Origin of the sequence: Gluconacetobacter sacchari (assembly GCF_014174255.1) — a bacterium.
GTDB classification, from domain to species: domain Bacteria; phylum Pseudomonadota; class Alphaproteobacteria; order Acetobacterales; family Acetobacteraceae; genus Gluconacetobacter; species Gluconacetobacter sacchari.
On record NZ_JABEQJ010000016.1, the window covers coordinates 57672 to 108349 of the forward strand.

Genomic DNA, 50678 nt, shown 5'->3' on the forward strand with positions numbered 1-50678 from the left:
GAAACCACGCTGAAGGATGCGATGCTGATCGACCCCGAGCCTCGGGGGGACGATCGTGGCTTCTTTGCCCGGATGATGTGCAGGGAGGCATTCGCCGCGCATGGGCTGATCGGCGATTTCGTGCAGCATAATATGTCTTTTTCACGCAACAGGGGGACCGTGCGCGGGCTGCATTTCCAGCGCGGCGCGCATGCCGAGGCCAAGCTGATGCGCTGCACGAGGGGGGAGATCGTCGATGTCATCGTGGATCTGCGCGGGACATCGCCGACCTATCTGAAGCATGAAGCCTTCCATCTGACCGCCGAAAATCGTCGGCTGCTCTATGTGCCGCCGGGATTTGCCCATGGTTTCCAGACGCTGACCGATGATGTCGAGGTCTTCTATCCCGTCAGCGCCGCCTATGCGCCCGGCATGGAGGGCGGCTTGCGCCACGATGATCCGCTGATCGGGATCGCATGGCCGCTGGAGGTCAGCGGTCTCTCGGCGAAGGATGCGTCGTGGCCGCTGCTGCGACGGGGGGCGCCCCCCATCTTCCCGGGGGGCGCGGCGGAGCGGGAGCGCGCCGCCACCGGGGCGGGCATCATCGGTGCCGCTCCGCCGTAAATGGAGACCCGGCCACCACCGGCAGTTCACATGAAATCGTCAGCCTCCAATCCACAGGAGATTTGTGATGAAGTCGGAAGAACAAATGCAGCCTGAAACCAGGCGTTTTCTTGTCCTAGGCCGTGTCGGCGACAATTCTCTGCATCGGAGCTGGATCGCGGATAGGACGGTCGCGCGGAACTGGGACCTGCAACTCAACGCGTATGCCAAGGATGTTTCACGCTGCCAGGATGGCGATCTGCCGCCGGTATTCGATTATGGCACCAAGTGGGACAGTATCGCGCGCCATTTCAGGGCCAATCCGGACCTGCTGGACCGGTACGAGTATGTCATGCTGCCCGACGACGACCTGCTGATGGCGGCGGGGGATATCAACCGGTTGTTCGACATCGCGGTGGAACACGACCTGACGATGGCGCAGCCGGCCATGACGATCGAAAGCTATCTGTCGCATGCGGTCGTCCTGCGCATGCCGGGCTTTCGCCTGCGGTATGCGACGTTTCTGGAATCCATGGCGTGCTGCATCAAATCGTCCTATCTGCGCACGCTTCTGCCGATGTTCGAACGGCATTTCACCGGCTGGGGCACGGACCTGATCTGGGCGATGCTGATGCGGGCGCCGGCCTATCGCGCCGCGATCGTGGATGCGGTGCCGATGACCCATACGCGGCCGCTCTATAGCGGCCCGATCTACGATACGTTCGCCGAGGGCAAGGTCGACCCGCACGAGGAGGTCCGCAGCCTGATGGCCTGTTTCGAGAACCATCCGCGCGGCATGCATGTCTATGGTGGCTATCTGAATGACGGCAGGCGGGTCGGCGCGTTCGAGGCGCGCATACGCAACGCGGTCGGACTGTTCAATATCGCGGGACGCTCGAAGCTGCCGTGGAACACTGCCCGCCTGGGGTGCGCGATGCTGCTGAGGGCGTTCACCAGGATGGGCTATCAGCCGGAACAGCTTCGTGCGGTCGCGGGTTCGGAAATGGCCGTGCTGGGGATCGGCGCGCCGCCGCGCCATCCGGGCCAGGACCGGAGGGCGGCGGGCGGCCCGGTTTCGCTTGCCGGCGTGGCCGAAAAGCATCTGACCGGTGGCATGAGCGCGTGAAGTCCAGGGCCCTGCCGGGAGTTGTTTCCCCGGCGGGGCCAGTCTTTCAGGGTGCTGCGGGCGCGAAATGCCGGATGTGCGCGGGCGAAAGTTCGCCGAGCGTATTCACGCCGAGCATCGCCATGTCGCGCGCGATTTCCGCCCGCACCAGGCGCAACGCGTGACGCACGCCGGACGTGCCCGCCGCGACCGACGCGTAAAGGAACGGCCGGCCGACGAAGACGAAATCCGCGCCAAGCGCCAGGGCCTTGAGCACGTCGGTGCCGCGCCGGACGCCGCCGTCGATCAGCACCGCCATCTGGCCTGCCTCGCGCCTGGCTTCCGGCAGCATGAGCAGGGGGGCGATGGCCGAATCGAGCTGGCGGCCGCCATGATTGGACAGCCACACGCCGTCGATCCCCGCCGCGCGGGCGAGCGCCACATCGGCGGGCGACAGGATGCCCTTGATGACGAGCCGGCCTTTCCAGTGATCGCGCATGAACGCGACATGCTCCCAGCAGAGGCCGTCGCGGGTACCGATATTGCGTTCGGCGGAGCGTGAGAGGATCGCCGGCCCGCGAAACGCGTCCATGTTCTCGAAATGCGGCATGCCGCGCGCCAGGGTACGGAGGAAGGTGCCGAGCGACCAGCGCGGGTGCAGCGCCCCGTCCCAGAACAGGCGCGGGGTCGGCCGCAGGGGCATGGAGAAGCCGCTGCGGGCATTGTTCTCGCGGTTGGCGGGAACCTGCACGTCGGCGGTGAGGACGATCGTTTCGAACCCCGCCGCGCCGACCCGGCGGAGCATCGCCGCGATGCGCGCGCGGTCGCCGGGCAGATAGGCCTGGAACCAGCGGGCCCCGCCCGTGGCTGCCATCGTTTCCAGCGGCGTCAGCGAGGTGGCGCTGGCGACCATCAGCGCGTCTTCCGCGGCGGCGGCGCGCGCCAGGACGATATCGCCCCGGAACGACGAGAGCGCGGACAAGCCCATGGGCGCGATGCCTACCGGCAGGCTGAAGGATGTTCGGAACAGGGACGCCGCCGTCGAGCGCGCGCGGGTATCGACGAGCACGCGCGGCAGAAGGGCGAGGGCGGCGTAGCTCTCGCGGTTGGCGCGCAGGGAACGGTTGGTTTCCGCCGCCCCCGAATAATAGCCGTAGATCTGTCGCGGCAGGCGGCGCCGCGCGACGGCCTCGAAATCGTCGAGGCACAGGAACCGTTCGAGGTGGCGAGGGGTGGCCAGGGCGGATGCCGGCTTTGCCGGAACGGGGGGAAAGGCGGTCATGGCACTCCTTGCGGCGGAGCCGGGCAGGGGAACCGCGCCGGACTGCGTGCGTCCCGGCAGTGTGAACGCCGGGCGGCCGGCAGGGTTCGGGCCGCGATGACCGGATGTCAGGACGGGCCGGGCATCATCCGGCGCGATCCGAGCCCAGGGGGGCCGCGCGCCGGAAACGGATCAGGCTGCGCGAGGGGCTGCCGTTTCCCCAGTTGGGCATCTCGCGCCAGGGGGTGACGACGGTGGCATGCGGGCCGTCCACGGTGACGGTCCGCCGCTGTTCCGTGCCGACCCATTCGGGCGCCCACGCCGTTTCGACGCGCGTGATCCATTGGTCCTGCTCGATCCTGTAGCGACCGATATAGGCGACCAGGGTCTTCATCAACTGCGCCCGGTCCCAGTCGGTCGTGGCGGGCTGGCGGTCGCTGCCCTCCAGATTGAAGGCGACCCATCCGTCCGGGGTGAAGATGACCCGTCCGCGCGGGCAATCGCCCATCGCTTCGATCATCTCGCCGGTCTGCTTGTCCTCGACCTGATAGGAAACGAGCTCCCACGTGCCGATCAATTTCTGTGCCAGATCGCCGGAATGCTCGTTTTTGAACTGCGTCATTTGTAGAGAGGCTCCTCTTGAAACAAAAATAAAATAAGAAAATCAGACTGTGCTTGGTTGGTATTTTTTGTTTTTCTTGTTTTACTGTTTTTGTGCATTTTTATCGGACAAGTGTTCATTTATATGAGGGGTATGTAGGGCATTTTGTCGTTTTTTTCTATTAAAAATGAAACAAAAGATTTATGCTGAATCGACAAAAATGGAACAGGCCAAAACATGATCTACGATGAGGTCGGCGATCTGAGGTTTTTCGTGATGCTGGCGGAGGCGCAGAGCCTGACCAAGGCGGCGCGCGGCATGGGGACCTCGCCGGCCGTGGTCTCGCGGCGCCTGGCCAGGCTGGAGGGCAGGCTGGGCAGTTGCCTGGTGAACCGGAGCACGCGGCGCTTCAAGCTGAGCGAGACGGGGCAGATCCTGTACGATCGCGCGCTGCGGATCGTGACCGACATCACCGACCTGGAAGCGGAGATCTCCTCGGCCGAGCGGATGCCGCAGGGCAGCCTGAACGTGGGCGCGCCGCTCGAACTGGGGCGCCGCCTGATCGCGCCGTTCGTCGAGGCGTTCAACCGGCGCTATCCCGAGCTGAAGATCGGGCTGGCGCTGGTCAGCGAGGGGCGGCATGAGTTCGGCGACTGCCTCGACCTGATCGTGCGGCTGGGCATGCCCGACACGCCGACCGCCATCGTGACGCATCTGGCCTCGACCATGCGCATTCTCTGCGCCTCGCCGGCCTATCTGGCGCGCAACCCGGCGCCGGAGACGCTCCAGGACCTTGCCGCCCATGATTGCCTGTGCCTGCGGCGGAGCAAATCCATGACCCTCGTCAATCGCTGGACGTTCGGCCAGGAGGAAGGCAGGGAGGCGATCACGGTGCAGCCCCGCCTGTCCTCGACGAGTTGCGAGGTCATTCATGACTGGGCGCTGTCGGGGCAGGGGGTCGCCTACAAGCTGATGTGCGATGTCCATGACGACCTGAAGTCGGGCAAGCTCGTCCATATCCTGCCCGGGCTTTCGGGGGAGGTTATCGATGTCTATGCCCTCCGGCCCCATCGCCAGGGCGCGCGTGCGAATGTGGATGTGTTTCTGCGCGAATTGCGCGCGTATCTGGGGCGCTGCGGCGGGTTTTCCTACCGGCCGGCACCGGGATAAAAAGCGGCATCGCCGTTGGGAGAGGGCGATGCCGCGTGAGGTTTCACGGCGCGAGGGTTGGGAAATCGACGGTTGGGAACCTGTCGGAACGCCGTGAGTTGTCTCTTGATAGTAAGAATGAATATCAATTGCAACATAAAAGAGGATATGGGGCCCGCGCGGGGACCGGACGGGCGCGCATGCCCGATATGATTGTTCCGTGACGGTGGAGGGGCGGGCTTGCCGATGCGGGCCCCGCTCCCCACATGGCCTGTCGAACGTCATGTTCATGGAGAAGACAATGTCGAGCAAGACCAAGGCTTTGACCGCAGGCGAGGCCCATGTTCACACCTATCTCGGGACACCGACCGACCTGAAGAAAGACGCGGTGGACGCCATTGCCGCGGGGCTGCGGGCGGTGCTGGCCGATGTCTTCGCGCTGTATATCAAGACCAAGAATTTCCATTGGCACATGAGCGGTCGCCATTTCCGCGATTTTCATCTGCTGCTGGACGAGCAGAGCGACCAGATCTTCGCCATGACCGATCCGCTGGCCGAGCGGGCGCGCAAGCTGGGAGGGACGACCCTGCATTCGATCGGCGAGATCGGCCGCCTGACCAAGGTGGCGGACAATGACGCGCTGTATGTGACGCCGGAAGACATGCTGGCCGAACTGCGCGAGGACAATCTGGCGCTGACCGGCCGCCTGCGCGCGGTGCATGCCATCTGTGACGATGGCGGCGACGTGGCGACCGCGAGCCTGCTGGAAAACTGGATCGACGAAACCGAGCGCCGGACGTGGTTCCTGTTCGAATCGACCCGGCCGGCTTTCGGCGGCAACGACTGACGGCGTCGGCCGCGTAGCTGGCCCTGCCCCGCGGCGCGGTGTCGTCGCGGGGCGGGGCTGTTTCCCCCCCTGCTGTCGCAGGTTCGCGACAGATGTTGCGCGGATCTGTCACGAGGGCGCGAGAGCGGGGCCGGGGCCCCTTCCGCGCCGTGTCGCGACATGGCGGTCTCGTGCCCGGAAGCCCGCGTTCCGCGGAGCTGAACGGGGGGAATGATCGCATGGCAATCGCAGGACAGGTCGCGCTGGTGACGGGGGCGGCCCAGGGGATCGGACGGGGGATCGCCCTGCGTCTGGCGCGGGATGGCGCGGATGTGGCGCTGGTCGACCTCCAGCCCGAGGCGCTGGCCTCGGTCGCGGCGGAGATCGCGGCGATCGGGCGCAGGGCCACGATTTTCGTCGCCGATGTCGGGGACCGCGAGCAGGTCAGGGCGGCGATCGACCACGCCGCGCGGGAACTGGGCGGTTTTGACATCCTGGTCAACAATGCGGGCATCGCGCAGGTCAAGGCGCTGGCGTCGGTGACGCCGGAGGATGTGGAGCGCATTTTCCGCATCAATGTCCATGGGGTGCTGTGGGGTATCCAGGCGGCGGCGGAACGCTTTATCGCGACGGGTCGGAAGGGCAAGATCGTCAATGCCTGCTCGATCGCGGGGCATGACGGGTTTGCCTTGCTGGGTGTCTATTCCGCGACGAAATTCGCCGTGCGCGCGCTGACCCAGGCGGCGGCGAAGGAATATGCCAGCAGGGGAATCACGGTAAACGCCTATTGCCCCGGGGTGGTGGGGACCAGCATGTGGGTCGAGATCGACCGGATGTTCTCCGAGATCACCGGAGCGGAGCGGGGCGCGACCTTCCGCAAATATGTCGATGGCATCGCCCTGGGCCGGGCGGAGACGCCAGAGGATGTCGCGGCGCTGGTGTCGTACCTGTCGGGACCCGATTCCGATTACATGACCGGCCAGTCGATCCTGATCGATGGCGGGATGGTCTGTCGCTGAGGCGCGGCCCGTCGGCCCGGCGTCGCAACGAAGGTCTGTCGCCGGCATCGCCGGTCGTGCTGGAATCCGGCATTGTCGGGCACGGCGCGGGTCGCCCCCGCGCCGTGGCATCCGGAATGTTGATTACGGGAACGAAATGCGTAATAGCACGCTGGACATGGGTGTGGTTGCGTGTCCTTCTTCGCTGTCCCGCCTGATGTGGCCATGGAGGGGCGGGTGATGCGGGCAGGTGGGCGATGCGGCCGGACAAGGCGCTTTTGCGACGGATTGGGGTAGGGTGCGCGCCGGTGTGAGTGGCCGTTCGAAAGAGGGCGACGACGCACGGAGAACGGATGGCCGATCGGCGGCGCGCCGGTTTTTCAGGCGGGCTTTGCCGTGCGCGGCCATCGTTCCCGCCCTGTTGCTGTCGGCCCTGACGCCGCTCGCCGCGCGGGCGAGCGGGTTGAATCTGCTGGTCTGGGAATGGGGGATCAGCCCTGACGTGGTTCGGGCATGGACCGCCATGACCGGTGTCGAAATCAACCAGATCGTCTTCGACAATGGGGACCGGCGGGACCTGCTGATTGCGAACGTCAACGCGCCGATCGACCTGGCCGTGGTCGACAGTGCCCATGTCCAGCCGTTCGGCGACCGGGGATTGCTGCTGGACCAGTCGGGCCTGCCGCTGCCCGAGACGTCGCGGAGCGACGAGCGGTCGCGGGCGATGTGCGGGCGCTATGGCGTTCCCTATAGCTGGGGGAATACCGGGATCGTCTATCGTGCCGACCGGCTGAAGGAGGCTCCGCGATCCTGGGCGGACCTGCTGAAGCCGGCGCCCGCGCTGGCGGGCCATATCGCGATGACCGACGACCAGGAGGAATTGCTGGCCGCCGCTCTGAATTTCATGGGACGCCCGATGAACAGCGGCGACCCGGAGGACCTGCGGCGGGCCTTCGAACTGCTGCGCGCGCAGGCCCCCGCCGTGCTGACCTATGGCCTGCCCATGACCGCGCAGCAGCGGCGGGACATCAAGGGGCGGATCTTTATCGGCCTGGGGGCGACGGGCGACCAGAAGACATTGAACATCGGCGGCGGCGGCAGGGAAAACTGGCGTTTCGTGACGCCGCGCGAAGGGGCGATGGTCTGGACCGACTGCCTGGTCGTACTTCGGCGCACGCGCGATCCGGGGCTGGCGGAGCGGTTCGTCACGTTTCTGGCGCAGCCGGAAAACGGGGCGGCGAATGCCGTCTTCCTGCACCAGCCGCCCCCCAATCCGCATGCGGCGGCCCTGCTGCCGGCCGCGATGCGCGACGACCCGCAGGTCTATCCGCCGCCGGGCTATCCCGTCATCTATCGCGGGCCGTTTCCGACCGACAGCCTGCCGCTGCGGCGACGGATCCTCAGCGCGCTGCTGGCCATTCATGACGCTCAATAGACGCGCGTTCGTCGTTCTGTTCCCCATCGTGCTGCTGGCGCATATCGTGGGGGGCGGGGTCGGGTACATGGGGTATCGTCATGCCCTGATCACGCAGCATGTGGCACGGCTTCAGCAGAATCTGTCGCAGCTCCAGAACGCCTATGCCGAATATGCGTCGCTGGATTCGCAGTTGCTGTATGTCGTGCGCAACAGTTCGGCCTTTCTGACCTTCATCGACGAAAGCGATGCCGAATACCGGACCAGGGTGCTGGGCATCGGTGTCCAGGACAGCCTGCTGTCGCTGGTGCCCAATGACGGAACCAGCGTGTCGTGCAGCATCTTCCAGTCGGATGGCCGGCAGATCTTCTATTTCGACAACGGCACCGACCCGTTCGAGACGTTGGGCCCGCGCCAGGCGGCGTTCGCGCAGGCCGTGCTGAACGACGACGTGACGTCGCGTTCGGGACTGGTCACCGAGGCGGACGGCACGACCTATCTGGTAATGGCCGCCAAAGTGCAGGCGCGCACGGGTGGCGTGGGAATCGCGGGGCCGCGGCCCGACCAGTCGCTGATCATGCAGGTGTCGGTGCGGCCCCGCCGTTTCGCGACGATCCGCCGCACCATGGCCCGCGAATATGGCGCGCCGGTCGAACTGCTGGCCGCGCCGCCCGCGTCGCCCCCGGAATTGTCCGCCACCGTCCAGCTTGCCGTCGGCCTGTATGCCCGCGAGACTCCTTCTCCTGCCTATCTGCGCGGTCCGCTGGCCCGCTTTGCCGTCGTGACCGGATTATGCGTCGTCTTTCTCAGCCTGCTGTCGGTGGGGATGCTGATGCTGCTGGTCCGCCGCTATATCATCGCGCCGGTCGAGGAGCTGGACCGCCAGGTGACGGCGATCACGGAAAATCGCCGCATGGATATCGACGTGCCCGACGTGGGCGAGGTCGGCCGGCTGGCGGCGAACGTGCGGATGCTGCACGGCCAACTGACGCGGTCGCTGCGCCAGGTGCGCCAGCTCTATGAGACGGATTCGGTCACCGGGATCGGCAACCGGATCTATTTCAACGAGAAGCTGGACCAGTTCTTTCATCTCAGCGTCACGACCGGCCGGCCGCTGACGATGCTGTTCATCGATCTGGATAATTTCAAGCAGGTCAATGACATGCATGGCCACCGGACCGGGGATGCCCTGCTGGGCGGGGTGGCGAGCGCGTTGAGTGAGGTGCTTCAGGAGGCGATCGGCGCCAGCGGGACGATGGGGATCGTGGCGCGGCTGTCGGGCGACGAGTTCACCGCGCTGATCCTGGCCGATTCGCGCGGCGCGGTGATCGGGGCGCTGATCGATGCGTTTCTGCTGAAGTTTCGCGGCGGCTTTCGGGTCGATGCCGCGTCCTATCCCGTTACCGCCAGCATCGGCGTCGCGGCGGTGCCGGGCGATGCCGAGACATCCGCGCATCTATTCTGGTGCGCGGACCAGGCGATGTACCACGCCAAGGCGGCGGGACGGAACACGGTGGCCTTCTATGCCGACATGCCGCGCGATGCGGACGCCCCGGAGTGGAGTGTCATGCCGGCAGAGCGCGGACGAGCAACGCGGCCACCTGTTCGACAAGCTGCCGGTCCCTCGGGGTGAAGCGGTCGAGGAGCGGGCTGTCGATATCCAGCACGCCGACCAGCCGGTCGCCGACGACGAGGGGCACCACGATTTCCGAAGCCGAGGCGGTATCGCAGGCGATATGGCCGGGAAAGGCGTGTACGTCCGGCACAACGATGGTCTGGCGCGCGGACGCGGCGGCCCCGCAGACCCCCTTGCCCAGCGGGATGCGGGTGCAGGCGACGCGGCCCTGGAACGGCCCCAGCACAAGCTGGTCGTCGCGCAGGAAATAGAAGCCGGCCCAGTTGATATCGGGCAGCGCCTCGAACAGCAGGGCGGCGACATTCGCCGCGTTGGCGATCAGGTCGGGCTCGCCGGCCAGGATCGCCTCGACGCTGTCCGGCAGGTCGTCCGGCGTGATGCGTCGATCGGCGGGCTGGTGGGTCATCGGCGGGCTCCGGTCGTCAAACGGCGTGCCGTCATACCGCGAATCGCGGAAAGATGGAAACCGGGGGGCATGGCAACGCATGGGGGCGGACAGGCCGCCCCGCTCATGCCGGCCGGGACGGTCAGACCGCCTTCTTCAGGTTCGGACTGGCCTTGAAGCGGACCGTCTTGCCGGCCTTGACCTTGACCGCCGCGCCGGTGCGGGGATTGAGCGCCTTGCGGGCCTTCGTCTTATGCACGGTGAACGTTCCGAACGAGGGCAGGGTGAAGCCGCCTTCCTCGTGCAGCGTCGCCACGATCGCGTCGATCAGGTCGTTCGCGGCCTTTCCGGCGGCAACCCCCGTGCAATTGAGGGAATCTTGAAGAACGGCGGCGATGAAAGCCTTGCTCATGGAGGAGCGTGTCCCAATGGTTAAAGATCGGGGGACGGTAGCAGCGGGACTGGAAAAATGTCTAACCCGATCGTAATGGAATCTGCATGAAATGCCGTCTTTGGGGCCGCGCATGGGTGAAAAGCGGCCTGCGGCGGCCCTTCGTCCGGTGAAATCGGTGCTTATTGGGCGGTGTAACCGCCATCGATGACCAGTTCGCTGCCGGTCATGAATTTCGATTCGTCCGACGCCAGATAGAGGATGCCGAAGGCGATGTCGTTGGCCTCGCCCAGGTGCCCGACGGGATGCAGCGCCTCCAGTCGCGCGCGGAACGCGGCCTGGTCCGGGGTTTCGGCGGTCAGGCCCTGGACCATCGGGGTCCAGATATAGCCGGGATGGACCGAATTGACGCGAATCCGATAGCCGGACCGGGCGCAATGCAGGGCCGCCGACTTGGTGAACAGCCGCACGCCGCCCTTGCTGGCGTTGTAGGCCGCCAGGGTCGGGTCGCCGACCAGCCCCTCGATCGACGACAGGTTGATGATCGACCCGCCATGGTCCTTCATCGCGGCGACGGCGGCCTTCGTGCCCAGGAACACGCCGTCGAGATTGATCGACTGCACGCGCCGCCAGTCGTCCAGGCTGGTGGTTTCCACCGTGCCCGACCAGGCGATGCCCGCATTGTTGACCGCGATGTCCAGGCGCCCGAATCGCGCCAGCACCGTGGCGATGGCCCTCGTCCAGTCGTCCTCGCGGCTGACATCCAGCGGGACGAACAGGGCCTCGCCTCCGGCGGCCTCGATTTCGGAGACGACGGCCCGGCCTTCGTCCTCCTTCAGGTCCGCGACGGCGACCTTCGCGCCCTCGCGGGCCAGCAGCAGGGCGGTCGCCCTGCCGATGCCGAGCGATGCGCCGGTGACGATTGCGACTTTGCCGGAAACGCGTGCCATGACGGGACTCCATCGATCGAAAACAGCGGGGATCGTGGCGAGGATGCCCGCTGGAGGCCATGATCTGGGTCAAGTCCGGCGTGGTCCGGGGGCGGGGACGCGACGGGCGGCCGGAACAATAAATATAATATTCATAATATGATCGGCCGATCGATTGTAGGGTTCGCGCCCGGCTGCCCGTGCCATTCCGTTCGGGGATGGCGGGAGTTTCTCATTGCGTCGGCCGACGGGCGCATGACATCGCGAAAGGGTGGGGTGTGCGATCGCTGGGCATCAAAGGGTCGTTGGGTATCGTTCTGTTTTTTATCGCCCTTTCCTGTGTTTTTTCGGGCGCGTTTTCGATCGGGGGCCTGACCTACGTCAATGGGCGGGTCGAGGAGATCACCAGCCGGTCGCTTGCGAGCATCAAGGCGCTTTCGACCCTTCGTGCCGAGATCCAGAATTTCCGTGGCGTCGAAATCAGGCAACTGACGGCATCGTCGCAGGACGATTTCAAGACTCTTGCCGGTGAAAGCGATGCGGCGGCGGACAAGATCGCCCATGCGATCGACCGCTACGTCCCTTTTATCACGACGGACCACGAGCAGGCCCTGTTCCACAATATTCAGGAACAGTGGTACCAGTACAAGGATCTTCACGACGATACATTCAAGGACTGGACGGTTTCCCAGGACAGGAGCCGTGCCGTTGCCAGTGCCAGCCAGGATCTGGTCGGCGCCGAGGAGACGGTTTCGGAAACCCTGACCGCGTTCCTGGACGGCAGCATCAGGGATGCCGCCTCGTACGGCGTCGAATCGGTGGCGGCCTACAAGAGCACGATCCGGCGCGTCTACGCGGCATATGCCGTGCTGTTCGTCGTGATGCTGGCCGCTGTCCTGGTCGTACTGTTCAATATCCTGCGGCCGCTTCAGCGGATCAATGCGTCCATTACCCGGCTGGCGGCCGGCGAGACCGACTTGACGTTTCCGATGGCCGGCCGGTCGGACGAGATCGGCGCGATTTCCCGCTCGCTTGAAATCTTCCGCATGGCCGCCATCGCGAAGCTGGACCTGGAGCGCGACGCCGAAAGCCAGCGCCGGCGTGCCGAGACCGAGCGCCTCGCCATCCAGGAGCAGGCCGAGGACAAGGCCCGGCAATGGTTGATCCACGCCACCAGTGCCCTGGCGGACGGGTTGAAGCGGATGGCGGGCGGCGATCTCTCCTTTCAGATCACCACCCCGTTCTCGGAGGCGTTCGAGGCGCTGCGCGGCGATTTCAATCGCTCCCTGGCGCAGCTTGGCGCGGCGTTCGGGCAGATGTCCGGCGCCGTGCGCGTGATCCGCGACGGCACCCATGAACTGGCGGCCGGTGCCGAGGACCTGGCGCGGCGGACGGAACATCAGGCCGCGGCGCTGGAGGAGACGAATACGGCCGTTTCGGGGATTGCCAGGAGCGTGGCGGAGACGGCGGAACGGTCGGAACTCGCCCGCCAGATCGGTGACCGGGCGCGGCAGTCGGCCGCGAGTTCCAGCAGCGTCACCCTGAAGACCGAGGAGGCGATGAGCCGGATCGAACGGGGGTCGGGCAGGATCGCCGTGATCGTTGACATGATCGACAGCATCGCCTTCCAGACCAATATCCTGGCGCTGAACGCCAGTGTCGAGGCCGCCAGGGCCGGGGAGGCCGGCAGGGGGTTCACGGTCGTGGCCAGCGAAGTGCGGTCGCTCGCGCAGAAATGCGCCGAGGCCGCCCGGGATGTGCGGGGCGTGATCCGCGCGACCGCGGCCGACGTGAAGGAGGGATCGAACCGGGTTACGGAGTGCAGCGGGACGCTGCGCACGATCGCCGATTTCATCGGCGAGATGGGGCAGCATCTGGACGCCATCGCGGTGGCGGCCAAGGAACAGTCGGCCAGCCTGTCGGAGGTCAATGCCGCCGTGGGTTCGCTGGATCGGACGACGCAGCAGAACACCATCGTCGCCGAGACGTTCAACGAGACATCCAGGCGGCTGGCGGCCGAGGGGCGCAGGCTCGACGGGCTGGTGGAAACCTTCCGCCTGCCGAAGGCGGCGAAGGCCGCCCGGCGCGACGACGTGGCCCTGCTGTCGGGCTGAGGCCGCGCCTGGCGGCGGGTCAGGTATCCAGTTCGCTATCCCAGTACAGATAGTCCCGCCAGCTTTCATGCAGGTAATTCGGCGGGAAGGAGCGCCCGTTTTCCTGCAATTCCCAGGTCGAGGGCTGGGCGGGTGTGCGGCGCGGATACATGTGGAGTTCATGTGGCATCCGCGAGCCCTTCATCAGGTTGCAGGGGCTACAGGCGGTGACGACATTTTCCCAGGTGGTGCGGCCGCCCTTGCAACGGGGAATGACGTGGTCGAACGTCAGATCGTGGGTCGGCAGGCGGTCCAGGCAATATTGGCAGGAAAAATTGTCGCGCAGGAAGACGTTGAAGCGGGTGAAGGCGGGGCGGCGGGCGGTCTGGATATAATCCTTCAGCGCGATGACGCTGGGTAGTCGCAGCGACCGGCTGGGGGAGCGTACTTCCTCGTCATATTCGCTGAGGACCGAGACCCGGTCGAGAAACACTGCCTTGATGGCGTCCTGCCACGACCAGAGCGAGAGCGGAAAATAGGAAAGCGGCCTGAAATCGGCGTTCAGGACCAGGGCCGGGTAATGTGGACTGCCAGCAAGCAAGGGGCGCATCCTTTCGCGATGCCGCCACACCATCATCCGGCGTCGTTACTCAAAATGCGAACGCCCAATGATATGCGCCGTTGAGAACCTTCAATCTATATCGCAAATATTCCGCGTTTCCGCAAGGGAGGGCGGAGCGCCGGTATCGGTTCCGTGGTATGGCGGTGCGCGGGGAGGCGCGGCGGCATGATGGCATCCTGCTGTTTTCAGAGTGGAAATCCGGACACCGCGCGGGGGTGGGTGACGCGCTTCGCGCCCAGTCCGACCGGGTATCTGCATCTGGGACATGCCGCCGCCGCACTGGCGGCGTGGCAGGCGGCGGAGGATTCGGGCGGGCGCTTTCTGCTGCGGATCGAGGATATCGACCCCGGCCGGTGCCGGACGGACTATGACGATGCGATCCGCGAGGACCTGGCCTGGCTGGGCATCGTGCCGGATGGGCCGGTGCGCCGCCAGTCCGACCATATGGCGGAATATCGCGCCGTGCTGGACGCGCTGGCGGGGCGCGGGCTGCTTTATCCCTGCTTCTGCACCCGGGCCGATATCAGGCGCGAGGCCGCCGAGGCCGCGCATGCCCCCCATCATGCCCCGGACGGCACGCTGGCCTATGGCGGTACCTGCCGCGCCCTGTCGGCGGAGGCGCGGGCCGAACGGATTGCCGGAGGTGCGCCGCATGTGCTGCGGCTGGACATGGCGCGGGCGACGGGCGAGGTGGGCGGCGATATCATGACCTGGCGGGAATGGGAGGCCGGGAGCGGGCGGCGGAGGGTGTCGGCGCCGGTCGCGCCGTTCGGCGATGTCGTGCTGGCGCGCAAGGATTGCCCGGCTTCCTATCATCTCTGCGTAACGCATGACGATGCGCGGCAGGGGGTCGGCCTGGTGACGCGGGGCGCGGACCTGCGGCCCGCGACGGCGGTGCATCGCCTGTTGCAGGTGCTGATGGGCTGGCCCGCCCCGGATTATTTCCACCATCCGCTGCTGCTGGACGACCAGGGGCGCCGGCTGGCCAAGCGCGACGGGGCGCGGTCGCTGCGCGCGCTGCGCGCGGCGGGATATGACGCGCGGGCCGTGCGCGACGCGGCGACGGGAAAAGCGCCCCTGCCGGCCTGACCGATGACGATCGGCGGTTTCCTTGGCCCGCGCTTCGCATTACGGTGGCGGCCGCGTCGGGCCGACCGTGGTGCGGCGCGTTTCCCCGTTACTGTGGACTTGGTGTCATGGATCTTATCGCCGCCCGTCTGAACAAGGTCAGCCCCAGCCAGACCATCGCCATTTCGACCAAGGCGCGTGCCTTGAAGGCTGCCGGGCAGGATATCATCAGCCTGTCGGCGGGCGAGCCCGATTTCGACACCCCGCAGAACATCAAGGACGCCGCCATTCGCGCGATCGCGGAGGGCCAGACCAAATATACCGACGTGGCCGGCACGCCGGCGCTGCGCCGGGCCGTGGCCGAGCGCTTTCGCGTCGATTCCGGGCTGGACTACACGGCCGACGAGATCATCGTCTCCACCGGCGGCAAGCAGGTGATCTACAACGCCATGGTCGCCACCTTGAATCCGGGGGACGAGGCGATCATCCCCGCACCGTGCTGGGTGTCATACCCCGATATCGTGGCGCTGGCCGACGGGGTGCCGGTGATCGTGCCGTGCCCGGCGGAAACCGGCTTCAAGCTGCGTGCCGGAGACCTGGAGGCCGCGATCACGCCCCGGACCAAGTGGTTCTTCCTGAACTCGCCGTGCAACCCGACGGGGGCGGCCTATTCCGCCGAGGATCTGCGGCCGATCTGCGACGTGTTGCTGCGCCATCCGGACGTGTGGATCTTCACCGACGATATCTATGACAAGCTGGTCTATGACGGCTTCGTGCCCGCGACCGTCGTGCAGGTGGAGCCGAAGCTGCGCGACCGCACCGTGACGATGAACGGTGTTTCGAAAGCCTATGCCATGACCGGCTGGCGCATCGGCTTTTCGGGCGCGCCGGCGGTGCTGACCAGGGCGATGAACAAGTTGCAGAGCCAGTCGACATCGAGCACCAGTTCGATCAGCCAGGCGGCGGCGCTGGAGGCGGTCTCGGGCCCGCAGGATTTTATCGCCGAGATGGTGCGCGCCTATCAGGAGCGGCGCGACCTCGTGGTGGGGATGCTCAACCAGGCCAAGGGGCTGAGCTGCCACCGGCCGGAGGGGGCGTTCTATGTCTTCCCGTCGGTCGAGGGGTGTCTGGGCAAGGTGAGCGCCGGCGGGCGCGCGATCGGCAATGACGAGGATTTCGTCACCGCGCTGCTGGAGGAAGAGGGCGTGGCGGCGGTGCATGGCGCGGCCTTCATGTTCGCCGGCCATGTTCGCATTTCCTATGCCACGGACACCGAGAGCCTGCGCGAGGCCTGTGCCCGCATTCAGCGCTTCTGCGCCGGCCTGCGCTGAGGCGCGGGCCATGACCTCGGAGGAGCCCGGCTTCGCCACCCGTACCGGCCGGCTGGAATCGCCCGCGACCATCGCCATGGCGGTGCGTGCGCGGGCGCTGCGGGCCGAAGGGCATGAGGTGCTGTCGCTGGCGCTGGGGGAGCCGGATTTCGCGACCCCGCGCGCGGTGATCGAGGCCGCGCATCGGGCCGCGCTGGACGGGCAGACGAAATATCCGCCCGTCGATGGCACGCCGGCGCTGAAATCCGCGATCGCGCGCAAATTCGCGCGGGAGAACGGGCTGGAATACGCGCTGTCGGAGATCATGGTTTCCAACGGCGGCAAGCAGGTGATCTTCAACGCCTTCATGGCGACCATCGATGCCGGCGACGAGGTGGTGATCCCGGCGCCGTACTGGGTCAGCTACCCGCTGGCGGCGCGGCTGTTCGGCGGGGTGCCGGTGATTGCCGAATGTCGCGAGGAAGACGGGTTTCGCCTGACCGCGCCGGCGCTCGCGGCCGCCCTGTCGCCGCGCACGCGCTGGGTGGTGCTGAACTTTCCCAGCAACCCGACCGGCGCGGTCATGGGGCTGGCGGACCTGGAAGCCATTGCCGAGGTGCTGCGCCGTTATCCGCGGGCCTGGATCCTGTCCGATGAGATCTATGAGCATCTGGTCTTCGACGGCGCGCGCCATCATGCCCTGGCCGCCGTGGCGCCGGATCTGGCATCGCGCATCCTGACGGTGAACGGGGTATCGAAATCCTATGCCATGACGGGCTGGCGCGTCGGCTATGCTGGCGGACCGGAACGGTTGATCCGCATGATGACGCGGATCCAGGGTAACGCGACCTCGGGCGTCTGTTCGATTGCGCAGGCCGCCGTCGCCGCCGCGCTGGATGGGCCGGCCTCGCTGATCGTGGAAATGCGCGATACCTATGCGCGGCGTCGCACGATGGTGGTCGAGGCCCTGCGCGCCATTCCGGGCGTGACCTGCGCCATGCCGCGGGGAGCGTTCTATGCCTATCCGGGTATTGCCGGTTGTCTGGGGCGGACCAGCCGGGGTGGCCAGCCGGTGCGGACCGATGAGGCGTTCGCCCGCGCCCTGCTGGACGAACAGCATGTGGCCTGTGTCCATGGCAGCGCCTTCGGGCTGGGGCCTTATCTGCGGCTGTCATGCGCGACCGGCGACGACGTGCTGCGCGACGCCTGCGCGCGGATTGCCGAGTTCGTGGACGGGTTGCGGTAACGGCCCGGGTTGCGTCACGGGTTTTTTCAGAAAAGAACGACGGTGAGCGGTCGGAACCTTCTGAAAAAATTTCGGGAGGCTTTGTTCGAATATCCGCGCGGTGCGCCGGCGACGGATGGTGCCGTGATTATCTGGCGGCCCCCTGTCGTTTCGGGCGCACGGGCACCGGAACGTTGCACAGCGCGACGCCGTGGGCCGGGCGGACGAAGAACGGGTCGGTGCGGTTGGCCCGTGCGTCCAGATAGGCCGAGAATGTCGGGCTGTCGGTGCGCATGACCTGGAGATGCGGCTGTTGCGCGGGGGGCAGGTCGGCGGCGAGCGCGATGTCGCGGATTGCGACATTTTGGGCCTTGTCGGCATAAAATCCCAGGGCGGCCGTCCCGCGCGGCAGCGCGCCGAGGGTTTCCATGCCTGTCAGGACGCGACCCACGACGGCGAGATTGCGGTCGAGCTGGCGCGGCGCCTCGCCGTTGACCACATAGAGTTCCCGCCCGTCGCCGGTATCGGGCGGCATGTCGCGCCCGACGCCGACCATGCCGTAGCATTGTGGCAGCCACGCTCGCTCGCCCTCCGCCGCTACCGGCCAGCTTGTGGCGAACCCGGCCGCCGGGGCATAGGGATCGGTAAAGCCGAGCGGATGAAAGGAGATTCCCTGGCGCGCGCGATCATATTCGGCCGGCGGGTGGGCGACGAAGCCGGCAGGCGGCTGCGCCTTTTCGTCGCGCGGGGCCCATTGCACGACGTAATTGTCCTGCACGCGGATGATCGCCCCGCCAGCCCACCGATGCGCGCGCGCCAGATGCACGATATTGCCGACATGGACCGGCGCGAATTGCGGTGCGAGTTCGATCGCGACTTGCCTGCCGTCGGCCAGCGTCATGACCAGGAGCCGGTCCGCCGGCACGTCGGCCCAGGCGGTGTCGGGCGCATGCGCCACGATATCGGCGGGACTGAGATGGGGACCGGGTGCCGCGGACGCCGCGTTCGGCAGGAGCAGGGCGAGGATCGGCAGGATACGGCGCATGGTGGAGATCTTGCCCGCGATACGAGGGCTCCGGCAAGGCGAAAGCGGAATGATCGCGCGGTGCGAACGGTGCGCCCTCGGGGGAGAGAAAAGTGTCACGCGACACTATAGCGATATGCCGGAAGTGTTTCGGCCGGTTAGGAGTCATGCCGTCCAGATCGTCGATGACGGATCGTGCGCGGCGTGTCGCCGAGGCATCGCTTTCCGGAGGAGCGTCGCAATGAGCACGACATATCGCTCCGCGCTGTTCGCGCTGGTGCTGGCGGGCGCCGTACCCCCGTCATCCGGCGCGCGTGCGGAAACCGGGCATTTCCCGCATGCCGGCCAGCGCGTAAAGGTCAGCTACGGTGTCCTGACCGCGATCATGACGTATGAGAAGGACGGCACGCACGTTTCCTTCCGCGTCGTCGACGGGCTTCACAAGGGCGGGCACGCGACCGTGCCGTTTGAATGGATCAGGACCGGTCCGGACGCCTATCTCATCGATTTTACCGAGCCCGACCGCTCGACGGCCATTCACTACGACGATTTCGCCTCCGGCCGTTCGGAGGTATTCTTCACCACCCCGGACATGGTATTCCACCGTCTCCACGGCACCTTGCAACCGGTCGAATGATGGCGTGACACAGGATACATTTCGGCTGTCGCCGGCGCTGACGGGCATTTTTGCCGCCGTCTGCGGCATGACGGTGGCCAATATCTATTACGCCCAGGCCCTGATCGGGCCGATCACGCGGGACCTGGCGATCGCGCCCGCCTGGGCCGGGATCGTGGTGACGCTGACCCAGCTTGGGTATGGCGCGGGGCTGTTTCTGATCGTGCCGCTGTCCGATCGCTCGGAGAACCGGCGGCTGGTCCTGATGACGGTCGCGGGCCTGGTCGCCAGCCTGGCCGGCGCGGCGCTCAGCCCGTCCGCCCCGGCCTTCATGCTGTGTTCGGTCGCGGTCGGGCTGTGCGCCGTGGGGTCGCAGATCCTGTTGCCGCTGGCCACGCATTTCGTGGCGCCCGAACTGCGCGGCCGCGTCATCGGCAATATCATGGGCGGCCTGATCTCGGGCATCATGTTGGCCCGGCCCCTGGCCAATGCCGTGGCGGCAGCCCTGGGGTGGCGTGCAGTCTTCTGGGTTTCGGCGGTCATGATGGCACTTGTCGGCGGCGTGTTGTGGCGCGTGCTGCCGCGTTATGTGCCGGCGCAGCGGATACGCTATCGGTCGCTTCTGTGGTTCATCGGGCATCTGCTGGTCGAATACGCGCCGTTGCGCCGACGCATCGCCTATCACGGGATTCTCTTCGCGGTGTTCAACATGTTCTGGACGGCGATCCCGCTGATGCTGCATGCCCGTTTCGGGCTGGGGCAGGGCGGGATCGCCCTCTTCGCGCTGGCGGGGGCCGGGGGAGCCCTCGCGGCGCCGCTGGCGGGGCGACTGGCCGATGCCGGCTATACACGGGCGGCGACATGCGGCGCGATGGGCATCATCGGCGTGGCGTCGCTGATTTCAGGCTGGGCCGCCGGCGCGGGGTGGCTCGTATCGCTCGCGGCGATGGCGCTGATGCTCGATGCGGGTGTCCAGACCAACCATATCGTCAGCCAGAGGGTGGTCTATGGCCTCAACGACCGGGCGCGGGGGCGGCTGAACGCGGCGTATATGACGGCGGTGTTTCTCTGCGGGGCGGCGGGATCTTCCGGAGGGGCCGCGCTCTACAGCGCATGGGGATGGTGGGGATTCGTGATCGCCGCCGTCGTGCTGTGTGGCGCGGACCTGGCGCTCTTCGCGCTGGAAATCGCGTATGGCCATGAAAAGCCGGTTTCGCTGACGGCGGCGCGGCGATCGTGACGCGCATGCGGATTCAGGCATGCAGCCCTGGTGCTTCGCGGCCCGTCCGGGCCACATAGTCGGTATAGCCGCCGTCATAGCGATGAAGCCCGTCGGGCGTCAGTTCCAGGACCCGGTTCGAGAGCGCGGCCAGGAAATGCCGGTCGTGCGAGACGAACAGCATCGTGCCGTCATAATCCGCGAGCGCGGCGATGAGCATTTCCTTCGTCGCGATGTCGAGATGGTTGGTCGGTTCGTCCAGCACCAGGAAATTCGGCGGATCGTACAGCATCAGCGCCATCACCAGGCGCGCCTTTTCGCCGCCGGAGAGGACGCGGCACGTCTTGTCGATATCGTCGCCGGAGAAGCCGAAACCGCCCGCCAGCGCCCGCAATGATCCCTGGGCGGCCAGGGGGAAGGCGTCGTTCAGGGTCTGGAAGATCGTGCGATCGCCGTCCAGCAGGTCCATGGCGTGCTGGGCGAAATAGCCCATCCTGACGCTGCCGCCGAGGGTGACCGTGCCGGCATCGGGCTCGGCGGTGCCCGTCACCAGTTTCAGCAATGTCGATTTGCCCGCGCCGTTGACGCCGAGCACGCAGCAGCGTTCCTGCCGGCGGATCAGCAGATCCAGGTCGCGATAGATCGTTCTGCTGCCATAGCTCTTGTCCACGCCGCGCAGGGTGGCGACCGCGTCGCCCGATCGCGGAGCCCGCGGGAAGGTGAAGGAGAGGGTCTGGCGACGCTTCGGCGGCTCGACGCGGTCGATCTTGTCCAGTTTCTTGACCCGGCTCTGCACCTGCGCGGCGTGGGAGGCGCGGGCCTTGAAGCGTTCGATGAAGGCGACTTCCTTGGCCAGCATCGCCTGCTGGCGGTCGAACTGCGCCTGCTGCTGCTTTTCGTTCATCGCGCGCTGCTGCTCGTAGAATTCGTAGTCGCCCGAGAAACTGGTCAGCGTGCCGCCATCGATCTCGATCACCTTGTTGATGATGCGGTTCATGAAGGCGCGGTCGTGCGAGGTCATCAGCAGGGCGCCGTCATAGCCGGCCAGGAATTGTTCCAGCCAGATCAGGCTTTCCAGGTCGAGATGGTTGCTCGGCTCGTCGAGCAGCATCACGTCCGGCTTCATCAGCAGGATGCGGGCCAGGGCCACGCGCATCTTCCATCCGCCGGACAGGCGGCCGACATCGCCGTCCATCATCTCCTGGCTGAAGCCCAGGCCGTGCAGCACTTCCCGCGCGCGGCCTTCGAGTGCGTAGCCGCCCAGTTCTTCGAACCTGGCCTGGACCTCGCCGAACCGCTCGAGGATGGTGTCCAGTTCGTCGAACCGTTCCGGGTCGGCCATCGCCTTTTCCAGTTCGGCCAGTTCCGCGCCGATCCCGGCGACCGGGCCGGCGCCGTTCATGACCTCGGCGACCGCGCTGTTTCCGGCCATCTCGCCCACATCCTGGTTGAAGAAACCGATCGTGACGCCGCGATCGGTCAGGATCTGGCCTTCATCGGGGTCTTCCTGGCCGGTGATCAGGCGGAACAGCGTCGTCTTGCCCGCGCCGTTCGGCCCGACCAGCCCGATCTTCTCGCCTTTTTGCAGCGCCGCCGTGGCCTCGATGAAGATGACGCGATGGCCGTTATGCTTGCTGATGGAGTCGAGACGGATCATGGGGCCTCAGATGCCGGAAGGGGGGCGGAGCGGGAGGGCCCTTATCGCGCAGCCCTTGCGCCCCGTAAACCGCCGGCAAGAGGCCGCGCTCAGGCCACCCGTGCGGCGGCAAGCGCGCTGAGCGCCGCGATCGTGGGTATGTGCGTGGGGTCAGCCAGCAGGTCGCGGGCCAGGCGCAGGACGGCTTGCTGTCTTGCCGCGCGGACCGTGCGGTCAGGAAGTGCATCGAAATCGGCGACGTGGGCGTAGCCGGTGAGGCGGCGGATGATCTCCAGCGCGGCGAAGGCGATCGTGTCGGCTTCGATGTCGGCGAGGAACTGGTCCTGCACCTGCCGCAGCGATGCGGGGTCGTCGCGGAAAAGGGGGGCGGCGTAGGCGTCGCCGGATCGGCCCCGCGTGACGGCGTCGGTCCACAAGGTGATGAAGTCCCGCCGGAAATGCGTCCAGAATTGTGCGATGTCGCGCAGGGCGCGGGTGCGACCCTCGGGCGTGGGGGTGGCGAACAGGTGCATCAGCAGGTTGCCGACGAATAGTCCGCAATCGAAGCCGATCGGGCCGGGGAGGGCGAATTCGCCGTCGATGACGCGGGTATCGTGCGCCGCCACCATGATCGAGCCGGTATGCAGGTCGCCATGCAGCAGGGCCTGCCGGCAGGTGAGGAAGCGGGCCTGCATGTGCCCCGCCCGCCGGCGCACCGCCGGATCGGCCCGCAGGTCGGCCACGGTGGCGTCCAGTTCCGGACTGAGCCAGTGATTGCGCGGATGGGCGTGATACGGGTCGGTCAGCACCAGATCGACGGTGATGCGGGTGAGCGTATGGTTGCGGGCGAAGGGGGCCAGCAGGGCCGATGCCTGCTCGAAGGGGAGGGCCAGCGGCGAGGTGGGGAAGGTTGCGCGGGCGACGAAGCGGCCGATGGCGGCGGCGGCCTCGGGCCAGTCGCCGCCCTGCATCAGGCCGTGGCGCAGCACTACGTGACCGTCCAGGCTTTCGACCACCAGGGCGAACAGGTCGGGGTCGAAATGCAGGAGTTCCGTCGTCAGGTCGCTGACATGCGGGCGGACGGCGCGCAGATAGGCGGCCTCGAACGTCGTGCGGTCCAGCGGCATCTTCCAGTCGGGATCGACCCGGACATGGGGCAGGGACTGCTTGAAGCAGACGCCGCCGGCCGGGCCGTCGATCAGGAAGACGTTGTTGAGGTTGCCGTCGCTGACCTCGCGCACCCGCCAGTCCGCCCTGCTGCCGCCCAGGCGCTCCGCAAGGGCGGGCTGGGCGGCGAGAAACGCGCGGATGCCGGCTGGATCGAGGGTGCGGTAGGCGGGTCGGATCATGGTGTCGTGTCTCGTAACCGGGGCGTCGGTGGTTCGGAGGAGCATAGCATGCCGGGCGGGGCGCCGCGCGAGGATGAGGCGCGGGTCTTTCGGTGGAAGAAACCATACAATGTCGCGGATGATTGGGCGGTATTGTATGGAGACACGAATCCCGGCCGTCGCCGGAGAAAGGTCTTCCGCCCGATGTCGAACCGATCCTATCTCGCGCACTGGAAAGAACAGGTCGATCGCAATGCGGGGGCGATTTACCTCACGCTGGTCGATGCGCTGGCGCTGTCGATTCGCAGGGGCGATCTGCGGGAGGGGGATCGGCTGCCGCCGCAGCGGACGATCGCGGACTATCTGGGCACCAACCTGACGACCGTGACCCGCGCCTTTACCGAAGCGCGGCGGCGGGGACTGATCGACGCCACGGTGGGGCGGGGGACGTTCATTCGCGTCGGCGCGGGGGAAAGCCACTGGCGGCAGACCGGGCCGGCGGTGATCGACCTGACCATGAACCTGCCGCCGGTGCCGCAGGACCCGCCATTGCAGAAGATGATCCAGGCGGATATCGCGGCCCTGCTGAAACAGCAGGATCTGAGCAGCCTGATGTCCTACCGGGTGACCGGCGGCACGATGGAGGAACGCCAGCTCGGGGCGAAATGGATCGCGCCGGCGGTCGGGCCGCGCCGGGTGGATGAAGTGCTGGTGGCGCCGGGGGCGCAGAGCGCGCTCGCGGCCATCGTCACCACGCTGACCCAGCCCGGCGACGTGATCGTGACGGACCGGATCGCCTATCCGGGCATTCGCACCATCGCCGCGCAGTTCGGCCTGATCCTGGCGGGCGTGGACAGCGATGCCGAGGGGATGATGCCCGACCAGCTCGACCGGGTCTGCGCGCAGCATCATCCGCGCCTGCTCTACTGCATTCCCACCATTCACAACCCGACCACGGCGACCATGTCGCCGCAACGGCGGCGGGATATCCTGGCCGTTGCCCAGTTGCATCATCTGCATGTGGTGGAAGACGATCCCTACAGCCTGCTGATGGACAATCCGCCGCCCGCGCTGGCGGCGCTGGATCATGGGCGCGTGTTGTACGTCGCCACCCTGGCCAAGACGCTCAGCCCGGGCCTGCGCACCGCCTATGTCGCGCTGCCGGGCGCGGACATGACGCGCCGGGTCGCCGCCGCGATCCGGGCGATTGCGCTGACCAATGCGGGGCTGCTCAGCGCGCTGACCGCGCGCTGGATGCAGACGGGCGAGGCGGACCGGATCCTGAACGCGATCCGCAAAGAGCTGCGCCTGCGCCAGTCCGTCGCGCGTCGGATCTTGGGGGAAGGACACTGCATGCATCCCGATGGCCCGCATGTCTGGCTGAAATTGCCGGACTGGTGGGGCAGCGCGGATTTCGTGGCCTATGCCCGTCGCCGGGGGCTGGCACTGGTGCCCAGCACAGTGTTCACGATCAGCGGCGAGCCACCGCAGCGGGCGCGGATCGCGCTGGGCAGCGCCCCGGATGCCGCGAGGCTGGAAGAGTCCCTGCGTGGGGTCCTCTCGGTGCTTCAGCATAAGCGTTCGCCGGGATTCGCCGATATCGTCTGAACGGATCGCGCGTCCCGAGATAAAGATGCGCTGTGTTCACGAATGCGTGATATTTAAAATTATTGATAACAATGGGTTGTCGGGTGAGGCCTCTATTGTACCCATTCTAATCTTGTATTGTATGGGATTGGAGTCGTCGTTATCCGGCGCCTCGCCACCATTGTCTTCATTGTAATGGAGGGGTGGCGCATACAAAATTTTACCTCGCGTCCGATCCCGTGCCACGACATCTCCCGTCAGGGCGGCTTGCCTCTCGCCGCCGGATAGTGATCCAGACAGGAGATCCATCATGCCGAAAGTCGAACACGCCCCTCATAAGGATGGCGATATCTTCGTCGATTATGAAAACAAGGTTTTCGAGGATGTCAAAGCCGATCCGGGCGAGAAGGCGCTGGTCACGTTTCATACCGTTGCGTTCGAAGGTTCGATCGGGTTCGTCAATCTTCTCCAGGCGACACGGCTGATCCGGAAAGGGTTTGAAACCTCCGTGCTGCTTTATGGGCCGGGCGTGACGCTGGGCGTTCAGCGCGGCTTTCCACGCCTGGGGGACGAGGCCTTTCCGGGCCATATGAACTGCAACAGGCAGATCGCGAAAATCATCGAAGAGGGCGGCAAGGTCTATGCCTGCCGGTTCGCGCTTCAGGCGCTGTACGGCCATGGCGAGCCGTCGCTGATTCCGGGCATCACGCCGATCAATCCGCAGGATGTGCTGGACCTGCTGCTGCTGCATCGCCGGGACAATGCCTTCATCCTGGATACCTGGACGCTCTGACGGCCGATCGCGGGGAGGACCATCGGCATGTCACGCATCGTTCGTGCCGCGGCCATCCAGCTTTCGCCCGTTCTGGGCGATGATGGATCGGGAACCGCGCGGAAAGTCTGCCAGGCCATTCGCAACGCCGCGGAACGCGGCGTGAAGCTGGCGGTCTTTCCTGAAACCTTCGTGCCTTATTATCCGTATTTCTCATTCATCCAGCCGGCTTTTCGCCTTGGGGCGGAGCATCTGGCACTGTATGAACGCGCGGTCGCCGTTCCCGGCCCGGTGACCGGCATGGTGGCCGAGACGGCGCGCGAGACCGGGATGGTGGTCGTGCTGGGCGTCAACGAACGCGATCATGGCACGCTGTACAACACGCAGATCGTCTTCGATGCCACGGGCGAGATCCTGCTCAGGCGCCGCAAGATCACCCCGACCTATCATGAGCGCATGATCTGGGGGCAGGGCGACGGCGCGGGGCTGAAGGTGGTGGACAGCGCGGCGGGCCGGATCGGGGCGCTGGCCTGCTGGGAACATTACAATCCGCTGGCCCGCTACGCGCTGATGACCCAGCATGAGGAGATCCATTGCGCCCAGTTTCCGGGCTCGCTGGTCGGGCAGATCTTTGCCGACCAAATGGAGGTCACGATCCGGCATCATGCGCTGGAATCGGGCTGTTTCGTCGTCAACGCCACCGGCTGGCTGACCGACGAGCAGATCGGCCGGATTGCCGGTGACCCGGCCCTGGAAGGCCCGCTGCGGGGTGGCTGTTTTACCGCGATCGTCTCGCCGGAAGGCAAGCTGCTCGGCACGCCGCTGACCGAGGGCGAGGGGATGGTGATCGCCGACCTGGATTTCGCGCTGATGACCAAACGCAAGCGGATGATGGATTCGGTGGGTCATTATGCGCGGCCGGAACTGCTCAGTCTGCTGATCGACCGTCGTCCGGCGCGCACCGTGCAGGATTATGCCGTGGGTGTGGAACGCGATGAGGGGGAGGCGCCGTCATGAATGTTCCGACCATCGGCACCGTCGCCGGACGGCAATTGATCACGGACCTGCAATCCCTCGGGTTGCAGATCGGCGAGCAGGGCGGTGTGACCCGCAAGGGGGGCGCGGGCCCGTCGGATCACAAGGCGGTCACCATTGCCGGACAGACGGTGATGGTGCCGGTCCATACCGCCGATGCGCGGCGCTCGCCTTTCCAGGCCAGCGTGCCGTCCGCCGACGGTAGCAGCCTGCTGGTGCGCGACGGGCAGGCGCTGGGCCGGATCCGTTTTCCCGCGCCGCCGCGCTTTTACGGGCTGGCGACGGCGGAGGGCATTCCGTACTGGAAGATCGCGCTGCTGCACGGGCGCGATACGCTGGCGACCACCGTGCATCAGACCTGCATCCGCTATGCCGAGCGGCGGACGTCCTGCCAGTTCTGCGCCATCGGCCAGTCGCTGGATGCCGGTCGCACCATTGCCTACAAGACGCCCGCGCAGTTGGCCGAGGTCGCGAAAGCGGCGGTGGAACTGGACCATGTGCGCGACATGGTGCTGACGACCGGCACGCCCAATATCGTCGATCGCGGCGCCGCCGTGCTGGCGGAATCGGCCCGCGCGATCAGGGACGCGGTCGATCTGCCGCTTCAGGTGCAATGCGAGCCGCCGCGCGATCATGCCTGGTTCGGGCGGCTGCGCGACGCGGGCGCGGACAGTCTGGGCATGCATCTGGAAGCCGCGACCCAGGCGGTGCGGGAACGGATCATGCCGGGCAAGGCGACCGTCAGCGTCGAACGCTATCTGGCGGCCTTTGCCAGCGCGGTGCCGGTTTTCGGGCGTGGGCAGGTCAATACCTATCTGCTTGCCGGGCTGGGGGATACGGCCGACGAGATCCTGGCGCTTGCCCGGCGGCTGATTGCGCTGGGGGTCTATCCGTTCGTGGTGCCGTTCGTGCCGATTTCGGGGACGCCCCTGGAAAATCACGCGCCGCCGTCGCCTGATTTCATGAAATCGATTCTCGCCCCTCTGGGCGGGATGCTGCGCGAGGCGAACATGAAATCGACCGATATCCGCGCGGGCTGCGGCCGCTGCGGCGCCTGTTCGTCTCTTTCGGCGTACGAGCGGTGAGGCCGGCCATGGATGATATCGACGACCGCCCGTTCATCCCGACAGAATATATCGTGCGTCTTGCGCGCTCGAAATGGGAGCGGGCGGGCCATTATGCGCTCCGGCGCGCAGTCTTCTGTCGGGAGCAGGGGGTTTTTCAGGATGACGACCGCGATGTCGTCGACGCGCATGCGATGCCCATCATCGCGTCCTGCTGCGTGGCCGGGATGCCGGACCGCATTGTCGGGGCCGTGCGCATTCATGAGGCCGAACCCGGGCTCTGGCGCGGTTCGCGGCTGGCGGTGCATGCGGATCATCGGAAGCTGGGGCGGCTCGGCGCGGAACTGATCCGCATGGCGGTCTGTACCGCGCATGGGCTGGGGGCACGGCGATTTCTGGCACAGGTGCAGGCGCAAAATGCGCCGTTCTTTCGGCGCCTGCACTGGACAAGCCTGGGTACCGTCACCCTGCACGGCCTGCCGCATCACGAGATGGAAGCCGATCTGTCCCGCTATCCGGCGCATGGGCGGGCGCAGACATGGCTGTTGCGCCCCCAGCTTGCCTTGCGGCGGAGCGCGTGAGGATGCGCGCCCTTGCCGAGATGCTGCGTGGCGTGCGCGACAGCCGCGCGCTGTCCGCCAAACGCGACATCGCCGGCACGGTGGCGGCCCTGGGCTATCAGGCCGGGGATGCCATTGCGCTGGGCGACGATTGCGCGGCGATTCCCGATGGGGATGGCTATCTTCTGTTCGCCAGTGAGGGATTTCAGGACGCGTTCGTGCGTGCCATGCCCTGGTTTGCCGGGTATTGCGGCGTCATGGTCAACGCCAGCGATGTCGCCGCCATGGGAGGGCGTCCGATCGCGGTGGTCGATACGCTGTGGGGCGAGCGGGCCGAGAGTGCCGCCCCCGTCCTGCATGGGCTGCGTGATGGCGCGCGGGCCTATGGCATTCCGGTTGTCGGGGGGCATACCAATCTCGGCAGCATGCATTGTTCGCTGTCGGTCGCCATTCTCGGGCGGGCCCGGCGCCTGCTGACCAGTTTCGATGCCCGGCCGGGCGAGGTACTGCTCGCCGCCATCGATCTGCGTGGACAATGGCATGATCCGCATCCGTTCTGGGATGCCAGTTCGGGGCTGGGGGCGCGCGGGGATATCGGGCGCTTGCGGGCCGGCCTTGAGGTGTTGCCGGCGATCGCGGAAGCGGGGCTGAGCCGTGCGGCCAAGGATATCAGCATGGCCGGGATCCTCGGTACCGCGTTGATGCTGGCGGAATGTTCGCGGATCGGGATCACGATCGATCTGGAGGCGATTCCCCGGCCCGGTGGGGCGCCGATGGAACGCTGGCTCGGCGCCTTTCCCAGCTATGGCTATCTTCTGACGGCGGATCCGGCGGATGCGGACGCGATCATTGCCCGCTTTCTGGCGCGGGGCATTGCGGCCGCCATCATCGGGGCGTGCGACGGGTCGCGGAGGCTGGATGTCGTGCGCGACGGGGCGCGCGAGACGTTCTGGGATCTGGCGCGGGAGCCTTTGATCGGTTGCACGCCATGAGGCTTTCGATTGCTATCCTCACGCATTCGACCAACCCGCGCGGCGGGGTGGTGCATGGCATGGCGCTGGCCGAGGCGCTGTGCGACGCCGGGCATGACGCGACCCTGATCGCGCCCGATGCAGGCGGGGAGGGCTTCTTTCGTGCGCCGCGTTGTGCTGTCCGGTGCGTTCCGGTGCCGGATGTGCGCGATCTGCCCGCGCGGGTCGAGTGCCACGTCGCCGCCGTTCGCGACGCATTGCGCGGCGCGCGGTATGACGTGCTGCACGCGCAGGACCCGATCACCGCGAATGCGTTGGCGGACCTGGTGGGGGAGGGGCGGATTGCCGGCTTCGCGCGTACGGTTCATCATCTCGACCGTTTTTCCCATCCCGGCCTGGCGGACCGTCAGGCGCGGGGCCTGCGGGCCGCGACCGAACTGTTCACCGTCAGTGCGCTTTGGGAAAACATCCTGCGCTCGGAATGGGGCCGTGCGGCGCCGGTCGTCGGCAACGGGGTCGATCCGCAGCGGTTCTCGCCGGAGGCGGGGGTGCGGGATCGCGCGTTGCGGGCATGCCATGGGCTGCCGCCGGATCGACACCTGATTCTGTCGGTGGGCGGGATCGAGCGGCGCAAGAACACGCTGGGGTTGCTGGATGCCTTTCTGCGTCTGCGTGCGATGCGCCCGGATGTGCATCTCGTCATCGCCGGGGGCGCGTCGCTGCTGGACCATGCCGAATATCGCGCGGCTTTCATGGAACGTCTGGCGGCAAGCGGCCGGTCGGACGCCGTGACCGTGACGGGGCCGGTGGCGGATATCGACATGCCGGCCTTGTACCGTCAGGCTTCCGTTCTGGCCTATCCGTCGCGGAGCGAGGGATTCGGCCTTTGCCCGATCGAGGCGCTGGCCTGCGGCACGCCGATCATCGTGCCGGATGCTGCGCCCTTCAGCGAGCATCTGCGCGGCGAGGAGGCGCTGTGGTGCGTGCCGCATCGGCCCGACACCATTGCCCACGCCCTACAGGATGCGTTGAGCCCCGGCAGCCGCGCGCGGTTCGGGGCCATCGGCCCCGCCGTCGCACGCCGCTTCTGCTGGCATGGCGTGGCCGCCCGGCACATTCCCGCCTATCTGCGCCTGGCGGCGTTGCCCCGATCCGGTGTGCTTCAGGAGGAGTCAGCCCATGCCTGAAATGATCTTTCGCGTCCGATGGCCCGACGGGACGGAAAGCGACTGTTACTCGCCGTCCCTGGTCATCCGCGATCATCTTCAGCCCGACATGGATTATTCGCTCGCGGATTTTCTTGCCAGGGCGGAGACGGCGCTGACGGAGGCCAGTGCGCGGGTACGGGCCCGGTACGGATTTCCGTGCAGCCGTGCGCTCGGCCAGTTGCGGAGCCTGCGCGAGACGTGCGGACGTTTCGCCGCCCCGGAGGATTCGCGGGTCCGCGTCCTGTCCTTTCACTGACATTCTCTTATGGACAATGATCATGTCACAGAACGAAAAAACCATTCCCGTCGTCATCGTGGGCGGTGGGCAGGCCGGGCTTTCCCTGAGCTGGTATCTCTGCCGCGAGGCGGTCGCGCATGTGGTGCTGGAAGCCGGGACGGCCTGCCATTCCTGGGACGACGAGCGCTGGGACAATTTCTGCCTCGTCACCCCGAACTGGCAGTGCCGCTTGCCGGGGCATCCGTATGCGGGGGATGATCCGCACGGCTTCATGGTAAAGAGCGAGATCATCGATTACGTAAAGGCATTTCGTGAATCCTTCGCGCCGCCCCTGCGCGAGTGGACGCGTGTGACATCGGTCACGCGCCATGAAGAGGGTGGGTATCGCGTGGTCGCCCATGACGAGATCTGGCACGCGCAGCACGTCGTCATCGCCTCCGGCGCCTATCATGATGCCGTGATTCCCGGTTATGCCGGTGCGATCGATCCGGCGATCGTTCAGATTCACTCGCAGGATTATCGGAACGCGACGCAGCTTCCCGACGGGGCGGTGCTGGTGGTGGGCAGCGGGCAGTCCGGTGCGCAGATCGTCGAGGACCTGCATCTGGACGGGCGCAAGGTGCATCTCTGTGTCGGCTCCGCGCCGCGCGTTTCGCGCTTCTATCGCGGGCGGGATATCGTGGACTGGCTGGCCGACATGAAATTCTATGACCTGACGGTCGACAGGCACCCGCTGCGGGATGGCGCTCGCGACAAGACCAACCATTATGTCACGGGCCGCGACGGCGGGCATGATCTCGATCTGCGGCAATTCGCGCGGGAAGGTGTCGGCCTGCACGGCACGCTGGAGACCATCCGCGACGAGGTTGCGGTCTTCCGGCCCGACCTGGCTGAAAATCTCGACGACGCCGACCGGACCAATGCCGATATCAAGGCATCGATCGACGCCCATATCGCGCGGGCGGGGATTCAGGCGCCGGTCGAGGCCGCTTACGTGCCGGTGTGGGAACCCGGTCGCGAGAATGCGCCGCTCGATCTGAAAGCGGCCGGGATCACCGCGATTCTCTGGTGCATCGGGTTCCGTCCGGATTATCGCTGGATCGATGTGCCGGTCTTCAACGGCGCCAACAGGCCGGTGTGGGATCGGGGCGTGACCGATATGCCCGGCTTCTACTTTCTCGGCCTGCCCTGGCTGCACACCTGGGGGTCGGGCCGCTTTTCCGGCATCTCGCGCGATGCCGCGTGGCTGGCCGGCCGCATCACCGGAAAAGAGATCCCCATCGCCTGAGCGGAGAGTGGCGCCATGCTGCCGTGGAAGACATACGATGCCATGTGCCGGGCCGCCGCGCGCGACCCCGAAGGGTTCTGGCTGGAGGCCGCGCGGCGCATCGACTGGGCGCAGGCGCCGGTCGCCGCCTGCCGGTCACGGCCGGATGGGTGGCATGACTGGTTTGCCGGCGGAACGCTCAATAGCTGTTACAATGCCGTGGACCGGCATGTCGCGGCCGGGCGGGGGGAGCAGACCGCCCTGATCTGGCATTCCTGCGCGACGCGGGAGAGGCATATGCTGTCCTATGCGGCGCTTCAGCGCCGGGTGGCGGGATTTGCGGGCGGCCTGCGCGCGCTGGGCGTCGGCAAGGGGGACCGGGTTCTGATCGCGGCGCCCTGCATGGTGGAGACCGCGATCGCCATGCTGGCCTGCGCGCGGATCGGCGCGGTGCATGTCGTCGTCTTCGCCGGCTATGCGGCGGCGGAACTGGCGCGTCGGATCGATGACGTCACCCCGAAAATTCTCGTCGCTGCCAGTTGCAGTTTTCAGGGGCGGACGGCGGTGCCGGCGCAGGCGGCATTGGAGGCGGCGCTGGCCGGGGCCGCGCATGTTCCGGATGCCTGCGTCATCGTGCAGCGTGCGTCCTGTCCGATGCGGATCGATCCGCGTCGCGACCATGATTTTCATGCGTTGGAAGGGTATCCGCCCGTGCCGTCCGTGCCGGTAAGGGCGGAGGACCCGCTTTATATTCTCCATACGTCCGGGACCACGGGCGCGCCCAAGGGCATCGTCCGCGATAATGGCGGCCATGCGGTGGCGCTGGCCCTGTCCATGGAACTGATCTATGGCTGCGGGGCCGGCGATTGTTTCTTCACCACCTCGGATCTCGGCTGGGTGGTCGGGCATTCCTATGGCCTGTATGCGCCTTTGCTGAATGGCGGCACCAGCGTCATCGTCGAGGGCTGTCCTTCCGCTTCCGTGATACGGGAATTGTGCGCGGCGCATGCTGTCAGGTGCCTGTTCACCACGCCGACGCAATTGCGGCTGATGCGCCAGGGTGGGGCAGTCCTGTCCGGCCTGCCGTCGTTGCGGCGGGTCTTCGTGGCCGGAGAATATGCCGATCCGGCCCTGCTGGACTGGGCGCGGTCGTCCTTTCGCCGTCCGGTGGTGAATCACTGGTGGCAGACCGAGACCGGGTGGAGCATTACCGCGCATTTCCTCGGGCTAGCCGAAGCCGCGTCTCCGGCGCTCATGAACGAGATCGGCAGGCCGGGCCCCGGCTTTGCGCCCATCGTCCGCCCGTCGGTGGCGGGGGGACGGAGCGGCGAAATCCTGCTGGCGCTTCCGTTGCCGCCCGGCTGTCTTGCCGGGGTCTGGAAAGAGGGTGCGTTGCGGCCGCCCGCTCCCTATCTGGATGAAAGCGGGGCCTGGTACCGTACCTTCGATGAAGGTCTGATCACCGAGGATCGGGCGGTGCATATGCTGGGACGATCCGACGACGTCATCAAGGTGGCGGGGCGGCGGGTTTCCGGCGTGCAGATTGAAAAAATCATTGCCGGCCACGGTCAGGTTCATGTCTGCGCCGTCGTGGCGGTCGCCGACCCGTTGCGGGGGCAGAGGCCGGTTGCCTATGTCGTGCCCGCCGCGTGGCCGGCGCAGGTGGCATGGGCCGACGAGATTGTCGCGCGGGTCGGGCAGGCCATGGGACGGTGGGTGGGACTGAAGGAGGTTCTGTTCGTCAGGCAGCTTCCGACGACGCGATCGGGCAAGATCATGCGCCGGGCGCTGGCGGCGGCCTGACGGCGCACGGCGGTGGGTAGAGCAGATAGAGGATTTCGATCGTCAGGCCAGGGATCAGGATAAGTCCGGTTGCGATGCCCCCCAGCCACAGGGCCAGAAGGCCGCCGGCCACGGATGCGGCCAGCATGGCGCGGCCGCCGGTGCCGCGCGACAGGACGAACAGGACGGCGCTGGCGGTACTGGCGAGTGCCGCCGCCATCATCCGCAGGGGATGGTAAAGCTGGCCTGTCTCCATTCCGCCCGCGATATGGCCCATGACCTGCGCGTGGTCCGTCTGTCCGGCCATGCCGAACAGGAAGGAGAACGGCAGGAACAGGACGCCGAAAATATCGCGCAGCAGCAGGAAAAGCCCGTTGACCAGAGGGGCCATCATCAGGAGCGCGGCGGCCCCGCCCATGCTGGCGACGACGATGATGATCGCCAATCGGTCGCGCAGCAGGGAAAGACGGGCGGAGGGGCGCATGTGTCGGATCACGTTCCGGCGCGCCGATCCCCGTGGGACGGCCGAATCGATCGGAGAAAAACCCTTATTTCCTCTTGATCCACCATTTCACGGGCTCGGGTTCATCCTCGATCGTCTCGGGAGCGGGTGCCGGCGCGCGACGGGGGCGGAGAATCGCAGGCTTTGCCGGCGCGGGCGTGGCGGGGCGTGCGTTTGATGCGGAAAGATCTTCCTTCAGGCGCGCGATTTCAGCGCGGGCCGCGGACAGGCTCGATTTCAGAGCCATGATGTCCTCGTCGCGGCTGGCCAGTTCGGCTTGCGCTTCGGCCAGGACGATATCGGCATGGCCGATACGGGTTTCCAGGGAGCGCAGGCTGGCCTGGGCGTCCTGGCAGGCGCGGTCGGCGTCGTCACGCTGCTTCTGCAACAGGCGCATCTGCTGGCGCAGGCGCTCGATTTCGCCGCCATCATCATGCGGTGCATGCATCGCGCGGGTGGTCGGGCGGTTCAATGCCTGATGTTCGACCCGGACATCGCCGTCCTGGACGAATTTCCGCCGCCGTTGCGCCGTATCGAAGGGGCGGGCATTGGCGCGTAGCGTCGATGCGGCGGGCGCGGCCGGAGCGGATTGTTTCGAACCCAGACGCGACAGAGCGAGGCGCAATGACTGTTCGTTGACCTCGTCGCGATTGTCGATGTCGGCCTGTTCCGTGTTGTCGGAAAAAGGGAGGGAATCATTATAGGATGCGGACATGGGACGTCTCTCAAAAAGGAGATGCAAATCGTGGGAAAAATTTGAAATTATACCGATGGCGGGGCGGTTTTTCTGTGTTGTTGTTCATTTCATTCCGGACGGGACGGGAACCGTTCTTGCTGTTGCGCCGCGCCGAAGTGACCGGATGCCGGTTTCAGGCAGGCAGCCGGTCTGGAACCGGTGAATGCCAGGCGCATCATGGATAAGAGCATTTAATCCAATAAGTTCCCTATACTCGCTTTCCCAAAGAAGATGCAACACTGTGCTGTTCGCAAGTTCTTTCGGTGCATCGTCATCAATCGATGCACATGGGGGAAAGTTCATGTTGGAGACATACTAAGAATTAAATTGCCGTAAATATTTGAAAATTTCGTTATTTTCTATGGTAATTCTGCAAACAATATGAGTTTTTTGGAGTTTATTTTGCAAATTTAGAAAATATCCTTTCTATTTTTGTTGGTATTTTCTGTGATTTTTATCAAAATACTCAATGTTATTTTTTAAGGGGATATCGAACATGAACTGGCATGATATCTTTATTGGGATTTCCGAACGGCGAGCGGCGAGACCGGTTGGTTTTTCTCTGTCCTGCGTTCTGGAGTGAACAAGATGAGCGAGATCACGTTTACGTGATGTTCGGTCTGGGCCGCTTCCGTCCCGGAACGAGGCTGTGGATAGCGGGCGTTCTCAGGTGTCCTGTCCGCCGGGATGCCACAGCACGTCGTCCTGTCCGTCATTGTTCAGGTGGCGGGCCAGCACGAACAGATAATCGGAAAGCCGGTTCAGGCAGCGCAGGACGGAGGGGCTGACGGGTTCGAGTCGGCTCAGGGTGACGACGCGGCGTTCCGCCCGGCGGGCTACGGTCCGCGCCAGATGGGCATGGGCGGCGCCCGGACTGCCGGCCGGCAGCACGAAGCTGCGGAGCGGTGCCTGGCGGACGCGCAGCCGTTCCGTCGCCTGTTCGAGAAACGCGACGGCCGTGTCGCCGCCGCGAAACTGATCGGTGCCGGCCGGGCCGGATTCCGGTACGCACAGAATGCCGCCGATATCGAACAGCAGGGACTGGATGCGCGCCAGGCACGCCGTATCGGGCGAGGCGTGCGGAACATGCAGCCGCAGGACACCGATCGTGGCGTTGGCTTCGTCCACCGCGCCCAGCGCCTCGATCCGGGCGCAGGATTTGTCCACGCGCGTTCCGTCGCCCAGCGAGGTTTCTCCCTGGTCGCCCCCGCGCGTGACGATGCGATCGATGCGGATGCTCATGGGGCGCGGCGTTCCGGTCTGTGATGATGCTTCTGTTGGCCCAATGGCTTTGTCCTGTCCAGGTGCGATCGAATGCCGTGCTCGCGATCGCGCTTCACGCGCGCAATTCCTCCATGCAGGTGACGAGGCGCCGGCGAATGCCCGGTTCCAGGGCGGAATGCCCGGCGTCGGGCACCAGGCTGAGGGTCGCGCCGGGCCAGGCATGGGCGAGGTCCCAGGCCGATGTGCAGGGGCAGATCATGTCATAGCGGCCCTGGACGATGACGCCGGGAATATGGGCGATCGGTTCCATCCGGCCCAGAAGGCCTTCGGGTGGCAGGAACAGGTGGTTGCGGAAATAATGCGCCTCGATCCGGGCCAGGCCGATCACCGCGCGGTCGCGGGCGAAGCCGGCGATGGCGGTGGGTGCCGGGATGAGGGTGGAGCACGTGCCTTCGTAGTGCGACCAGGCACGGGCCGCCGGCAGGTGGATCGCGGGGTCGGGGTCGAAGAGCAGCCGGCAATAGGCCGACAGGGGATCGTCGCGTTCCCGCGCCGGCAGATGCGACAGGAAGGCCGCGTGCGCGTCGGGAAAGACCTGGGCCAGCCCGTGGAAAAACCAGTCCAGTTCGCTCGGGCGGCCCAGGAAGATTCCGCGCAGGATCATCGCCTGCACCCGCCCGGGATGGGCCTGGGCGTAGGACAGGGCCAGCGTCGAGCCCCAGGAGCCGCCGAACAGCACCCAGTCCGTGATGCCCAGTGCCGCGCGCAGGTACTCGATATCCTGCACCAGATGCGGCGTGGTGTTGGCCGTGACCGAGGCATGCGGGCGGGAGCGGCCCGCTCCGCGCTGGTCGAACAGCACGACGCGCCAGTATGTGGGGTCGAAGAATCGGCGATGGACCGCGCCGCTGCCGGCGCCGGGGCCGCCGTGCAGGAACAGCACCGGCCGGCCGGCGGGGTTGCCCGCCTGCTCCCAATAGAGTTCGTGCCCGTCGCCGACGGGGAGGTAACCGCTTTCGTAGGGCGCGATGTCCGCGAACAGGTCGTGGCGTGGCATGGCGCGACTATACGGCAACCGGGACGCCCGGCTAGACTGCCGGGTGTGATGACTGTGCCTGCTTCTCTTTTTCCCGTGCCGCGCGCGGCACGGCTGTTTCTGGCGTTGGGCGGCCTGCTGGGGCTGCTGTCGGTGGCCGGCGGCGCGCTGGCGGCCCATTTGCCCGACGTGCTGTTCGCGCCCTCCGGCCGCGCGCTGGCGCGCGAGGCGGTGCAGATGGGCATGTGGCACGCGCCCGCGTTGCTGGCGGTCGGCATCCTGTTGTGCGTGCGGGGGCGGCGGGTGCCGCTGCTGTTGGCCGGGTGGGGCTTCGCGCTGGGGGTGGTGCTGTTCAGCGGGGCCGTCGCTTGGACGGGGGTGACGGGTCGGCATCTGGGCCCCGTCGCGCCCACCGGCGGCAGCCTGCTGATGCTGGCGTGGCTGCTGCTGGCCGTGGATGGCCTGCGCCGATGACCGTGCGGGATGACGACGCGCCGGTCGTCTTGTCGCATCCCGTGCGTGCGGCCTATCTGGCGGCCGAGGGATTCGAGGAGGTGCTGGCGGAGGAGTTGGCTCGCCTGGGCGTGGATATCATGGCGTGGCACGGGCGGCTGGCGCTGTCGGCCGCGCCGCCGGTCGCGGCCTCGTGGGCGTTGGATATCTGGCTGGAGCCGGAGGTCCATGCCGTCGGATCGATCGGCGCGGCGGTGGCGCTGTTGCGCGGACGGCAGCGCAACTGGGCCTGTCATGCCGTGCGGCATCACCGGCGCGCGGCGCTGATCGCCGAACGGCTGCCGCCGGTGGCGGCCCGGCCGCTGGCCTTTCCCGCCGCGGCGCCCACCGGGCATCTGGGCGCGTGGACTCTGCTGGCGCCGGACAGGCTGCTGCTGTCGACGCGCAAATCCTCGCCCTTCGTGAATGGCGTGGCGCCGTTCGTCGAGGATCGGGTGGGGCCGCCCTCGCGCGCTTATCTGAAATTATGGGAGGCCTGCGCCCGGCTCGGTGCCTGGCCGGTGCCGGGCGAGCGCTGCGTCGACCTGGGCGCGTCGCCCGGCGGCTGGACCTGGGTGATCGCCCGATGTGGGGCGGAGGTGGTGGCGGTGGACCGCGCCGACCTGGCGCCGGAAGTGGCGGCCATGCCGGGCGTGACGCTGCGCCGCGAGAGCGCGTTCGGCATCGAGCCCGCCGAACTGGGACCGGTGGACTGGCTGTTTTCCGACATCATCGCCTATCCCACGCGCCTGCTGGCGCTGGCCCGGCGCTGGATCGCGGCGGGTACGGCGGCCCGGATCGTGATGACCGTCAAGTTCCAGGGCACCACCGACCACGAGACCGCCGCCCTGTTCGCCGCGATTCCGGGCGGGCGGGTGCTGCATCTGTGGCACAACAAGCATGAACTGACTTTTCTGTGGGACCGCGAGGCGGCGGGCCGCGCCGGCTCATCCCCCGGTCGGTTACCGACGACCTAGGGCCTGGCGCGCGCGTAGCCGGTCCACCGCCCATTCGCCGATCTGCACGATCGGCAGGGCCAGCAGAAAGCAGGCGACCGCCACGCCCATCACGATCACCCGTTCGCGCGATTCCGCGTCGGCGGCGCCGGTCAGGCTGTAGAGGCTGCTCCAGAGCCGTGTCCCGGCAACGTGATCGACCCAATAGGCGACATGCGCGCTATAGCGAAGGGTGGCCATCAGGCCGATCGTCAGCGTGACCAGGGCGGCGGTCTTGATCAGGGTGCGGGCGATGCCGGGTTGCGCGGCCTCTGTCATCCGGGAGAAGATCCTTTTATCGTCCTGATGGATCTGTATGGCGTTCTCGACCTGAGATCCATCTTAACATGATATTATGCCTCGTTCATTCGGGGCTTTATGGACTGGAAACCATGCGTCTGCGCCAATTTTTTCCCGTGACTGTCCTGGTGGCCGGATTGGCTGCCTCTCCGGCCCTGGCCGAACTGCCGCCGGTGCCGCAGGTGGGGCGGGAAGCGGTCAAGCCGGTTGCCGCGCCCTATGGACCCACCGAGGGGGCGCAGGCACAGGTCGATGCCGCCTTCCAGGCCGCGAAAGCCTCGGGGCGCAACGTGCTGATCGATTTCGGCGGCAATTGGTGCCCGGACTGCCGGATGCTGGCCGGGGTTCTGGCGCTGCCGACCGTCGCCCCCTGGGTGGCGGCGCATTTCGTCACCGTGTCGGTCAATGTCGGGCGGATCAATACCAACCTGGATATCGCGCAGCATTATGGGGTGACGATCAAGGCCGTGCCCACGGTGCTGATCGTCACGCCGGAGGGACGGCTGCTGAATCCCGACGGCACGCTGGCGCTGGGCGATGCGCGCCGCATGTCGGCCCAGGCGGTCGTGGACCTGCTGGCCGGCTGGAACGGCCGAGGGGCCTGAATGAGCAGGCGGGGGGCCGCCTTCCTTCTTGCCCGGATGGTTTTTAACGTGTGTGCAGGAAACGGTCGGCCTCCTGCACGATGTCGGCCAGTGTGCCCGGTTTGAAGGGGCTGATGAGGCCGGCGGCATCGACCAGCCCGGTGAAGGGCTGTGAACCGCCCAGCGCGCACAGGTCCGCATAGATCGCCATCGCCCCCTCGCGGTCGGCCCGGCTGAGCAGCCAGAACTGCATCGCGCAGCACAGGGCCAGCGTGTAGTCGATGTAATAGAAGGGCGAGCGGTAGATATGGCCCTGGGCCTGCCAGCGACCGCCGCCGGCGGGCCAGGACAGGTCGCCGTAATCGCGCCAGGGCAGGTACAGCTTTTCCAGTCGCTGCCAGGTCGCATGCCGTTCGGCGGCGGTCATGCCCGGATTGGCGTAGATCTCGTGCTGGAAATGATCGACGCAGACGCCGTAGGGCAGGAAGCTCAGCGAGCCGATCAGGTGCATGCGGCGGAAGCGGTCGGCCAGACCGTCCTCGACCATCAGGTCGATCTGGGGCCAGGTCAGGAATTCCAGCGCCATCGAATGGATCTCGGCGGCGTCCATGGTCGGCCACAGCAGGTCGATCCCCGGGAGGTCGCGGCTCTTCCAGTTCTGGTAGGCGTGGCCCATCTCGTGCGTGAAGACGGTGATGTCGTGCTGCGTGCCGTTGAAATTGGCGAAGATGAACGGCATGCCGACGCTGGGAAAGGCGGTGCAGAAGCCGCCGCCGGCCTTGCCCTCGCGATTGCGCAGGTCCAGGAAGCCGCCTTCGACCATCTGGCGATAGAACGCGCCCAGATCGCCGCCCATCCGGTCGAACATCGTCTGTGCCCGTTCCAGCAGCAGGTCGTGACCGCCGGCCGGCTTGGGGTTGCCCAGAGGGTCGATCAGGGATTCGTCCCAGAAATGCACCCGGTCCCAGTTCATGGTCAGGCGACGGTTTTCCACGATCGCGCCCACCAGCGGCACGACATGGGCCAGCACGTCGTCGCGAAAGCGCGCGACGTCTTCCGGGCCATAATCGACGCGGCGCATCCGCCGGTAGCCTAGCGGGATGTAGCTGTCATAGCCCAGGGTGTGCGCCATGCCGTGGCGCACCTGGACCAGTTGGTCGTAGATCCGGTCCAGTTCGGGCCCGTGGGCGGCGAAGAAATCCCAGCGCGCCTTTTCGGCCTCGTGGCGCACCGCGCGATCCGGATGCTCGGCGAAGGGGGCCAGGCCCGACAGGTTGACCGTCTGGCCCTGCACCGTGACGCGCGCGGACGCCAGCAGGGCGGTGTAGTCGGCGCCCAGCCGGGCTTCTTCCTCCAGCGCGTCGCGGATGCGCGGGTCGAAGGTGGTGATGTCGGTTTCCCACAGGCGGACGGTGTGAGCGCCGACGGCGGTGGCGAGGCCCGCGCGGTCGGGGTCATCGAGCAGCCGGCGCTTGATGGCGACTTCATGCTCGGTCACGCGCGGCGTCAGCCGGTCGGCCAGATCGCGGTCGGCGCGGGCCTGTGCGTCGGTGGTGTCCTGGGAGAAGCGCAGGGCGACCATCGAGGCCCAACTGTCATAGGCCCGGCGTTCGGCATCGAAGCGGGCCAGTGCGTGGGCGCGGTCGCCTTCGTCCAGCAGGGCGGAGACGGTGCCGAAAGCCCCGTCCAGGCTTTCGGCGGTCGGAGTGGGGAAAGTGAGGTCGGCGAAGGGGATGGGCATGGCGCGATTATCGCATTCGCGCGGCGGGTCGTCCACGGCCGTCTGCGATCACCGCGCCCCGGCCAGGGCATCCCGCGCTTCCGCCGCGAGGGCGAAGGAGCGCATTCGCGCGGCGTGATCGTGGATCGCGCCCACGATCATCAGCTCGTCGGGCTGATGGCGGTCGATGAAGCGGCCCAGCCCCGCACGCAGCGTGGCGGGGCCGCCGACGACGGCGCAGGCCAGGGCCCGGTCGACCCCCGCCTGCTCGGCCGGGGTCCATAATCCGTCGGTCGCCGCGATGGGAGGCGGGAACTGGCCCGGCCGGCCCCGGCGCAGGGCGACGAATTGTTGCTGGTGCGACGTGAACAGGAAACGGGCCTGTTCGTCGGTTTCGGCCGCCACCACGTTCAGCCCCAGCATGACATGGGGCCGATCCAGCCGGGCGGAGGGGGTGAAGCGCTGGCGGTACAGCGCCACGGCCTCCTGCATCATGTCGGGCGCGAAATGCGACGCGAAGGCGAAGGGCAGGCCCAGATGGGCCGCGAGATGGGCCGAGAACAGCGAGGAGCCCAGCAGCCAGACCGGAATATCCAGCCCGGCGCCGGGCACGGCCTGCACGCGCTGGCCGGGCTGGGCCGGCGCGAAATAATGCAGCAGTTCGACGACGTCCTGCGGGAAGCGATCGGCGCTGGCCGGATCGCGGCGCAGGGCACGCATCGTTTTCTGGTCCGATCCGGGGGCGCGGCCCAGCCCCAGGTCGATCCGTCCGGGGAACAGGCTTTCCAGCGTGCCGAACTGTTCGGCGACGAGCAGCGGGGCGTGGTTGGGCAGCATGATGCCGCCGGCGCCGACGCGGATCCGCCGCGTGCCCGCCGCCAGATGGCCGATCAGGATGGCGGTCGCGGCCGACGCGATGGCCGGCATGGCGTGATGTTCCGCCACCCAGTAGCGGTGAAAATCCAGCGCTTCGGCCTGGCGGGCAAGCTCGAGGCTGTTGCGGAAGGCGGTGGCGGCATCGCTGCCGCGGACGATCAGGGACAGATCGAGGACCGAGAAGGGGATCACTATCCGAAACTCCTTGCGTCCGCGTGGACGATCTTTCAGGCGCGCCTTATGCGATGGCCGAACCAGAAACATATGGCGACGAAGACGAGGAATCCCAGGATCGACGGCAGGGTGGTGGCCTCGGGGGGCAGGATGGCCAGTGTGTCGTCCCGGCCGGTGGCCCCGGCGATGCCGGCCAGCAGCACGCCCGTCAGGCTTTCGCCCACGATGAAGCCGGAGGCCAGCATGGTGGCGACGCCGCCTTCCGTCTCGCGCGCCCGCCGTGTGCAGACCCAGCCGATGATGGCGCCGATCGCCAGCGTCACGCTGACCGCGGGGGGCAGGTACAGGCCGATCCCGACCGCCAGCGGCGGCAGGGCGCCCCCGACGCGGCGCAGGCCCAGGTCGGCGACGATCAGCACGACGCCCAGCGCGACGCCGGTCAGGATCATGGTCCAGTCGAGCTGGTGCTGGAAGATGCCGAGGGCGATGGTGGTCAGCAAAGCCGGTTGCGGCGCGGGCAACGCGTGGTCGAGATTCATGCCCGGATGCGGCATCGCGCCGACGAAGCCATAGGCCTGGTACAGCAGTTCCAGCACCGGCGGGATGACGATGGCGCCACTGACGCAGCCCACCAGCAGCGCCACCTGCTGCCGCCAGGGCGAGGCCCCGACCAGTTGCCCGGTCTTGAGATCCTGGAGATTGTCGTTGGAAATGGCCGAGGAGGCGACGATCGCCGACAGGATATAGAGCGCGAACGCCACGGACAGGCGTTGCCCGTTGGCCGACATTTCGGTGGGAAGCAGGCCCAGCGGCTCCAGCAGCAGCACGAACGACGCGACCAGGACGATGGCGATGATCGCGATCCCCGACAGCGGCGAGGAGGACGAGCCCACGATGCCGGCCATGTAGCCGCACGCGGCGGCGACCAGGAAGCCGAACAGCGCGCAGAACAGGACCGCCGCCAGCGCCGCCGAGAGGATGGTGGCCCCGTGGGCGACGGGATACTGGAAGGCAACGAACAGGACGAACAGGATGGCCAGGCACAGGCCGGTCAGCAGCAGCAGCGTGCGGGGGGACAGGTCGCGCATGCGGTCGTCCCCGCCCTTCGAACCGTGGGCCTGTATCATGTCGCGGATGCCCAGCGCGACCGGGCGGGCCAGCATAGCCAGGGTCCAGATGGCCGCGATCGCGATCGTGCCCGCGCCGAGGAACCGCACCTTCTGCGTCCAGAGCTGCGTCGCGAAGGCGGCGGCGGCGAGGTGGCCGGGATTGGGCAGCCGGACGCTGAGGATCGGGACCGCGACGTCCCATGCGAGGATGGTGCCGATCAGCATGGCGAGGCCGCCGGCGATCCCGACCAGGTAGCCCGCGCCCAGCAGCGCCAGAGAGAAGCCGGTCGAGGCGCGGAAGATGGCGCCGCCCCAGGTCGCGGTCAGCGCCGCGCCGTCGGCCAGCAGCCGCAGGCCCCCGGTGGCGAGGGTGACGGCGGCCGACAGGATGCCGCCGGTCACCAGCGCGCGCAGGCTGTCGGGGCTGCCGGTTTCGGACCCGGCCTTCAGGATTTCGGCCGCCGCGACGCCTTCGGGGTAGGGCAGGTCGCTGTTCGTCACCATGGCCCGGCGCAGCGGCACGGTGAACAGCACGCCGGTCATGCCCCCGGCGAGGGTGAGCAGGGTCGTTTCCAGGTACGGAAAATGCTGCCAGTAGCCGACCATGATCATGCAGGGCAGCGAGACGAACACGCAGGAGAGCGTGCCGGCCGCCGATGCCTGCGTCTGGACCATGTTGTTTTCGAGGATCGAGGAGCCGCCCATCGCCCGCAGCACCGACATGGAGATGACGGCCGCGGGAATCGACGACGCGACGGTCAGGCCGATCTTGAGCCCCAGATAGACGTTGGAGGCGGTGAAGACGATGGTGATCAGGGCGCCGAGGATAAAGCCGCGCACCGTCATTTCCCGCTGGCTGGCGGTGGGCGCGGTCTGGGAAAGGACGGTGTCCGTCATGTTGTCCATTCTGTCTTCATGTCGCTTCTGTCGCTGGGTCTGCCGGTAAGGGAATCGGTCACATGTGATGGAAGGTGGGCGCGATCAGGTGGGTCTGGTTGTAGTCCAGCTGCTCCTTCGTCAATTGCAGGCCGACCTCCAGCCGGTAGCCGTCGATTGTGACGCGCTTGGACACCGGCAGCGTGATCGGCACGACCCGGGCATGCGTCAGCATCTGCGTGACGTTGGCCGGGAACTGCACCGTTTCGACGAACTGCTTCTTGTTCTTGATCTCGTCGCCATAGACGACGGCGACGAAATACGGGATTTCGACCGTTCGCCCGGTGCCGGGGCCGCGGGTGACGTTCAGGCCCAGGCTGATCTCGGCGACGACGGGCGCCGGGTGTCCGGAGCCGGCATGGCACTGGCCGGTGACGCGCGTCACGCTGGCCCGCACGGCCATGTGACCGATATCGCGCGACGCGCCGTTGAAGGCCACCAGGTCGGCGGCCGCGCCGGGGACCTCGACCGTCGGGCAGGAGGGCGCGAAGCCGTCGGGGTTGTCCATGGAACAGGCCGCCAGCGACATGGCGAGGGGCAGGATCGCCAGGCCGCCGAGACGGGCGGGGCGGAAGCGGGGAAGGCCGCTCGGGCTGACGATGGTCATGCGGGGGGTCATGCGGGGTTCCGGGGTCTCGTGCTTGGTCATGGTTGCGGGGGCCGCCATGTGGATGGACAGCTTGTGTGGCTCCGGCTGGACGGCTATGTCCAAATGCACCGGGGTTGCAGGAATATGGCTTGCGCCATGGCCCCGGTTTGCGTAGGGCCGGACCTGCACCGGGATGCGCGGCCGGCCGGTCGCAGCCCCCGGCCCGTATCCTATAACGCTCGCCGGCCGTTTGGGGAACACCATGCCCGACCAGATGATTCAGACCCCCGTTTCCGCCCCCGCCGAGGTGCCCGTACGGTCGCTGAAGGTTCTGCTGGCGGGGCCGCGCGGCTTCTGCGCCGGCGTGGATCGCGCGATCCGCGTGGTGGAGGAGGCGATCCGCCGTTACGGCGCGCCGGTCTATGTGCGGCACGAGATCGTGCATAACCGGACCGTGGTCGAGGAACTGGAAGCGCAGGGCGCCATCTTCGTAGAGGAACTGGACGAGGTGCCGGCCGACGCGCATGTCGTGTTCTCGGCCCATGGCGTGCCCAAGACCGTGCCGGCCGAGGCCGAGCGGCGCAACCTGCTGTATCTGGACGCGACCTGCCCGCTGGTGTCCAAGGTACATCGCGAGGCCGAGCGCCATTTCGCCGATGGTGGGCCCGAGAGCCGTCACATCCTGATGATCGGCCATGCCGGCCACCCCGAGGTGGTGGGCACGATGGGCCAGTTGCCGGCCGGCGCCGTGACCCTGATCAACGACGCGGAAGAGGCCCGGACCGTTCAGCCGGCCGATCCCGCGCGGCTGGCCTTCATTACCCAGACCACGCTGTCGGTCGACGATACCGCCGAGATCGTCGAGATCCTGCGCCGTCGCTTTCCGCTGATCGAGGGGCCGAAGCGCGAGGATATCTGCTACGCCACCACCAACCGGCAGGAAGCGGTCAAGGCCATCGCGCCCGGCTGCGACCTGGTGATCGTGATCGGCTCGCCCAATTCGTCCAACTCGCAGCGGCTGCGCGAGGTGGCGGAACGCTCCGGCACGCCGCGCGCCCTGCTGGTGCCGCGCCTGAGCAACCTGGACTGGTCGGTGCTGGAAGGGGTGAACACGCTGGGCATCACCGCCGGGGCCTCGGCGCCCGAGGCGCTGGTGCAGGAAATGGTGGCGGCGCTGGCCAAGCGCTTCACGCTGGAAATCGAGGAACGGACGGTCAAGGAAGAGAACGTGACCTTCCGCCTGCCGGCGCCGCTGGGCTGACCAAGGCCCGGTTCGCATGGCGGTCTATACGGATGTGTCGGACGGGGCGCTGCGCGCGTTCCTGTCCCATTACGATATCGGCGACCTCACGGCCTATCGCGGCATTGCCGAGGGGGTCGAGAACAGCAATTTCGTCCTGCGGACCACGGATGGCGATTTCATCCTGACTTTGTACGAGCGGCGGGTGGACCCTGGCGATCTGCCCTGGTTCCTGGGGTTGATGGGGGCGCTGGCCGACCACGGCCTGTCCTGCCCGCGGCCGGTGGCGGGACGTGACGGCGAGGCCCTGCGCGCGCTGGCGGGCCGTCCGGCGGCGATCACGACCTTTCTGCCGGGCGTGTGGCCGCGTGAGGTGGGGGTGGCGCATTGCGCGCCGCTGGGCGCCGCGCTGGCGGCGCTGCATGTCGCGGGGCGGGACTATACCGCCGAGCGCGTCAACGGGCTGGGGCCCGCCGCGTGGGGGCCGTTGCTGGAGTCCTGCCGGGCGGATGCGGATTCGGTCTCGCCGGGCCTGGGGGGGGAACTGGATGATGCGCTGGGCGCGATCCTGCCGGCGTGGCCGGGCGCGGACGGGCTGCCGCGCGGGCAGATCCATGCCGACCTGTTTCCCGACAACGTGTTCTTTCTCGACGGCAGGGTGTCGGGGGTGATCGATTTCTATTTCGCCTGTACCGACTTCCTGGCCTACGACATCGCGATCTGCCTGAATGCCTGGTGTTTCACGGCCGATGGCGCCTTCGTGCCCGAACGGGCGCGGGCGCTGATCGCGGGATACGAAACGGTGCGGCCGCTGGGCGCGGCCGAGCGGCGGGCCATGCCTGTGCTGGCCGCGGGCGCCGCGATGCGTTTCCTGCTCACCCGGCTGTATGACTGGCTGAACACGCCGGCCGGCGCGATGGTGACGCGCAAGGACCCGCTGGATTACCTGCGCCGCCTGCGCTTTCATCGCGCCGCGGAGGATGGGTCGGTCTATGGCGTCTGATGCCGCATGCGAACTGGATGTGCCGAATGCGTCGGCGCCGGTCGAGATCTGGACGGACGGGGGCTGCAAGCCCAACCCCGGTCCGGGCGGCTGGGCCGCGCTGCTGAAATTTCGCGGCACAGAGCGCGAGATTTCGGGCGGCGAGGCCGAGACCACCAATAATCGCATGGAACTGACGGCGGCGGCCGAGGCGCTGGAGGCGTTGAAGCGGCCCTGCGTCGTGGTGCTGCATACCGACAGCGAGTATGTGCGCAACGGCATCACCCGCTGGCATACCGGCTGGGTGCGGCGGAACTGGCGCAGCGCCTCGGGCGATCCGGTCGCCAACATGGATCTGTGGCGGCGGTTGCTGGAGGTCAGCAAGCGGCACAAGGTCGAGTGGCTGTGGGTGCGGGGCCATTCGGGCGATGAGAACAACGAACGGGTCGACCGGTTGGCCACGGCGGCGCGGGATGCGCTGGGGCTGGCCTATCCCGCCCGCCGCCGGTGACGCCGGCGCCGGCACTGGCGCTGCGGGGGCTGGCCGTGGCGTATCGCGGGCGCGATCTGTTCGCCGGATTGGACCTGACCTTGCGGGGTGGGGTGTTTTCCGTGCTGCTGGGGGCCAGCGGCGTGGGCAAGACCAGCCTGCTGCGTGTGATCGCGGGGCTGGATCGTCCGGCGAGGGGCGCGGTCGCGGCCGATGACGGGGCCCCGCTGGCGGGCCGGGTGGCCTGGATGGGGCAGCGCGACCTGCTGCAACCCTGGGCGCGGGTGATCGACAATGTGACGCTGGGCGACCGGCTGCGCGGCCGCCGCCCCGATCGCGACCGGGCGGCGGCGCTGTTGCGGCGGATGGGCCTGGCCGATCGGCTGACGGCGCTGCCGGCCGAACTGTCGGGGGGCATGCGCCAGCGGGTGGCGCTGGCGCGGACCCTGTACGAGGATCGCCCGGTCGTGCTGATGGACGAGCCGTTTTCGGCGTTGGACAGCGTGACCAGGGCGCGGATGCAGGACCTGGCGGCCGAGACGCTGCATGGCCGCACGGTGGTGCTGATAACCCACGATCCGCTGGAGGCCTGCCGGCTGGGGCAGGCGGTGCTGCTGATGGCGGGCGACCCGGTGCGGGTGGAGGCGATCGAGGTGCCGGCGGGCGCGGTGCCCCGGGCCGCCGATGACGATGGCGTGCTGCATGCCCAGGGCGTGCTGCTGCGCCGCATGCTGGACGCGGCGCGGCCATGAAGGCCGGACGAATCGCGGCGCGGCTGGGGCGCCCGGTCGTCACGCTGTGCGGGCTGGTCCTGCTGTGGTGGGGGATCGTCGCGCTGGGCGGGATCCCGCCTTATCTGCTGCCGTCGCCGGGATCGGTGGCGCGGGCCCTGTGGGCGCAGCGCGGATTGCTGGCCGGCGCGGCGGGGACGACGCTGCTGGAAACCGTGCTGGGGCTGCTGCTGGGGACGGCGGGAGGCGGCGCGCTGGCGCTGCTGATGATGGCCTCGATGCCGGTGCGGCGCTGGATGATGCCGCTGGTGCTGCTGAGCCAGGCGGTGCCGGTCTTTGCGCTGGCGCCGCTGCTGGTGCTGTGGTTCGGCTTCGGCATCGCCTCGAAGGTGGTGATGGCGGTGCTGGTGATCTTCTTTCCGATCACTTCGTCCTTTTTCGACGGGTTGCGCCGCACGCCGCCGGGGTGGCTCGACCTGGCGCGGAGCATGGATGCGCGGCCGGGGCTGGTGCTGTTGCGGCTGCGGCTGCCGGCGGCGCTGCCGGCCTTTGCCTCCGGCCTGCGGGTCGCCGCCGCGATCGCGCCGCTGGGCGCGGTGGTGGGGGAGTGGGTGGGAGCGTCGTCGGGGCTGGGCTTTCTGATGCAGACGGCCAATACCCGCTTCGAGACCGACCTGATGTTCGCGGCGCTGCTGGTGCTGGCGTCGATGACGATGCTGCTCTGGTGGGGGGTGGACCGGGCGCTGGCGCGGATGCTGTACTGGGCGCCGGACGAGCGGTCCGATTGAAGGAGTGAGATCGTGGCGCGTGCCATCATCATCGATACCGACCCGTCGCCGGACGATGCGGTTGCCTTCCTCATGGCGCTGGCCTCGCCGGACGAGCTGGAGGTGCTGGCGCTGACGACCGTGGGCGGCAACGTGCCGCTGGCGCTGACCACGCGCAATGCCCTGATGGCGCTGGAACTGGCGGGGCGGGGGGATGTCCCGGTCCATGCGGGGGCGGCGGGGCCGCTGGTCGGGACGTTGCGGACCGCCGAGCATGTGCATGGCGCCACCGGGTTCGACGGCTATGACCTGCCGCCGCCGTCGCTGGCGCCGGCCGAGGGGTTCGCCGCCGACCGGATCGTGGAGCTGGTGATGGCGCGGCCGCGCGACAGCGTGACGCTGTGCTGCCTGGCGCCGCTGACCAATATCGCGCTGGCGATGATGCGCGAGCCGCGCCTGGCCGGGCATCTGCACGGGATCGTGCTGATGGGCGGCGCGCGGAGCGAGGGTGGGAACATCACCCCGGCGGCGGAATATAATATCCATGTCGATCCCGAGGCGGCGGCGCGGGTCTTCGAATCGGGCGTGCCGATTACCATGATTCCGCTGGACTGCACGCATCGGGCGCTGACGACGGCGGCGCGGATGGCGCGGTTGCGCGCGATCGGCACGCCGCTGGCCGAGGCGTTCTATCACCTGCTGACCTTCAACAAGCGCCACGACGCGCGCCAGTGGGGCACGGATGGCGGTCCGCTGCATGATCCGACGGTGATCGCGGCACTGCTGCGGCCGGAGCTGTTCGGCGGGCGGCTGGCCCATGTCGGGATCGAATGCCACGGCACGCTGACGCGGGGCATGACGGTCATCGACTGGTGGAGCGTGACCGGCCGGCACCCGAATGCGCTGGTTCTCAACCGGATGGATGTCGAGGGCTATTTCGATCTGGTGATCGAACGCCTGTCGCGCTTTGGCATCGGATCGGCATAAAGCGCCGCCGCGCGGCAATGGGCGGTTGCCGGACCGGGGTGCGCTCCAGTAATGGTCGCGCGTTCGCGCCCGTCGGGCGCGGCCGATCCTGACGTCGCTTCCCCGTGAGGCGCCCTGCTGTCCGGAGTCCGCATGGATCACTCATCGCCCGCATCCTCTTTCCTGTCTTCTCCCGCCCGGGCGGCGGGCGGCTCGGGCGACCGGATATTTGCGGGGCTTGTGCGCCTGTGCGGATGGCTGATGCTTGCTCTTCTGGGTGGGTTGATTGCGGTTTTGGCGTGGGGTGGGGTTTCCGCGTGGTCGTCG

At 67.2% G+C, this 50678-nt stretch carries 51 protein-coding genes (2 of these 51 cut by a window edge); 33 read left to right on the top strand and 18 right to left on the bottom strand.

The features are described from left to right. Positions 1 to 2, top strand: partial view of an NAD(P)H-dependent oxidoreductase gene (locus HLH48_RS12940; RefSeq protein ID WP_182997937.1) — a 2-nt sliver only. Its footprint begins 1357 nt before the window's first position; only 2 of the gene's 1359 nt are visible here; its start codon lies beyond the left edge, outside the window; the stop codon is cut by the window's left edge — 2 of its three bases fall inside, at positions 1 to 2. Further along, positions 1 to 603 carry the 3' portion of a dTDP-4-dehydrorhamnose 3,5-epimerase gene (rfbC, locus tag HLH48_RS12945; RefSeq protein WP_182997938.1) on the top strand. The gene continues 12 nt to the left of window position 1, outside the view, so only the last 603 of its 615 coding nucleotides appear in the window; its start codon lies off the left edge, out of view; it ends in the stop codon at positions 601 to 603. The genes HLH48_RS12940 and rfbC overlap by 14 nt, the downstream gene beginning before the upstream one ends. Before the next feature lie 85 nt (positions 604 to 688). Then, a complete protein-coding gene (locus HLH48_RS12950) occupies positions 689 to 1708 on the top strand; it encodes a DUF707 domain-containing protein (RefSeq protein WP_246387300.1) in 1020 nt (339 codons plus the stop codon). Between the two features lie 46 nt (positions 1709 to 1754). Here the strand turns inward: HLH48_RS12950 and HLH48_RS12955 are convergent, their stop codons facing one another. Both HLH48_RS12955 and HLH48_RS12960 read right to left on the bottom strand, forming a co-directional pair. Beyond that, positions 1755 to 2969, bottom strand: coding sequence for an alpha-hydroxy acid oxidase (locus tag HLH48_RS12955; protein WP_182997940.1), 1215 nt, complete (start codon positions 2967 to 2969; stop codon positions 1755 to 1757). A 124-nt stretch (positions 2970 to 3093) separates the two neighbouring features. Next, complete coding sequence (locus tag HLH48_RS12960; protein WP_182997941.1) at positions 3094 to 3570, bottom strand: lipocalin-like domain-containing protein; 477 nt, start codon at positions 3568 to 3570, stop codon at positions 3094 to 3096. Positions 3571 to 3786: 216 nt separating this feature from the next. Here HLH48_RS12960 and HLH48_RS12965 point away from each other — a divergent pair, with 216 nt between their 5' ends. From HLH48_RS12965 to HLH48_RS12985, 5 genes are all read left to right on the top strand, one after another. Then, on the top strand, positions 3787 to 4719 hold the full coding sequence (locus tag HLH48_RS12965) for a LysR family transcriptional regulator (RefSeq protein WP_182997942.1): 933 nt from the start codon (positions 3787 to 3789) through the stop codon (positions 4717 to 4719). Between the two features lie 280 nt (positions 4720 to 4999). Continuing rightward, positions 5000 to 5545 (top strand): Dps family protein, encoded by a 546-nt coding sequence (locus tag HLH48_RS12970; RefSeq protein WP_182997943.1) that lies wholly within the window; start codon positions 5000 to 5002, stop codon positions 5543 to 5545. Positions 5546 to 5763: 218 nt separating this feature from the next. After that, positions 5764 to 6543 carry an acetoin reductase gene (locus HLH48_RS12975; protein ID WP_182997944.1) on the top strand — a complete coding sequence of 260 codons (780 nt, stop codon included), beginning with the start codon at positions 5764 to 5766 and terminating at the stop codon, positions 6541 to 6543. 370 nt (positions 6544 to 6913) lie between these two features. Beyond that, positions 6914 to 7957, top strand: a complete 1044-nt coding sequence (locus tag HLH48_RS12980) for a polyamine ABC transporter substrate-binding protein (RefSeq protein WP_246387302.1) — start codon at positions 6914 to 6916, stop codon at positions 7955 to 7957. Further along, entirely contained in the window at positions 7944 to 9569 is a 1626-nt protein-coding gene (locus HLH48_RS12985) for a GGDEF domain-containing protein (protein ID WP_182997945.1), read from the top strand. Before HLH48_RS12980 ends, HLH48_RS12985 begins: the two co-directional genes overlap by 14 nt. Here HLH48_RS12985 and HLH48_RS12990 read toward each other — a convergent pair. From HLH48_RS12990 to HLH48_RS13000, 3 genes are all read right to left on the bottom strand, one after another. Then, the gene (locus HLH48_RS12990; protein ID WP_182997946.1) at positions 9502 to 9978 is read right to left on the bottom strand and encodes a GAF domain-containing protein; all 477 of its coding nucleotides are present in this window, start codon (positions 9976 to 9978) and stop codon (positions 9502 to 9504) included. The two genes, HLH48_RS12985 and HLH48_RS12990, sit on opposite strands and share 68 nt — an antisense overlap. A gap of 121 nt (positions 9979 to 10099) precedes the next feature. Next, positions 10100 to 10369 carry an HU family DNA-binding protein gene (locus HLH48_RS12995; RefSeq protein WP_182997947.1) on the bottom strand — a complete coding sequence of 90 codons (270 nt, stop codon included), beginning with the start codon at positions 10367 to 10369 and terminating at the stop codon, positions 10100 to 10102. A gap of 161 nt (positions 10370 to 10530) precedes the next feature. Then, the gene (locus HLH48_RS13000) at positions 10531 to 11298 is read right to left on the bottom strand and encodes a glucose 1-dehydrogenase (RefSeq protein WP_182997948.1); all 768 of its coding nucleotides are present in this window, start codon (positions 11296 to 11298) and stop codon (positions 10531 to 10533) included. Between the two features lie 197 nt (positions 11299 to 11495). Here HLH48_RS13000 and HLH48_RS13005 point away from each other — a divergent pair, with 197 nt between their 5' ends. Further along, a complete protein-coding gene (locus tag HLH48_RS13005) occupies positions 11496 to 13391 on the top strand; it encodes a HAMP domain-containing methyl-accepting chemotaxis protein (RefSeq protein WP_220795111.1) in 1896 nt (631 codons plus the stop codon). A 19-nt stretch (positions 13392 to 13410) separates the two neighbouring features. On the opposite strand, the gene HLH48_RS13010 is transcribed toward HLH48_RS13005, so the two are convergent. Beyond that, complete coding sequence (locus HLH48_RS13010) at positions 13411 to 13980, bottom strand: HNH endonuclease (protein WP_182949383.1); 570 nt, start codon at positions 13978 to 13980, stop codon at positions 13411 to 13413. Positions 13981 to 14157: 177 nt separating this feature from the next. Between HLH48_RS13010 and gluQRS the strand changes: the two genes are divergently transcribed. The 3 genes from gluQRS (at position 14158) to HLH48_RS13025 (ending at position 17616) form a co-directional block, all read left to right on the top strand. Next, complete coding sequence (gluQRS, locus tag HLH48_RS13015) at positions 14158 to 15081, top strand: tRNA glutamyl-Q(34) synthetase GluQRS (RefSeq protein WP_182997950.1); 924 nt, start codon at positions 14158 to 14160, stop codon at positions 15079 to 15081. Between the two features lie 107 nt (positions 15082 to 15188). Beyond that, complete coding sequence (locus tag HLH48_RS13020) at positions 15189 to 16391, top strand: pyridoxal phosphate-dependent aminotransferase (protein ID WP_182997951.1); 1203 nt, start codon at positions 15189 to 15191, stop codon at positions 16389 to 16391. 10 nt (positions 16392 to 16401) lie between these two features. After that, positions 16402 to 17616 carry a pyridoxal phosphate-dependent aminotransferase gene (locus HLH48_RS13025; protein WP_182997952.1) on the top strand — a complete coding sequence of 405 codons (1215 nt, stop codon included), beginning with the start codon at positions 16402 to 16404 and terminating at the stop codon, positions 17614 to 17616. Between the two features lie 127 nt (positions 17617 to 17743). Here HLH48_RS13025 and HLH48_RS13030 read toward each other — a convergent pair whose 3' ends face one another. Continuing rightward, positions 17744 to 18640 (bottom strand): peptidylprolyl isomerase, encoded by an 897-nt coding sequence (locus tag HLH48_RS13030; protein ID WP_182997953.1) that lies wholly within the window; start codon positions 18638 to 18640, stop codon positions 17744 to 17746. Between the two features lie 220 nt (positions 18641 to 18860). Here HLH48_RS13030 and HLH48_RS23235 point away from each other — a divergent pair, with 220 nt between their 5' ends. Both HLH48_RS23235 and HLH48_RS13040 read left to right on the top strand, forming a co-directional pair. After that, positions 18861 to 19256, top strand: a complete 396-nt coding sequence (locus HLH48_RS23235; RefSeq protein ID WP_182997954.1) for a MoaF-related domain-containing protein — start codon at positions 18861 to 18863, stop codon at positions 19254 to 19256. A gap of 4 nt (positions 19257 to 19260) precedes the next feature. Continuing rightward, entirely contained in the window at positions 19261 to 20475 is a 1215-nt protein-coding gene (locus HLH48_RS13040) for an MFS transporter (RefSeq protein ID WP_182997955.1), read from the top strand. Positions 20476 to 20488: 13 nt separating this feature from the next. Here HLH48_RS13040 and HLH48_RS13045 read toward each other — a convergent pair whose 3' ends face one another. Further along, positions 20489 to 22111: an ABC-F family ATP-binding cassette domain-containing protein gene (locus HLH48_RS13045; RefSeq protein ID WP_182997956.1), complete on the bottom strand. Its 1623-nt coding sequence runs from the start codon at positions 22109 to 22111 to the stop codon at positions 20489 to 20491. A gap of 89 nt (positions 22112 to 22200) precedes the next feature. Next, positions 22201 to 23439 (bottom strand): S-methyl-5-thioribose kinase, encoded by a 1239-nt coding sequence (mtnK, locus tag HLH48_RS13050; RefSeq protein WP_182997957.1) that lies wholly within the window; start codon positions 23437 to 23439, stop codon positions 22201 to 22203. A 183-nt stretch (positions 23440 to 23622) separates the two neighbouring features. Between mtnK and HLH48_RS13055 the strand changes: the two genes are divergently transcribed. From HLH48_RS13055 to HLH48_RS13100, 10 genes are all read left to right on the top strand, one after another. Continuing rightward, complete coding sequence (locus HLH48_RS13055) at positions 23623 to 25026, top strand: aminotransferase-like domain-containing protein (RefSeq protein WP_182997958.1); 1404 nt, start codon at positions 23623 to 23625, stop codon at positions 25024 to 25026. A gap of 289 nt (positions 25027 to 25315) precedes the next feature. Further along, the gene (locus HLH48_RS13060; protein WP_182997959.1) at positions 25316 to 25798 is read left to right on the top strand and encodes an MSMEG_0572/Sll0783 family nitrogen starvation response protein; all 483 of its coding nucleotides are present in this window, start codon (positions 25316 to 25318) and stop codon (positions 25796 to 25798) included. A 27-nt stretch (positions 25799 to 25825) separates the two neighbouring features. Continuing rightward, positions 25826 to 26794: a Nit6803 family nitrilase gene (locus HLH48_RS13065; protein WP_182997960.1), complete on the top strand. Its 969-nt coding sequence runs from the start codon at positions 25826 to 25828 to the stop codon at positions 26792 to 26794. Continuing rightward, complete coding sequence (locus HLH48_RS13070) at positions 26791 to 27897, top strand: MSMEG_0568 family radical SAM protein (protein WP_182997961.1); 1107 nt, start codon at positions 26791 to 26793, stop codon at positions 27895 to 27897. The genes HLH48_RS13065 and HLH48_RS13070 overlap by 4 nt, the downstream gene beginning before the upstream one ends. An 8-nt stretch (positions 27898 to 27905) precedes the next feature. After that, complete coding sequence (locus HLH48_RS13075; protein WP_220795113.1) at positions 27906 to 28457, top strand: MSMEG_0567/Sll0786 family nitrogen starvation N-acetyltransferase; 552 nt, start codon at positions 27906 to 27908, stop codon at positions 28455 to 28457. 2 nt (positions 28458 to 28459) lie between these two features. Further along, positions 28460 to 29428, top strand: coding sequence for a sll0787 family AIR synthase-like protein (locus HLH48_RS13080; RefSeq protein WP_182997963.1), 969 nt, complete (start codon positions 28460 to 28462; stop codon positions 29426 to 29428). Then, positions 29425 to 30594 carry an MSMEG_0565 family glycosyltransferase gene (locus HLH48_RS13085; protein WP_182997964.1) on the top strand — a complete coding sequence of 390 codons (1170 nt, stop codon included), beginning with the start codon at positions 29425 to 29427 and terminating at the stop codon, positions 30592 to 30594. Before HLH48_RS13080 ends, HLH48_RS13085 begins: the two co-directional genes overlap by 4 nt. Beyond that, positions 30587 to 30871, top strand: coding sequence for an MSMEG_0570 family nitrogen starvation response protein (locus tag HLH48_RS13090; protein ID WP_182997965.1), 285 nt, complete (start codon positions 30587 to 30589; stop codon positions 30869 to 30871). The genes HLH48_RS13085 and HLH48_RS13090 overlap by 8 nt, the downstream gene beginning before the upstream one ends. Before the next feature lie 22 nt (positions 30872 to 30893). Beyond that, positions 30894 to 32141, top strand: a complete 1248-nt coding sequence (locus HLH48_RS13095; RefSeq protein ID WP_182997966.1) for an MSMEG_0569 family flavin-dependent oxidoreductase — start codon at positions 30894 to 30896, stop codon at positions 32139 to 32141. A gap of 15 nt (positions 32142 to 32156) precedes the next feature. Then, positions 32157 to 33923 (top strand): AMP-binding protein, encoded by a 1767-nt coding sequence (locus HLH48_RS13100; RefSeq protein WP_182997967.1) that lies wholly within the window; start codon positions 32157 to 32159, stop codon positions 33921 to 33923. Here HLH48_RS13100 and HLH48_RS13105 read toward each other — a convergent pair. From HLH48_RS13105 to pip, 4 genes are all read right to left on the bottom strand, one after another. After that, on the bottom strand, positions 33895 to 34386 hold the full coding sequence (locus tag HLH48_RS13105) for a hypothetical protein (RefSeq protein ID WP_246387306.1): 492 nt from the start codon (positions 34384 to 34386) through the stop codon (positions 33895 to 33897). The genes HLH48_RS13100 and HLH48_RS13105 overlap by 29 nt on opposite strands. A gap of 64 nt (positions 34387 to 34450) precedes the next feature. Continuing rightward, complete coding sequence (locus HLH48_RS13110; RefSeq protein ID WP_182997968.1) at positions 34451 to 35119, bottom strand: hypothetical protein; 669 nt, start codon at positions 35117 to 35119, stop codon at positions 34451 to 34453. 687 nt (positions 35120 to 35806) lie between these two features. Then, positions 35807 to 36382: a cob(I)yrinic acid a,c-diamide adenosyltransferase gene (locus HLH48_RS13115; RefSeq protein WP_182997969.1), complete on the bottom strand. Its 576-nt coding sequence runs from the start codon at positions 36380 to 36382 to the stop codon at positions 35807 to 35809. Between the two features lie 94 nt (positions 36383 to 36476). After that, positions 36477 to 37421: a prolyl aminopeptidase gene (gene pip / locus HLH48_RS13120; protein ID WP_182997970.1), complete on the bottom strand. Its 945-nt coding sequence runs from the start codon at positions 37419 to 37421 to the stop codon at positions 36477 to 36479. A 54-nt stretch (positions 37422 to 37475) separates the two neighbouring features. On the opposite strand from pip, the gene HLH48_RS13125 reads away from it, so the two are divergent. Continuing rightward, on the top strand, positions 37476 to 37874 hold the full coding sequence (locus tag HLH48_RS13125) for a DUF423 domain-containing protein (protein WP_343065417.1): 399 nt from the start codon (positions 37476 to 37478) through the stop codon (positions 37872 to 37874). After that, positions 37871 to 38869 carry an SAM-dependent methyltransferase gene (locus HLH48_RS13130; protein ID WP_182997972.1) on the top strand — a complete coding sequence of 333 codons (999 nt, stop codon included), beginning with the start codon at positions 37871 to 37873 and terminating at the stop codon, positions 38867 to 38869. Before HLH48_RS13125 ends, HLH48_RS13130 begins: the two co-directional genes overlap by 4 nt. Here the strand turns inward: HLH48_RS13130 and HLH48_RS13135 are convergent. Beyond that, the gene (locus tag HLH48_RS13135; RefSeq protein WP_182997973.1) at positions 38855 to 39166 is read right to left on the bottom strand and encodes a hypothetical protein; all 312 of its coding nucleotides are present in this window, start codon (positions 39164 to 39166) and stop codon (positions 38855 to 38857) included. The genes HLH48_RS13130 and HLH48_RS13135 overlap by 15 nt on opposite strands. A gap of 113 nt (positions 39167 to 39279) precedes the next feature. Here HLH48_RS13135 and HLH48_RS13140 point away from each other — a divergent pair, with 113 nt between their 5' ends. Then, complete coding sequence (locus tag HLH48_RS13140) at positions 39280 to 39792, top strand: thioredoxin family protein (RefSeq protein ID WP_182997974.1); 513 nt, start codon at positions 39280 to 39282, stop codon at positions 39790 to 39792. Positions 39793 to 39835: 43 nt separating this feature from the next. Here the strand turns inward: HLH48_RS13140 and HLH48_RS13145 are convergent, their stop codons facing one another. Genes HLH48_RS13145 through HLH48_RS13160 form a run of 4 tightly spaced genes read right to left on the bottom strand, consistent with a single transcriptional unit; the run spans position 39836 to position 45205 of the window. Further along, positions 39836 to 41512 carry a M3 family oligoendopeptidase gene (locus HLH48_RS13145; RefSeq protein ID WP_182997975.1) on the bottom strand — a complete coding sequence of 559 codons (1677 nt, stop codon included), beginning with the start codon at positions 41510 to 41512 and terminating at the stop codon, positions 39836 to 39838. Positions 41513 to 41560: 48 nt separating this feature from the next. Continuing rightward, positions 41561 to 42559, bottom strand: a complete 999-nt coding sequence (locus tag HLH48_RS13150; protein ID WP_182997976.1) for an LLM class flavin-dependent oxidoreductase — start codon at positions 42557 to 42559, stop codon at positions 41561 to 41563. A gap of 35 nt (positions 42560 to 42594) precedes the next feature. Then, positions 42595 to 44547 carry an OPT family oligopeptide transporter gene (locus HLH48_RS13155; RefSeq protein WP_246387308.1) on the bottom strand — a complete coding sequence of 651 codons (1953 nt, stop codon included), beginning with the start codon at positions 44545 to 44547 and terminating at the stop codon, positions 42595 to 42597. Between the two features lie 58 nt (positions 44548 to 44605). Next, positions 44606 to 45205, bottom strand: coding sequence for a hypothetical protein (locus tag HLH48_RS13160; protein ID WP_182997977.1), 600 nt, complete (start codon positions 45203 to 45205; stop codon positions 44606 to 44608). Positions 45206 to 45437: 232 nt separating this feature from the next. Here HLH48_RS13160 and ispH point away from each other — a divergent pair, with 232 nt between their 5' ends. From ispH to HLH48_RS13190, 6 genes are read left to right on the top strand one after another with little or no spacing between them, the layout of a single operon-like run. Further along, positions 45438 to 46436 carry a 4-hydroxy-3-methylbut-2-enyl diphosphate reductase gene (gene ispH / locus HLH48_RS13165; RefSeq protein ID WP_182997978.1) on the top strand — a complete coding sequence of 333 codons (999 nt, stop codon included), beginning with the start codon at positions 45438 to 45440 and terminating at the stop codon, positions 46434 to 46436. A 16-nt stretch (positions 46437 to 46452) separates the two neighbouring features. Then, the gene (locus HLH48_RS13170; protein WP_182997979.1) at positions 46453 to 47418 is read left to right on the top strand and encodes a homoserine kinase; all 966 of its coding nucleotides are present in this window, start codon (positions 46453 to 46455) and stop codon (positions 47416 to 47418) included. Beyond that, positions 47408 to 47908, top strand: a complete 501-nt coding sequence (rnhA, locus tag HLH48_RS13175) for a ribonuclease HI (RefSeq protein WP_182997980.1) — start codon at positions 47408 to 47410, stop codon at positions 47906 to 47908. Before HLH48_RS13170 ends, rnhA begins: the two co-directional genes overlap by 11 nt. After that, on the top strand, positions 47905 to 48639 hold the full coding sequence (locus tag HLH48_RS13180) for an ATP-binding cassette domain-containing protein (protein WP_182997981.1): 735 nt from the start codon (positions 47905 to 47907) through the stop codon (positions 48637 to 48639). The genes rnhA and HLH48_RS13180 overlap by 4 nt, the downstream gene beginning before the upstream one ends. Beyond that, complete coding sequence (locus HLH48_RS13185) at positions 48636 to 49406, top strand: ABC transporter permease (protein ID WP_182997982.1); 771 nt, start codon at positions 48636 to 48638, stop codon at positions 49404 to 49406. The genes HLH48_RS13180 and HLH48_RS13185 overlap by 4 nt, the downstream gene beginning before the upstream one ends. A 12-nt stretch (positions 49407 to 49418) precedes the next feature. Then, entirely contained in the window at positions 49419 to 50372 is a 954-nt protein-coding gene (locus tag HLH48_RS13190; RefSeq protein WP_182997983.1) for a nucleoside hydrolase, read from the top strand. Positions 50373 to 50678 lie beyond the last annotated feature (306 nt).

Coding starts and splice junctions, on each gene's coding strand:
- HLH48_RS12950 (WP_246387300.1), top strand. CDS start 689: ATGCAGCCTGAAACCAGGCGTTTTCTTGTCCTAGGCCGTGTCGGCGAC.
- HLH48_RS12955 (WP_182997940.1), bottom strand. CDS start 2,969: ATGACCGCCTTTCCCCCCGTTCCGGCAAAGCCGGCATCCGCCCTGGCC.
- HLH48_RS12960 (WP_182997941.1), bottom strand. CDS start 3,570: ATGACGCAGTTCAAAAACGAGCATTCCGGCGATCTGGCACAGAAATTG.
- HLH48_RS12965 (WP_182997942.1), top strand. CDS start 3,787: ATGATCTACGATGAGGTCGGCGATCTGAGGTTTTTCGTGATGCTGGCG.
- HLH48_RS12970 (WP_182997943.1), top strand. CDS start 5,000: ATGTCGAGCAAGACCAAGGCTTTGACCGCAGGCGAGGCCCATGTTCAC.
- HLH48_RS12975 (WP_182997944.1), top strand. CDS start 5,764: ATGGCAATCGCAGGACAGGTCGCGCTGGTGACGGGGGCGGCCCAGGGG.
- HLH48_RS12985 (WP_182997945.1), top strand. CDS start 7,944: ATGACGCTCAATAGACGCGCGTTCGTCGTTCTGTTCCCCATCGTGCTG.
- HLH48_RS12990 (WP_182997946.1), bottom strand. CDS start 9,978: ATGACCCACCAGCCCGCCGATCGACGCATCACGCCGGACGACCTGCCG.
- HLH48_RS12995 (WP_182997947.1), bottom strand. CDS start 10,369: ATGAGCAAGGCTTTCATCGCCGCCGTTCTTCAAGATTCCCTCAATTGC.
- HLH48_RS13000 (WP_182997948.1), bottom strand. CDS start 11,298: ATGGCACGCGTTTCCGGCAAAGTCGCAATCGTCACCGGCGCATCGCTC.
- HLH48_RS13005 (WP_220795111.1), top strand. CDS start 11,496: ATGGCGGGAGTTTCTCATTGCGTCGGCCGACGGGCGCATGACATCGCG.
- HLH48_RS13010 (WP_182949383.1), bottom strand. CDS start 13,980: ATGCGCCCCTTGCTTGCTGGCAGTCCACATTACCCGGCCCTGGTCCTG.
- gluQRS (WP_182997950.1), top strand. CDS start 14,158: ATGATGGCATCCTGCTGTTTTCAGAGTGGAAATCCGGACACCGCGCGG.
- HLH48_RS13020 (WP_182997951.1), top strand. CDS start 15,189: ATGGATCTTATCGCCGCCCGTCTGAACAAGGTCAGCCCCAGCCAGACC.
- HLH48_RS13025 (WP_182997952.1), top strand. CDS start 16,402: ATGACCTCGGAGGAGCCCGGCTTCGCCACCCGTACCGGCCGGCTGGAA.
- HLH48_RS13030 (WP_182997953.1), bottom strand. CDS start 18,640: ATGCGCCGTATCCTGCCGATCCTCGCCCTGCTCCTGCCGAACGCGGCG.
- HLH48_RS23235 (WP_182997954.1), top strand. CDS start 18,861: ATGAGCACGACATATCGCTCCGCGCTGTTCGCGCTGGTGCTGGCGGGC.
- HLH48_RS13045 (WP_182997956.1), bottom strand. CDS start 22,111: ATGATCCGTCTCGACTCCATCAGCAAGCATAACGGCCATCGCGTCATC.
- mtnK (WP_182997957.1), bottom strand. CDS start 23,439: ATGATCCGACCCGCCTACCGCACCCTCGATCCAGCCGGCATCCGCGCG.
- HLH48_RS13055 (WP_182997958.1), top strand. CDS start 23,623: ATGTCGAACCGATCCTATCTCGCGCACTGGAAAGAACAGGTCGATCGC.
- HLH48_RS13060 (WP_182997959.1), top strand. CDS start 25,316: ATGCCGAAAGTCGAACACGCCCCTCATAAGGATGGCGATATCTTCGTC.
- HLH48_RS13065 (WP_182997960.1), top strand. CDS start 25,826: ATGTCACGCATCGTTCGTGCCGCGGCCATCCAGCTTTCGCCCGTTCTG.
- HLH48_RS13070 (WP_182997961.1), top strand. CDS start 26,791: ATGAATGTTCCGACCATCGGCACCGTCGCCGGACGGCAATTGATCACG.
- HLH48_RS13075 (WP_220795113.1), top strand. CDS start 27,906: ATGGATGATATCGACGACCGCCCGTTCATCCCGACAGAATATATCGTG.
- HLH48_RS13080 (WP_182997963.1), top strand. CDS start 28,460: ATGCGCGCCCTTGCCGAGATGCTGCGTGGCGTGCGCGACAGCCGCGCG.
- HLH48_RS13085 (WP_182997964.1), top strand. CDS start 29,425: ATGAGGCTTTCGATTGCTATCCTCACGCATTCGACCAACCCGCGCGGC.
- HLH48_RS13090 (WP_182997965.1), top strand. CDS start 30,587: ATGCCTGAAATGATCTTTCGCGTCCGATGGCCCGACGGGACGGAAAGC.
- HLH48_RS13095 (WP_182997966.1), top strand. CDS start 30,894: ATGTCACAGAACGAAAAAACCATTCCCGTCGTCATCGTGGGCGGTGGG.
- HLH48_RS13100 (WP_182997967.1), top strand. CDS start 32,157: ATGCTGCCGTGGAAGACATACGATGCCATGTGCCGGGCCGCCGCGCGC.
- HLH48_RS13105 (WP_246387306.1), bottom strand. CDS start 34,386: ATGCGCCCCTCCGCCCGTCTTTCCCTGCTGCGCGACCGATTGGCGATC.
- HLH48_RS13110 (WP_182997968.1), bottom strand. CDS start 35,119: ATGTCCGCATCCTATAATGATTCCCTCCCTTTTTCCGACAACACGGAA.
- HLH48_RS13115 (WP_182997969.1), bottom strand. CDS start 36,382: ATGAGCATCCGCATCGATCGCATCGTCACGCGCGGGGGCGACCAGGGA.
- pip (WP_182997970.1), bottom strand. CDS start 37,421: ATGCCACGCCACGACCTGTTCGCGGACATCGCGCCCTACGAAAGCGGT.
- HLH48_RS13130 (WP_182997972.1), top strand. CDS start 37,871: ATGACCGTGCGGGATGACGACGCGCCGGTCGTCTTGTCGCATCCCGTG.
- HLH48_RS13135 (WP_182997973.1), bottom strand. CDS start 39,166: ATGACAGAGGCCGCGCAACCCGGCATCGCCCGCACCCTGATCAAGACC.
- HLH48_RS13140 (WP_182997974.1), top strand. CDS start 39,280: ATGCGTCTGCGCCAATTTTTTCCCGTGACTGTCCTGGTGGCCGGATTG.
- HLH48_RS13145 (WP_182997975.1), bottom strand. CDS start 41,512: ATGCCCATCCCCTTCGCCGACCTCACTTTCCCCACTCCGACCGCCGAA.
- HLH48_RS13155 (WP_246387308.1), bottom strand. CDS start 44,547: ATGACGGACACCGTCCTTTCCCAGACCGCGCCCACCGCCAGCCAGCGG.
- HLH48_RS13160 (WP_182997977.1), bottom strand. CDS start 45,205: ATGACCCCCCGCATGACCATCGTCAGCCCGAGCGGCCTTCCCCGCTTC.
- ispH (WP_182997978.1), top strand. CDS start 45,438: ATGCCCGACCAGATGATTCAGACCCCCGTTTCCGCCCCCGCCGAGGTG.
- HLH48_RS13170 (WP_182997979.1), top strand. CDS start 46,453: ATGGCGGTCTATACGGATGTGTCGGACGGGGCGCTGCGCGCGTTCCTG.
- rnhA (WP_182997980.1), top strand. CDS start 47,408: ATGGCGTCTGATGCCGCATGCGAACTGGATGTGCCGAATGCGTCGGCG.
- HLH48_RS13185 (WP_182997982.1), top strand. CDS start 48,636: ATGAAGGCCGGACGAATCGCGGCGCGGCTGGGGCGCCCGGTCGTCACG.